Here is a 57,223-nt window from a genome sequence, read left to right on the forward strand (position 1 = left end):
CTGGAGATCGACCCGTCGACCAGCGTGAACTACTACACCGACTACTTCGGCACGCGGGTCGCCGCGTTCGACGTGCTCGCCGGCCACAGCGCGCTCGACATCACCGCCCGCTCGCTCGTCGAGGTGCGCCCGCGGCCGGTCGAGTTCCCCGACATCGGCTGGGATCGCCTCGAGCGGGAGAGCGCCCGCGCGATCGAGACGGTCGAGATGCTCGGCCAGTCGGGGCGCACCGAGCCGCACCCCGAGGTGGCCGAGATCGCCCACTCGATCGCGGGGCAGCACGACAACCCGGGGCGGGCCGCCCTCGCCATCGCGACCGCGATCGGCGACGCGGTGGAGTACATGCCCGGCATCACAGGAGTGCACTCGACCGGCGCCGAGGCGTGGGTGGAGCGGAAGGGCGTCTGTCAGGACATCACCCACATCACCCTCGGGGCGCTCCGCGAAGTCGGCATCCCCGCGCGCTACGTGTCGGGATACCTGCACCCGAGCATCCACCCCGAGGTCGGGGTCGGCGTCACCGGCGAGTCGCACGCGTGGGTGGAGTGGTTCACGGGTGACTGGGAGGGCTTCGACCCGACCAACCGGGTCGAGATCGGCGACCGGCACGTGCTCGTCGGCCGGGGCCGCGACTACAACGACGTGCCGCCGTTGCGCGGTGTCTACGCCGGTCCCTACAAGAGCGACCTGCACGTGCAGGTGACGATCACCCGCGAGGCGTAGGCGCGGGCGCCCGTAGACTCGCGCTATGGGATCGGGATGGCGCGCGTCGCAGAAGGCGAGCCGTCGCGCCGACCTGCTGCGGGCGGCCGCGAGCCTGTTCGCTGAGCGCGGGTTCGCCGCGGTGTCCACCGTGGAGCTCGGGGATGCCGTGGGCATGAGTGGGCCCGCGCTGTATAACTACGTCCGCAGCAAGGACGAGCTGCTGCAGGAGCTGCTGCAGGGCGCGAGCGAGCAGCTCGTCGCGGGGGCACGGGACATCCTCGGCGGCGACCTATCTGCACACGCGACGCTCGTCGCGCTCATCGGCTTCTACATCGACTTCGCCACGAGCGAGCCCGACATCATCCGCATCCAGGACCGCGAGCTCGCCCAGCTGCCGGTGGAGGTCAACCGTCGCGTGCGCGGGCTGCAGCGGGAGTACGTGCAGATCTGGGACGGCGTGCTCGCCCGAGTCTGCCCCGACCTCACCGAGCCCGAGCGTCAGGTGCGCCTGCTCGGCACCTTCGGACTGCTGAACTCGACGCCGTACTCCGCGCCCGCCACGCAGGCGGACGCCGGCCGGATCCTCGCGGCCATGGCGCTGCGCGCGCTCGTCGAGGGGTAGGGGGCGCGGGGCGTCGGTGTCGCCGCCGGCGTGCCGCCGGGTCGCCGCGCCCGCTCAGGCGTCGTCGGAGTCGACCGCCTCGGTCGCCTCGATCGTCGCGACGATCCCGCTGCGGGTCACCTGGTCGCCGACGGCGACGCCGAGCCGCACGGTGCCGGCGACCGTCGCGCGCAGCACGTGCTCCATCTTCATCGCCTCCACGACGGCCACCGCATCACCCGCGTCGACGCGGTCGCCGTCTGCCACCGACACCATGACGACCGTGCCGGGAAGCGGTGAGACGAGGGTCGGCGAGGCATCGGATGCCGCGACCGCGCCGTACGACTCACGACGCTCGCGCACGTGTACGGCCTCGCCGCCGTCGCTCAGCCACACGCCGTCGGTGCCCACGGCGAACGGGAACGACCGCGCCACGCCGCCGATGCTCACAGTCGCCCGGCCGGCCTCGACGGCGACGCTCGCGACGGTGGAATCAGCGGCGGCATCCGCGGTGACATCCGCGTCCCCGACCGCGACCCGCAGCGGGGACGCCCACACGCGGACCCGTTCGACGTCCGCGCCCGCCTCGAGATCGAACACGCTCGGCGCCGCGCCGCCGAGCCGCCACCCGTCGACGCGCGCCCACGGCCCGGTCGGCGCGGTCCGCCCTGCGCCCGACCCTGCCGCCGCCCTGGCCGCGTCGGCCGCATCGCGGGCGTGCAGGATGAGCGCCGCCTCCGCGAAGGCGCGCGGGGCGACGGCGGGGAAGGCGAGCTCGTCGAAGACACGGGCGATGAGGCCGGTGTCGAGGTCTCCCGCGATCATCTCGGGGCGCTCGAGCAGCAGCCGCAGGAACGTGAGGTTGGTCTCGAACCCGAAGATCGCGGTGTCGGCCAGCGCCGCGACCAGGCGCCGCCGTGCCTCCTCTCGATCCGGGCCCGAGGCGATGATCTTCGCGAGCATCGGGTCGTAGTCGGTCGAGACGTCGAGGCCGTCTTCGAGCGAGGTGTCCACGCGGATGCCGACGCCCGCCGGGTGCACGACGCGCTCGACGTGCCCGCCCGTCGGCAGGAACCCCGCCCGCGGATCCTCGGCATACACGCGCACCTCGATCGCGTGGCCGTCGAGCGTGACCTCGTCCTGCGTTAACGGCAGCGGCTCGCCCGCGGCGATCCGCAGCTGCAGTTCGACGAGGTCGAGGCCCGTGACGAGCTCGGTGACCGGGTGCTCGACCTGCAGGCGCGTGTTCATCTCCATGAAGAAGAACTCGTCGGGGGAATCGCCGGGCACGATGAACTCCACCGTTCCCGCGCCGACGTACCCGACGCTGCGCGCGGTCTCGCAGGCGGCGGCGCCGATCCGCGCCCGCGTCGCGGCATCCAGAAGCGGCGACGGTGCCTCCTCCACGACCTTCTGGTGGCGGCGCTGCAGCGAGCACTCGCGCTCGCCGAGATGCACGACCGCGCCGTGCGCATCGGCCAGGATCTGCACCTCGATGTGCCGGGGCGTCGTCACGTAGCGCTCGAGAAACAGGGTGTCGTCACCGAAGGATGCCGCGGCCTCGCGTCGCGCCGCCGCGACCGCCGCCGGCAGCCCAGACGCGTCCTCGACGACGTGCATGCCCTTGCCGCCGCCGCCCGCCGACGGCTTGATGAGCACGGGGAGGCCGACGTCGGCGGCCCCCGCGATCAGCTCGTCGTCGGTGAGCCCGGGGCGCGCGAGCCCGGGCACCGTCGGTACGCCGCGGGCCTCGACGGTGCGCTTCGCGGAGATCTTGTCGCCCATGACCTCGATCGCCTCGGCGCCCGGCCCGATGAAGACGATGCCCGCGTCGGCGCACGCGCGGGCGAACGCGGCGTTCTCGGCGAGGAAGCCGAACCCCGGGTGGATCGCGTCGGCGCCCGTGCGGCGCGCGGCATCCAGCACCCGCTCGATCGAGAGGTAGCTCTCCGCCGCGGGGGCGGGCCCGAGTCGCACCGCCTCGTCGGCGAGGCGCACGTGCAGCGCGCCCGCGTCGGCGTCGCTGTAGACCGCGACCGAGCGGATGCCGAGGCTCCGGAGCGTGCGGATGATCCGCACAGCGATCTCGCCGCGATTGGCGATGAGGACCTTCGAGATGGTGCGGGACGGCATGGCGGTCATGGCATCACATCCGGAAGACGCCGTAGCCGGGCGCATCGGCGATGGGGGTGCGGGAGACGATGTCGAGGGCGAGGCCGAGCACGTCGCGCGTCTGCGCGGGCTCGATCACGCCGTCGTCCCACAGCCGCGAGGTCGAGTAATAGGGGCTGCCCTGGCGCTCGTACTGCTCGCGGATGGGCTGCTCGAACGCGACGCGCTCGTCATCGGACCAAGTGGTGCCCGCGGCATCCAACTGCTCCCCACGCACCGTGGAGAGGACGGATGCCGCCTGCGGGCCGCCCATCACCGAGACGCGCGCCCCCGGCCACAGCCACAGGAACCGCGGCGAGTACGCGCGCCCGCACATGGAGTACGTGCCCGCGCCGAACGATCCGCCGACGACGACGGTGAGCTTCGGCACGCGGGCGCAGGCGACGGCGTTCACCATCTTGGCGCCGTGCTTGGCGATGCCGCCGTGCTCGTACTCGCGCCCGACCATGAAGCCGGTGATGTTCTGCAGGAACAGCAGCGGGATGCCGCGCTGGTCGCACAGCTCGATGAAGTGCGCGCCTTTCAGGGCCGATTCGGCGAACAGCACCCCGTTGTTGGCGAGGATGCCGACCGGATGCCCGTGGATGTGCGCGAAGCCGGTGACGAGGGTGTCGCCGTACTCGCGTTTGAACTCGGTGAACCGGCCGCCGTCGACGAGGCGCGTGATGATCTCGCGCGCGTCGTACGGGGTTGTGAGCTCGACCGGGACGACGTCGGAGAGCGTGTCGGGGTCGTGCAGCGGTGGGTCGGCGGGCCCGAGGTCGTAGGGCAGCGATGCGGGGCGGGGGAGGGTGTCGACGATGTCGCGCACGATCTGGAGGGCGTGCGCGTCGTTCTCGGCCAAGTGGTCGGCGACGCCCGAGATGCGCGTATGGGTGACGCCGCCGCCGAGTTCTTCGGCCGTCACGACTTCGCCCGTGGCGGCCTTCACGAGCGGCGGGCCGCCGAGGAAGATGGTGCCCTGATCCCGGACGATCACGGTCTCGTCGCTCATCGCGGGCACGTACGCGCCGCCGGCGGTGGATGACCCCATGACGGCGGCGATCTGGGCGATGCCGTCGCGGGACATCCGCGCCTGGTTGTAGAAGATGCGCCCGAAGTGGTCGCGATCGGGGAAGACCTCGTCCTGCATCGGCAGGAACGCGCCGCCCGAGTCGACGAGGGAGATGCACGGCAGCCGGTTCTCGGCGGCGACCTCCTGCGCGCGCAGGTGCTTCTTCACCGTCAGCGGGTGGTAGGTGCCGCCCTTCACCGTCGCGTCGTTGGCGATGACCATCACGTGTCGGCCTTCGACGAGGCCGATGCCGGCGATCACCCCGGCCGCCGGCCAGTCGTCGCCGAGGTCGCATGCGGCGAGCGGCGCGAGTTCGAGGAACGGCGAACCGCGGTCGAGCAGGGCGTCGATGCGGTCGCGCGCGAGCAGCTTGCCGCGGGCGACATGGCGGGCACGCGAGGCCGGCGAGCCGCCTCGGGCGACGTGCGCGGTGCGCTCGCGGAGGCCGTCGACGAGGTCGCGATAGGAGGTTCTTCCCGGCTCCTGGTCGATCGTGGGCATCACGGTTCGCCCTTCCTCGCGGTGCGCTCGCTCGATTACTGATCAGTAACCGCATTCAGATTACTGATCGGTAATCGAGTTGTCCAGTGTCGGCGCGCGGTTGACCGTCCGGATGCCTGCGGCACAGGATGGGCGGATGACCTCCGAGACGGCGCGCGGCCGCGCGACGCGGACGATGCCCGCGACCGCCTTCGAGATGCTGCTACCGCGCCCCGTGTGGGTCGTCGTCGCGGTCGGCATGGCCCCTGCGCGGGTCGCGCCGCATCTCGGTCATGGTGCTCCTCTCCGCGCTCGCGACGAGCGCCTTCGCCGAGCCGCCACGCCGCGGCCGAGCCGCTACGCCGCGGCCGAGCCGCTACGCCGCGGGCGGTGCAGACCGTGACGGCTGGCACGCCGCGTAGCGGCTCGCGGGGCGTGGGGTTGGCATGGGGGACGGGGCGTGGTGCCAGGTGGCTTGCATCCCAGGAGTGGAGGAGGCCGGGCAGCGCGGCTCCGGCGTGAGAAACCAGCGGTGAGTCGAGACACCACGTGGTGCGTGGTTTCTCAGGGCGGGAGTGGTTTCTCGGTGGGGGCTGTGCCCGCCGGGGCCCGAGCCGAACCCGACGCCGAGCCGCTACGCGGTGGCCGAGCCGCTACGCGGTGGCCGAGCCGCTACGCGGCGGGCGGTACAGATCGTGGTGGGTGGCACGCGGCGTAGCGGCTCGCGGGGGAGTAGGGGAGGCCAGGGTCAGGCGGTGCGGCGGCGGGGGGTGTCGCGGGTGAGGTCGGGCACGCGCACGTCGGGGAGCGAGATCGGCGTGGTCGCGGCGACCTCGTCGCTGAACTCCTCGGGGGCGACGGGGTCGACGATCGAGATCGGCCGCGTCTCGTCGAGCGACAGGGCGAAGCGGCGCGTCTCGTGCCGGTGCAGGCGCCCGGACAACACCAGCCATCCGAACCCGATGCCGAAGGCGACGAGCGCCATCACCGCGCCGAGCAGGATCGCGATCCGCGGGCCGAACTCCGCCGCGACCCAGCCGACGACGGGAGCGCCGAGCGGGGTGCCGCCCATGAGGATCGCCATGTACAGCGCGAGCACGCGGCCGCGCAGCGCCGGGTCGGTCGTCGTCTGCACGTAGCCGTTCGCCGTCGTGAGCGTCGTCACGCTCGCGAACCCCGTCACCATGAGGGCCGCCGCGTAGAGCCAGTACGTCGGCATGAGCGCCGACAGCCCGATCGAGACGCCGAACAACCCCATGCCCATGATGACGAGGCGGATCCGCGCGCGATCGCGCCGGGCGGCCAGCAGCGCGCCGGCGAGCGAGCCGATCGCGAGGATCGAGCTCAGCAGCCCGTAGCCGTCGGCCGACTGGCCGAACTCGAGCGCCATCGTCGAGGCGAAGATCGGGAAGTTCATGCCGAACGCGCCGAGGAGGAACACCATCACGAACGTCACGAGCAGGTCGGGGCGGCCGCCGACGTAGCGGAACCCGTCGGCCAGCCGCGACGCGCCGGTCGCCTTCACGCGCGGCACGAGTTCGTCGACCCGGATGCGCCACAGTGCCACGAGCATCGCGAGGAACGTCACGGCGTTCACGAGGAACACCCAGCCGGTGCCGACCGCGACGATCACGATGCCGGCGACGGCCGGCCCGATCATGCGGGCGACGTTGAAGGATGCCGCGTTCAGCGCGACGGCGTTCGACGCGTTCTCCCGGTCGACGAGGTCGGAGACGAACGCCTGCCGCGTGGGATTGTCGAACGCGGCGACGAACCCGAGCAGCAGCGCGAACACGTACATGAGCGGCAGGGTCATCAGCCCGTTCAGCAGCAACACCCCGATGATCGCGCCGACGATGAGGAGCGACGACTGCGTCACCATGAGCAGCCGGCGTCGGTCGAACCGGTCGGCGACCCACCCGGTCACGCTGACGAGGAGCAGCGGCGGCGCGAACTGCAGCGCCATCGTGAGCCCCATCGCGCCCGCGTCGTTGTCGGTGAGGACGGTGAGCACGACCCAGCTGAGCGCGGTCGCCTGCATCCAGGCGCCCACATTCGAGACGAGGGCGCCAATGAACCAGACGCGGTAGTTGAAGATGGCGAAGGAGCGGAACATCGCGTTCCCCGTCTTCGCGTCTGCGGTTCTCCTGCTCATCGCGCCGCCACCTCTCGCATGATGGCGGCTGCGTCGTGCAGCGTCGCGCGCTGCGCGGGGCTGAGGGCGGCGAAGGCCTGCTCGAGCCACGAGTCGCGGCGGCGCACGGTCTCGGCGACGACGCCGCGGCCCGCGTCGGTGAGGGCGATGTTGACCTTGCGCCGGTCGGCCACGTCGGGGGTGCGGGTGAGGTAGCCCGACTCCTCGAGGAAGTTGACGGTGCGGTTCATCGACGGCGCCGAGACGCGCTCGCGGTCGGCGAGCTCGCCGAGGGTGTGCGGTCCGTGGTTCGACAGTGCCGCCAGGACGGCGAACTGCCCGTCGCTCATCGAGTCGACCGCGCGCTGCGAGCGCAGGCGGCGGGCGAGCCGGAAGGTCGCCATGCGGAAATCTGAGGCCTCATCGGCCGATGCGGGATCACTGTTCATACAGATACTTAGCATAGCTCATTAGCTGTGCTAAGTAAAGGGTGAGCTGACGCCGGCTACTCCCCGGATTCCGCCGCCCGCGCCCCCGTGTCCGACCCCGCCTCGGCCGAGTCCCCCACCCCGCCCGGGTCCCCATCGCCCGACCCCCGGCGCTGACCCCGCCCGAGCGGGATCGTGGCGACTAGGTGTACTGACCCAGATCGTTGTTGACGTAGGAGAGACCTCCGGGGTCGAGTTGGAGCTGTCTAAGTTCTTCAGCTCAAACGCACGGAGGTCTCTCTTGTCTCACGCTAATGCCCGGCTGACTCCGGCCGGCCGGTTGATCATGGTTCAGCGCATCCAGTCGGGGCGTGCGGTCGCGCATGTCGCCGCGGAAATGGGGATCTCCCGCACGACCGCGTGGCGGTGGTGGCGCAGGTTCCGGGAGTGCGGCCCGGCGGGCCTGATCGATCGTTCCAGCGTCGCCCGCTCCCACCCTCGCCAGACCAAAGCGTGCGTGGAGGCGAGGGTGCGGATCATGCGGCACCTCACTCGGCGTGGGCCGGTGTTCATCGCTGACAAGCTCGGCTTGCAGGCCTCAACGGTCGGTAGGGTGTTGCGCCGCCACCACGTGCCGTTGCTGCGGGAGCTGGACCCGGTCACGGGGTCCGTGATCCGCGCGACCCGCCGATCCGCGCAGCGTTACGAGCATGATCATCCCGGGTCCCTGATCCACGTTGATGTGAAGAAACTCGGCCGTATCCCCGACGGCGGCGGATGGCGTCTGCATGGCCGCGGGCAACGTCCTGCGCGCAAGCGGGGCCTGGGTTACGACTACGTGCACACCGTCATCGACGACCATTCCCGAGTTGCTTACGCGGAGATCCACGACGACGAGAAAGGCACCACCGCGGCGGGTGTGCTCGAGCGGGCGATCGCGTTCTACGCGCGCCTCGGCGTCACAGTCGAACGCGTCATCAGCGACAACGCGTTCGCTTACCGCCACTCGGCCGCGTTCAAGGCAGTGGTCGACGCGCACGGCATCCGACAGCGGTTCATCAAACCGCACTGCCCCTGGACCAACGGGAAAGTCGAACGCCTCAACCGCACCCTCGCCACCGAGTGGGCCTACGCCCGCCCCTGGAGCTCGAACGACGACCGAAAAGCAGGGTTGACGACCTGGCTCGACTACTACAACCTAGACAGGCACCACCTCGGCATCGGAGGCAAAACCCCCATCGACCGAATCAACAACGGTCGAGGTCAGTACAACTAGGCCGATCACGAGGAACCCCGCCGCGGTGAACGCCGCGAGCCGGGTCGCATCGGAGAACGCGACCTTCGCGTCGCCGCCGATCTCGGCGGTCGCGGGGTCGGACGCGAGGCCGGAGATCGCCGCGCCCGAGCTGTCGACGACCGCGGAGACCACCTGATCGCGCTGCGCCGCCTCGAGCCCGCGCTCGTCGAGGGAGTGCGAGAGGATGCCCGCCGTCGACGAGAACAGCACGGTGCCGAGGATCGCGATGCCGAGCGCCGAGCCGACCTGACGGGCGGTCGACTGCGTGCCCGACCCCTGGCCCGACAGCGCGACCGGCACGTCCTGCAGGATGACGCCGATGAGCTGCGCGGTGGCGAGGCCGACGCCGATGCCATAGACGAACAGCGCCGGCAGCAGCCAGCCCCAGAGGCCGTGCTCACCGGCATCCGCGCCGACCACGACACCCACCGCGATCACACCGACGATCTCCGCGACAAGGCCGAGGCGCACGACGCGCACCGGACTGATCTTCCCGCTGGATGCCCCCGCGAAGCCGCTCGCGACGAACGAGCCGGCGGCCAGGGCGATGAGGATCAGCCCCGTCTGCAGGGCGTCGAATCCGCGCACGAACTGCAGCCAGAGGGGGAGGGACAGGATGATGCCGAACTCGCCGAGCGCGACGACGAGGGCGGCGACGTTGCCGCTGCGGAACGTCGCGATCGAGAAGAGCCGCGGGTCGAGGAGCGTCGAGCGCCCCTCGCGGGCACGGCGGCGCGACCAGGCGACGAACGCGATCAGCGCGAGCGCGGCGATCGCAAAGGCCACCGGAACGGGGGAGAGGGTCCACGGCCACGTCCAGCCGCCGATCGTGAAGGGATCATCGACCGTCCACCACCCGAGGGTGCGGCCCTCGATGAGTCCGAACACGAGCGAGCCGAAGAGCGCGACCGAGAGGATCGCGCCGACGCTGTCGAGCCCCGTGCGCTGCTCCGACCGCGACTCGGCGACCGCCCACAGCACGCCCACGATGATGATGATCCCGAGGGGCACGTTGATGCCGAACGCCCAGCGCCACGAGAACGACGTGGTGAGCCAGCCGCCGAGGAGTGGGCCGACCGCGGCCATGCCGCCGATCGTCGATCCCCACACCGCGAAGGCGATGCCCCGCTCGCGGCCGCGGAACGTCGCATTCAGGAGCGACAGCGTGCTCGGCAGCATCATCGCTCCGCCCACGCCCTGCACGAGACGGGCGAGGATCAGCAGGTCGCCGGTCGGCGCGAGGGCCGCCGCGACCGAGGCCCCGGCGAACAGGACGACGCCGATCAGCAGCAGTCGTCGTCGCCCGACGCGGTCGGCGAGCGAGCCGAACAGCAGCAGCAGCGACGCGAACACGAGCGTGTAGGCCTCCTGCACCCACTGCACCTGCGTCGAGGTGATCTTCAGGTCGTCGACGATCGACGGGATCGCCACGTTCACGATCGTGGAGTCGACGATGATCAGGGCGACCGCGAGGCTGATGAAGACGAGACCGAACCAGCGCCGGTGAGAGACATCCGTCATGAATCGCTAGCTTATCTAGCAAAATCGCCGTCCGAAAGCCCCGTCCGAAAGTCCCGTCCGTAAGCCCCGGGCGGAACGACCGCGCGGAAGCCCCGCGCGAAAGAGCCTCCCACTACACTGACCGCATGTCACCGGCGAGTGCTGACGAGCGGACGTTCACGGATGCCACGGGCATCCGCATCTTCTACGACGTGTACACGCCCGAGCGCACGCCGCGCGCGGCGGTCTACGTGCTGCACGGCGTCGGCGAGCACGCCGGACGCTACCGCGCGATGATCGGCGACCTCGTCGAAGCGGGATACCTCGTCTACGCCGACGACCACCGCGGGCACGGCCGCACCGGCATGGAGCAGCACGGCGGCGACGCCTCTAAGCTCGGACGGCTCGGCCGCGGCGGCATGCAGGCCGCCAAGGCCGCGTGCTGGCAGCTGACCGAGCTCATCCGCGACGAGAACCCCGACCTGCCGTTGATCATCCTCGGGCACTCGTGGGGATCGTTCCTCACCCAGATGCTCGTCGACGAGCACGCCGACGCGTACGACGCGGTGATCCTCAGCGGATCGTCGCTGCGCTGGCCGGGGTCGATGAACGCCGGCGACCTCAACAAGCCGTGGAACGGACCCGGGGCGAACGGGCTGGAGTGGCTCGCCTCCGACCAGAAGGTCGTCGACGACTTCATCGCCGACCCGCTCACCACCTCCGAATCGCTGCAGAAGCTGTTCGGCCCGGTCAATTCGCTGCAGCTGCTCGGAAGGCCGGCGCGGGACCTCGCCGCCGATGTGCCGCTGCTGCTCATGGTCGGGCGCGATGACACCGTCGGCGGACCGCACGCCGTGCATCGCCTCGCCGACGCCTACCGCACCCGCTCGGGGCTCACCGACGTCGCGACCCTCGTCTACCCCGACGTGCGGCACGAGATCTTCAACGACGTGACGCGCGATCAGGTGATCGCCGACCTGCTGGCCTGGCTCGACCCCCGCTTCCCCGCGCGCGACTGAGCCGCCGCCGGACCCCACCGCCCGGGCCGCCGCCCGATCCCGTCGGACCGCCGGGCGCGCGGCCTAGGCTGGGATCATGCACGGTGAGTACAAGGTTCCGGGCGGCAAGCTCGTCGTCGTCGATCTCGAGGTCGAGGGCGGCCGCATCAGCGACTTCCACCTCGCCGGCGACTTCTTCCTCGAGCCCGACGACGCCCTGCAGGACATCGACGCCGCCGTCACCGGGCTGCCGGTCGAGACGGATGCCGCGGCCATCGCCGCGGCGGTGCGCGCCGCCCTCCCCGAGGGCGCGCAGCTGCTCGGGTTCACCCCCGAGTCGGTCGGCACCGCGGTGCGCCGGGCCCTCGTCACGGCACCCGGGTGGAAGGACTTCACCTGGGAGGTCGTGCACGAGAAGGCCGTCTCTCCCCGCATGAACCTCGCCCTCGACGAGGTGCTCGCCGCGCGCGTGGGCGCCGGGCTCCGCAACCCCACCCTCCGCATCTGGGAGTGGGACGAATCGGCCGTCGTGATCGGCTCGTTCCAGTCGTACCGCAACGAGGTCGACCCCGAGGGCGCCACGCGCCACGGCTACGACGTCGTCCGCCGCATCTCCGGCGGCGGCGCGATGATGATGGGCGCGGGCTCGATCGTCACGTACTCGCTGTACGTGCCGGCATCCCTCGTCGCGGGCATGACCTTCGCCGACTCGTACGCCTTCCTCGACGACTGGGTGCTGCAGGCGCTGCGCTCGCTCGGGGTGGATGCCACGTATCAGCCGCTCAACGACATCGCCTCCTCCAAGGGCAAGATCGGCGGTGCCGCGCAGAAGCGGCTCGCGGGCGGGGGCGTGCTCCACCACGCCACGATGTCGTACGACATGGACGGTCAGGTCATGACCGAGGTGCTGCGGATCGGCCGCGAGAAGCTCAGCGACAAGGGCACGACGTCGGCCGCCAAGCGCGTGGATCCGCTGCGCAGCCAGACCGGGCTTCCCCGCGAGGCGATCATCGAGCGCCTCAAGGAGACGTTCGCGACGCTGTACGGCGCCGAGCCCGGTCATATCACCGCAGAGGAATATGCCGAGGCCGAGGCGCTCGTGGAGTCGAAGTTCGCCACCGACGCGTGGCTGCACCGCGTGCCGTGACCGTCGAGATCATCCACGGCGACAACCTGGCCGCCGCCCGCGCGCTGCCCTCCGGCGCCTTCACCCTGATCTACCTCGACCCGCCATTCAACACCGGGCGCACCCAGGGCCGCGCCGTCGAACGGGCCGAGCGCACCGAGCGCACCGCGCCGGACGGCCGCGCCGAGCCGGGCGCGACGGAGCCCTCCGCGCAGGTCGCACCCCGCGGCGAGGTCAAGGCCGGCTTCCGCGGAACGAACTACGCGCGGCTGCGCGGCGACCTGCGCCGGTACGACGACCGGTTCGGCGACTACTGGGACTTCCTCGAGCCGCGGCTGCGCGAAGCGTGGCGACTGCTCGCCGACGACGGCACGCTGTACCTGCATCTCGACTACCGCGAGGCGCACTACGCGAAGGTGCTGCTCGACGCGCTGTTCGGCCGGGAGTGCTTCCTCAACGAGCTCATCTGGGCCTACGACTACGGGGCGAAGTCGCGCCGCCGCTGGCCGACCAAGCACGACACGATCCTCGTCTACGTGAAAGACCCGGCGCGCTACCACTTCGACTCCGAGGCCGTCGACCGCGAGCCCTACATGGCCCCCGGTCTCGTCACGCCCGAGAAGGCGGCGCGCGGCAAGCTGCCCACCGACGTGTGGTGGCACACGATCGTGCCGACGAGCGGGCGCGAGAAGACGGGGTATCCGACCCAGAAGCCCGAGGGCATCCTGCGGCGGATCGTGCAGGCATCCAGCCGCCCCGGCGACCGCGTGCTCGACCTGTTCGCCGGCAGTGGCACGACGGGCGCCGTCGCGTCGGTGCTCGGCCGCGACGCGGTGCTCGTCGATGACAACCCCGAGGCGATCGCCGTCATGAGGCGGCGGATGCCGGAGGCGATGGTCCGCGTGCTCGACTGAGGTCAGCTCGGCGGCGCGAGGAGGGTCGCGAAGGTGCGCAGCGTCGTCTCGAGCCCGACCGACGGCTCGAGAAGCCACTGGATCTGAAGACCGTCGGATGCCGCGATGAGCAGGGCCGCGATGTGCGCGGCGGGGACGTCCGCACGCATCCGGCCCGCCTGCTGCTCGAGCTCGAAGTCCGCAGTGATCCTTGCGCGCAGGCGCGCGAACCGGTCGGAGAAGAAGTACTGGCGACCGACGTCGTTGCCGGCCTCGAGCGACGCCGCGAGGAGGGTCGAGTAGAGCTGCACGACGCGCTTCGAGCGCACTTCAGCCCCACTCAGCAGGACTTGGGCATGGCACGGCCGCTCTCGTAGCTGCGGATGTTCGCCGAGTCGATTCCCGTCGCCGCGGCCAGTTGATCGTGCGTCATCCGGACGCCCTCCCGCGCCACCCGAATGCGCTCGCCGATGTGCGCGGCGGCGGGTGAGGGGACGCGGGGAATGCGGGGGACGTACTTGTACGTGTGCGACCCGACGCTGCGCGCGTACGTGGCATCCGCTCTCGGGCCTGCCGGTCGGGGGTGACCCGCATGGCGACGAGGATACTCGAGCTGTCGACCGTCGTCGAGGCCGCGCCGGAGGCCGTCATCGACTTCCTCATCACGCTCGATCGGCACCGGGGGATGCATCCATATCTGCAGAGCGCGACCGTCGTGGCATCGGGTGCTGGCGACGGCGGGCCGTGGTGGGACTGGCGCGTCGTCGAGCGGCCGGCGCCGGGACCGATCCGCTACACGATCCGGTTTCCCGCGCGGATGACGCGGGTCTCGCCCAGCTCGATGCGGGGGAGCGTGCGCGCGGCGCCGGGATGCCTGCTCGACACCGTCACGACCGCCGAGGTGGGCGACGGTGGCGTGATCGTGCGCGAAAGGACGACGGTGACGGCGCCGCGCATCGTGCTCGGGTACATGGCGAAGCACGCCGAGATCGCGCATGCGCGGACGTTCTCGCTGCTCGCGGGGCAGCTCGCGGTGGGCTGAACCCGCACTCTATGACTCGAACAAAGATGTTAATGTTCTCATCTATAAAGTCTTGTGGTATACGTCGATAAATGCGATCATAGAGACATGACTTTCCTCGGTGATCTCCGCGACGGCATTGACCGTCTTGCGCAGTTCGCCGAGCTCGATTGCGAGGTCGCGGCTCTCATGAGCGGTGCCGGTGCGCTCAGCGATGACTCCGTGCGCGAGGCGTTCGACGCGGTCGCCGGGCTGTCGCGTCAGGTGCAGAAGCTCGAGGTTGTCCTCGCGGGCGTCATCGCCCGGCGCTCCACGCGCGCGGCCGGGCACGCGGGCCTGGCGCAGACCGGTGGGTTCCGCACGCCCGTGCAGATGGTGCAGCAGATCACCGGCGTTCCGCGTGGCGAGGCGATCCGCGTCGTGAAGGTCGGCGAGGCGCTCGCCGAAGGGACGGATGCCGGCACGCCGGGCCCCGCTGACCTGGTCGAGGCTGCCACGACCGTCGAACCGTGGCATCAGCCGCTCGGCGCGGCGCTGATGTCCGGCGCGATCACGCGGGCACAGGTCGACGCCATCCGCCGAGGCCTGGGTGAGCCGCCCACGATCGAGGGGCGCGACGACGGCGACGTGATCGAGGTGTGGCGCATCGCGGCGCAGCAGCTCATCGACGAAGCGCGCGGCTGCACGGTCGAAGACCTCGGTGCCTCCGCGCGAGCGGTGCGCGACGCGATCGATCCGGTCGGCGCCGAGGCGCGCTGGGCCGAGCACTACGCGGCGCGATCATTCCGCATGCGCGTCGACGCCGACGGGCGCACGCACGGGCACATCGTGTTCGACGACCTCGGAGCCGCCTGGTGGCAGTCGGTGATGGATGCCGCGCTGCGGCCGCGCCGCGGCGGGCCGCGATTCGTGTCCGACGGCGAGCTGAAGGCGGCGGCATCGCTCACCGATGATCCGCGCACGAACGAGCAACTCGCGTACGACCTGATGCTCGACATGTTCCGCGCCGGCACGACCGCTGAGGCGAAGGACGTGTTCGGAACCCGGCAGGCGGGCGTGCGCCTGATCACGATCCGCGATCGCGATGACGAGTCAGGATGGCCGCTGCGGCGCGACGCGTTCGGGCGCCTGCTCGCCGTCGCGCACAGCGAAGACGGCGCCCTCACGCTTCCCGGATCGGTGCTCGACCGCACGCTGTGCGAAACCGGGTTCATCGACGTCACGCTCGACGCGTGCGGCAACCCGCTCGACGTCGGGCGCGAGCGCCGGCTGTTCACTCCGCCCCAGCGCATCGCGCTCGCCGCGCGCGACGGCGGATGCATGTGGCCCGGGTGCGACCGGCCGCCCTCGATGACCGAGGCGCACCACATCGACGAGTGGGTTGCCGATGAGGGGCGCACCGATATCGATCGGGGCATCCTGTTGTGCACCTATCACCATGTGCACCTGCACTTCGCCGGATTCAGGATCGTGCGCGAGGGGCTCGGCGCTTTCATCCTCGTTGCGCCGCCGGGTGAGTCCGCGGCGCCGATCGAACTGCGATCGAAGTCGCCGCTGAGGTGGCTGTTCGACCCGCCGCCGCGAGTCGGGTGGCGGCTCGCCGCCTGAGGCGTGGGTATTCGGATCGCTGCGCTCGCTCAACCGCCGGGCGGGCGCAGAGACCGGGCTACGCCAAGTACACCTTGCGGAGGGTTTCGCGCACGGTCCACACGGTCTGCATGCCCGACTCCAGGCGCACGATCGCGCCGGGCGACAGCTCGATCGGCGGCAGTGCGGGCTCGATGAAATCCACCGTCGCGGAACCTGCCACGACGACGAACACCTCCGACACCTCGGTGTCGCGCATCGCGCCGACCGTCATCTCCCAGACGCCGAGCCCCATGTCCTCATCCAGGTCGACCGACCCGGTCTGCGGGGCACCGTCCACCACGCGAGCGGCCGGAACCGCCGCCAACGGCACCTCGACCGACAGCGCAGAGATCACCACCCCGGCATCCAACTCGCCGAACTCCGTTTCGTCGTCATCCCACGTGCTCATGAATCGAAGCCTAGGCCGAGAGGGTCCAGAGTCTTCAGCAGCAGATTGCGACGCCCCTCGCGATGATCGGCGCGGTCAAGTGACCAGCGCGTCAGGTTGATCCCGATCGCCGCCGCCGGCTCGGGCGGGAACGGCAGCGGGCGCCTGCGCACCATCTCAAGCTGCGTGCGCTCGGTCTCCACCCCTGCCAGCGGGTCGAGCATCACCTCAGCGGCGAACCGCGTCGACCCGACGCCGAGGCGGCCTACTGGGACACGCGCGTCGACCGCTGGGTCGTCGAGGGCGGCGACTACACCCTCGAGGTCGCGGCATCCAGCCGGGACATCCGCTCCACGGCATCCGTCACGGTCGCCGGCGACGCGGTCTCGGTACCGCTCACGCGCGAGTCGTCGATGGGCGAGGTCATGGCGCACCCCATCGCGGGGCCCGTGGTGCAGGCCGCGATCGTCGAGATGATGAAGGGGATGGATGGCGTCGCCGACATCATGCCGGAGGGTGTCGACCCGACCGCCATGATGGCGTCGTTCCCGTTCGGACGCATCTCGATGATGGCGGGAGACGCCGCGACGCCTGAGATGATCGACGGGCTCATCGCGATGGCGAACTCAGGCGGCGCTCCCGAGTGATGCTCACGCGGCCCGCGACGAAGTCGTAGAACGTCAGCGCGAGACGCAGTGGGCCGAGCTCGAGCGGCACGAAGTCGCGCGTGCGGCGGAGCCTGCGCCACAGCGTCGGGTCGAGCTCGCGCAGGTAGCGCCTCGCGCGGTGCGCGTGCGCGGTGTTCGAGGCGATGCGGATCGTGCGCGCCGCCGCGAGCCACGGCAGCGAGAGCGACAGGTTCTCGCGCGTCGTGGTCGCTGCGCGCTCGATCACGATGTCGGACGGACGGATGCCGAGGCGCGCCCCGTACGCGGCCATCGTGTCGGCCTCCGCGACGTCCCGACCGACCGCGCCGCCCGTGAAGACGAAGACGGCGCCGACCGGCGCGGACCGGCGCGGACCGGCGCGGACCGGCGCTGCAGCAGCCCGGGCGTCCCGTCGCGGCGGCCCGGATAGCCGAGGACGAGCACGACGTCACGGCCCGCGGCGGGCCCCGTCGTGCACGCGGCCGCCGGAGGGTAGCCGGCCCGCGACGCCCCCCAGGCCTGTCCCTCGGCGAATGCGAGCAGCGCGCACCCGAGCGCGGCGAAGGCGCCGGGCGCGCGCCGCGGCATCCGGCTCACGCGTCGAGGAACGCCAGCAGCGCCTCGTTGACCTCGGCGCCGTGCGTGCGCAGCAGCCCGTGCGGGGCACCCTCGATCTCGACGTACGTCGCGTCGGGGAGCAGCTCGCGGAACCGCCGCGCGGTCTTGTCGATCGGCAGGATGTTGTCGGCCGTGCCGTGCACGATGAGCGCCGGCACCGTGATCGCGGGGATGTCGCCGCGGAAGTCGGTCGGCCACGTCAGGGGAGCGGCGGCGATCGCGGCGTTGCCGGCCTGATTCGTTACCTGCACCGACGCGTCGAGTGCCTCCTGGGAGATGCGCGTGCCGGGGAAGTCGTCGAGGTTGTAGAAGTCGCGGAAGAACCCCGTGAGGAAGGCGTACCGGTCGGCGGCGACGGCGGCCGCCGTGCCGTCGAAGTAGGCCTGGTCGCCCGCCCCGTCGGGGTTGTCGGGGGTGATCAGCAGGTAGGGCTCAAGCGAGCCGAAGAACGCGACCTTCGCGACGCGCGCGGCGCCGTAGCGCGACAGGTAGCGGGCGATCTCGCCGGTGCCCATCGAGAAGCCGACGAGGATCGCGTCGGCCAGGTCGAGGTCCTCGATGAGGGCGTGCAGGTCGGCCGCGAAGGTGTCGTAGTCCGACCCCGTGGACGTCTTCGACGACGCGCCGAACCCGCGGCGGTCATAGGCGATGACGCGGTACCCGGCCTCCTGCAGGGCACGGCTCTGCAGGTCCCACGACTCGCCGTTCAGCGGGAATCCGTGGATCAGGACGACGGGCTGGCCCGTCGAGGGGCCCTGGTCGGTGTAGAAGATCTCGACGTCGGTCGAGTTCTCGGTCGCCACAGTGAGGTATGCCATGCCTCGAAGCTACGCCTGTGGGGGATCGGGCGCCCAGCAGAAGTTGGCGCGACGCGCGAGAATCCTGCGAGGGATGCCGCGGGTCGCGCCGACTTCGCGGGGGTCTGGCCTCACGCGTCGCGGCGAGCGCCCTCCGAAGGGTGCACCGGGAAGATGTGCGGCGCCGTGAAGCCCGCCTCGGCGAACGCCGCCGTGACGGCATCGGTCACTGCCCCGACGAGGTCGTGGTCGACGAGGGCGATCGCCGCACCGCCGAACCCGCCGCCGGTCATGCGTGCGCCCACGGCGCCCGCGGCGCGCGCCGTGTCGACGGCGAGGTCGAGCTCGGGCACCGAGATCTCGAAGTCGTCGCGCATCGAGACGTGCGACGCATCCAGCAGCGGGCCGATCGCGCGGGGTCCGGCGCTGCGGAGCGTCGCGACGGCATCCAGCACGCGCTGGTCCTCCGTCACGACGTGGCGCACGCGGCGGAACGTGACGTCGTCCATGAGCTCCGCCGCGCGTGGCAGGTCGGCCACTGACAGGTCGCGTAGAGCCGCGACCCCCATGATCGCGGCGCCCTTCTCGCACGAGACCCGGCGCTCGCCGTAGCCGCCGGTCGAGTGCGCGTGCGACACCTTCGTGTCGATGACGAGCACCTCGAGTCCCGCCGGTGCGAAGCCGAGCTCGACGCCATCGGCCTCGAGCGAGCGGCAGTCCAGGAACGTGCCCGCGTCGGCGCGGCCGAGCATCGACGCCATCTGGTCCATGATCCCGGTGGGCGCGCCCACGGCCTCGTTCTCGGCACGGCGGCCGACCCGGGCGAGCGTGACCCGGTCGAGGCCGAGCTCCCACGCGTCGTTGAGGGCGGATGCCGTCGCGCCCTCGATCGCCGCCGACGACGACAGGCCCGCGCCGACGGGCACGTCGGAGGTGAACGACAGGTCGACGCCGGGGACGGATGCCGCATCGACGCCGGTCGCCGAAAGCAGCGCCCACGCGACGCCGAGCGGATATCGCGCCCACTCCACGATCTCGTCGCGGCGCGCGGGGAAGAGGTCGGCGAGCTCGGTGAGGGCCACCTCGACCGGCTCGGGGTCGAACGAAGAGCGCACCCGGATGCGCCCGTCGGTGCGGACCGATAGGTCGACCGACGTGCGGTACTCGATCGCGAACGGGAACACGAACCCGTCGTTGTAGTCGGTGTGCTCGCCGATGAGGTTGACGCGCCCGGGCGCCGACCAGGTTCCGGTGAGGGTGCGGGTGGACGTGGTCACAGGGTCACTCCTTCGACGGCGGTGCGCAGCTTCTCTGCCGCGACCTCGGGGGGAACGTCGCCGATCCAGGCGCCCATGGCGGCCTCGGACCCGGCGAGGAACTTGAGCTTGTCCGCGGCGCGGCGAGGGCTCGTCAGCTGCAGGTTCAGGCGCACGCTGTCGCGCCCGACGTGCACGGGCGCCTGGTGCCAGGCGGCGATGTACGGCGTGGGCGTGTCGTACAGGGCGTCGACGCCGCGCAGTAGGCGCAGGTAGAACGGTGCGAGCTCATCGCGCTCGGCATCCGTCAGCCCGGCGAAGTCGGCGACGTGACGGTGGGGCAGCACGTGCAGCTCGAGGGGCCAGCGGGCGGCGAAGGGGACGAATGCCGTGAAGTGCTCGCCGCGCAGAACCACGCGCGGGCCCTCCTGTTCGAAGGCGAGGATCCGGGCGAACAGATCGGGAGCCGTGCGATCGATCGAATCGAGCAGGCGCTGCGTGCGCGGCGTCACGTACGGGTAGGCGTAGATCTGACCGTGCGGGTGGTGCAGCGTCACGCCGATGGCCTCACCGCGGTTCTCGAACGGGAACACCTGCTGCACGCCGGGAAGCGCCGACAGTGCCGCGGTGCGGTCGGCCCACGCCTCGATCACGGTGCGGGCGCGCGTGACCGTCTGCGTGCCGAACGAGCCGGCTCGGTCGGGCGAGAAGCACACGACCTCGCACCGGCCGACGCTCGTGCGGGTGCGGCCGAGCCCGAGGCGGGCGAGGTCGTCGAGTCCCCGCGGCGGGTCGGCCGCGGCGGGGACGTCGCCGATCGCCTCGGCGAGGGCGGGGCCGAACGAGGGGGAGCGGTTCTCGAAGACCGCGACGTCGTAGACCGACGGGATCTCGGACGGATTCGCGGGCGTCTGCGGGGCGAGCGGGTCGAGCTCGGCCGGCGGCAGGAAGGCGCGGTTCTGGCGCGCGGCGGCGACCGAGATCCAGTCGCCGGTGAGGACGTCCTGCCGCATCGTCGCGGTTTCGGGGCGGGGGTCGAGGTCGCGGGCGTCGACCGAGCGGTCATCGCCGAGCGTCGTGTCGGGGTCGTCGAAGTAGATGAGGTCGCGGCCGTCCGCCAGGCGCGTCTCGCGCTTGACGCGGCCGCCGCCGAGCTGAGTGGAGTGCATCGTCGCGGTGGTCACACACCTACGGTACTCGCTCCACGTGTTATCGTCAACATGAGCGGGATGCCGCCGATCTCGCCCCTAGGATGGCCAAATGGCGAGACGAGTATCGATGGCGGATGTCGCGGCGGCGGCCGGGGTGTCGGCGCAGACCGTTTCGCGCGTCGTCAACGACAGCCCCCGGGTCGACCCCGCGACGCGGGCGAAGGTCGAGACGGCGATGGCCGCGCTCGACTACCGCATGCACCGCGCCGCCCGGGCCCTGCGCACGGGGCGCACCGACACGATCGGCCTCATCGTCTCGACCCTCGCGACTGTCGGCAACTCCCGGATGCTCCAGGCGATCGCCGACGCGGCATCCGCCCGCGGCTTCGCCCTGACAGTCGTGACGGCCTCGGGGCGTGAGGCCGTCGCCGATGGATTCGAGCGGCTGCACGACCAGGGCATCGACGGCGCCGTCATCCTCAACGAGGCGACGGCGCTCGCGCGCGGCCTCGACGTGCCCGAGGATCTCGCCCTCGTCGTCGTCGACTCGCCGCCCGACGAGCGGTTCGCCGTCGTCCAGACCGACCACGCCGCCGGTGCGCGCGCCGCGACCGCGCACCTGCTCGCGAGCGGACACGCGACCGTGCACCACGTCGCGGGGCCCGCCGACTCGTACGCCGCCGCGGAGCGCGAGCGGGGCTGGCGTGAAGCGCTCGCCGATGCGGGTCGCGAGACGCCCGAGCCCCTGCGCGGCGACTGGACCGCGGCATCCGGCCACGCCGCTGCGGCGGGACTGCCCGCGAGTGCGACGGCCGTGTTCGCCGCGAACGATCAGATGGCGCTCGGCGTGCTGCGCGCGCTCGCCGACGCGGGTCGGCGCGTGCCCGAGGACGTCGCCGTCATCGGGTTTGACGACGTCGAGGACGCCGTCGAGTACCGCCCGCCGCTCACGACGATCCGGCAGGATTTCGACGCTCTCGGCACGTCCGCGGTGGACTCGCTCGTCGCCCTCATCGGAGGCCGCCCAGCCGAGCCCGTCGTGGTGACCCCCACGCTCGTGGAGCGCGCGAGCGCCTGAGCGCCCGGGCGTCGCGGCCCGCGGGTCAGCTCGCGGCGCGGCGCGCTTCCCAGCCCGTGCGCACCATCTCGTCGACCGAGTAGCGGTTGCGCCAGTCGAGGTCACGCGCGGCGAGCTCGCCCGTCGCGACGATCCGGTCGGGGTCGCCGGGACGACGTGGGCCGATCCCCGGCGTGAAGTCGATGCCCGTGACGCGGGCCATGGCATCCATGATCTCGCGCACGCTCAGGCCGTTCTGCGACCCGAGGTTGTACGCGGCCTCGATCGGCTCGCCGGCCGCGAGGCGCTGCGCCGCGACGACGTGCGCCGCCGCGATGTCGGCGACGTGCACGTAGTCGCGGACGTTCGTCCCGTCGGGCGTGTTGTAGTCGTCGCCGTAGATCTGTGGAGTCTCGCCCGCGAGGAGCTTCTCGAAGACTATCGGGAAGAGGTTGTGGGGGCTCGTGTCGTAGAGGGTCGCATCGCCGGAGCCGACGACGTTGAAGTAGCGCAGCGAGGTGTGCCGCAGCGGTGCCTCCCCATCGGCGGTCGCGGTCGCCTGGTCGCGCAGCAGCCACTCGCCGATGAGCTTCGACTCGCCGTAGGGCGAGGCGGGATGCTTCGGCAGATCCTCCGTGACGAGCGCGACGTCCGGCGTGCCGTAGACCGCGGCGCTCGAGGAGAACACGATGTTCGTGACCCCGGCATCCGCCATCGCCTCGAGCACGACCCGCGTGCCCTCGACGTTCTGCGCATAGGTGTGCAGGGGTCGCCGTACCGAGACGCCCGCGTACTTGAAGCCGGCAACGTGGATCACCCCCTCGACCTCGTGCTCGCGCAGCGTGGCGATGAGCAGGTCGCGGTCGAGGATCGTGCCCTCGACGAACGGGACGCCCTCGGGGACGAACGAGGCGTGCCCGCTGGAGAGGTCGTCGATGACGACGGGCGCGATGCCGGCATCCTTCACTGCGCGCACGACGTGCGCTCCGATGTACCCGGCTCCTCCGGTGACCAACCAGCTCATCCGAGCTCCCCTCGACACATTCACTCTAGTGGGGTGACGCCCCGATGTGTTGACGATAACATTCGGATATGGCGAGCCACACCTTCGAGATCGGCGATGATGACTTCCTCGTGGACGGGGAGCCGTTCCGCGTCATCTCAGGGGCCTTGCACTACTTCCGCGTGCACCCCGACCAGTGGCGGGAGCTTATCCGCATGGGCCGCATGATGGGGCTCAACACGATCGAGACCTATGTCGCCTGGAACGAGCACGCACCTGAGCGCGGTGTCTTCGACACGGCCGGGAGACTCGACCTCGCGCGGTTCCTGCGCGACGTCGCCGAGGAGGGCATGCACGCGATCGTGCGCCCCGGCCCGTACATCTGCGCCGAGTTCGACGGCGGCCGCAGCCGCTCGCCCCAGCGGGCGCGGGGAAGGCGGCTGTAGTGCAGCTCGCCTGACAGGGGCACCCAGCCGATGCCATCGCGCAGCACCGCGCGGTCGGTGACGGTGAGCCCGCGCGCGGCTTCGGCGAGAACCGGCACGGCGGCGGGGGTCGCGGGCGCGGTCCAGCCGCGGTGGGTGACGCGCGCCATCACAGCCCGCCGATGATCGCGTTGTCGAGCTCGTCGATGTCGACGCTCGTGCGGTCGGCGCGGTTCGTGAGGAACGCCCACGCGAGTCCCGCGTCGACGTGTCGACGCGCCCAATCGAAAGCACTGCCCGTGTTCACGTTGCCATTGTGGCAGGAGTGCATCGCGGACCACGATTGGATAGCGCTTTCCCGGGCGACCGACCCCGACGAGGCCGTCCGACGCACCGCCGCGGGCTTCGCCTCCGCCGTCTCGCCGCACCCGGCACCCTAGAATCGCGATGGTGACCGATACACACGGGTCTGCGCGCGTCGGCGCCGTCACGCTGCGCGCCTCGACGCCGCCGCGCCCGTGACCCGCGTCGTCCTGGCTCTCGACAGCTTCAAGGGGTCGATCACCGCCTCGGCCGCGGCGGAGGCCGTGCGGGACGGCTGGCTGTCGCAGCGCGCGGGTGACGATGTCGTGCTCCGGCCGATGGCCGACGGAGGCGAGGGCACGCTCGACGCGTTCGCCGCCGCGATCGCGGGCGCGCGCCGCCGGCCCGTGACCGTCACTGGCCCGGACGATGCCGCGACGGATGCCGCGTGGCTGCTGCTGCCGGATGGCACGGGCGTCGTCGAGCTGTCCTCGACGAGCGGCATCGAGGTGCTGGGCGGCCAGTTGCGCCCGTGGGATGCGGGAACCGTCGGGTTCGGCGAAGCGATCGCCGCCGCACTCGCGGGCGGCGCGCAGCGGCTCGTGCTCGGCATCGGGTCATCCGCCTCGACCGACGGCGGCGTCGGGGCGCTGACCGCGCTCGGCGCCCGATTCGCGGATGCCGACGGCGCCCCCGTCGCGCCGGGGCTCCGCGGGGTCGCATCCGCGGCATCCGTGGATCTGGCGGGGCTGCGCGCGTTGCCGCCCGGCGGCGCCCTCGTGCTGAGCGACGTGAGCAACCCGCTGTGCGGACCGCGCGGCGCGGCGGCCGTCTTCGGCCCGCAGAAGGGGCTGGATGCCGCGGGTGTCGTCGCCGCCGATGCCGCGCTCGCGCGCCTCGCCGCGCTCGTGGCCGACGCCGCCGGCCCCGCGCATCCCGGCCCGGCCACTCCCGGCGCGGGCGCCGCAGGCGGCACAGGGTTCGCGCTGCTCGCGTGGGGTGCCGCGCTCGTCCCGGGGTCGGCCGAGGTCGCGGAGCTCATCGGGCTGGATGCCGCGGTCGCAGGCGCCGACCTCGTCATCACGGGTGAGGGCTCTTACGACGACCAGTCGGCGGCGGGCAAGGTCCCCGCGTTCGTCGCCCAGGCCGCCGCCGCGGCCGGCGTCGCCACCGCCCTCGTCGCGGGGCGGATCGCCGCGGACGCCGATGTGTCGGCGTTCACCGCGGCTCGCTCCCTCACCGACCTCGCAGGTTCCGCCGAGGCATCCCTCGCCGATCCCGCCCGCTGGCTCCGCGCCGCGGGCACCGCGCTCTCCCGGACGGTGTGAACGCGCTCGGTGGAGGAGAACCCGCTCAGTCCCCGAGGGCCTCCGACACGACGGCGCGGGCCTCGGACAGCACCTCGCGCAGGTGCTCGGGGCCGCGCAGCGACTCGGCGTACAGCTTGTACACGTCCTCCGTGCCCGAGGGCCGCGCGGCGAACCACGCGTGCTCGGTCTGCACCTTCAGCCCGCCGATCGGCGCGCCGTTGCCGGGCGCGTGCGACAGCTTCGCCGTGATCGGCTCGCCGGCCAGCTCCGTCGCCGTCACGGCATCCGGCGACAGCTTCGCGAGCGCCGCCTTCTGCGCGGGCGTGGCCGGCGCGTCCACGCGCTGGTACGCCGACGACCCGAACTCGGCCTCGAGCTCCGCGTAGCGCTGCGACGGCGTCTTGCCCGTGACCGCGAGGATCTCCGACGCGAGCAGGCACAGCAGGATGCCATCCTTGTCGGTCGTCCACACGGTGCCGTCGAACCGCAGGAACGAGGCTCCGGCCGACTCCTCGCCGCCGAAGGCGATAGACCCGTCGAGCAGCCCCGGCACGAACCACTTGAACCCGACCGGCACCTCGTACAGCTGCCGACCGAGCGCGGCGACGACCCGGTCGATGATCATCGACGAGACGACCGTCTTGCCGACGGCGGCCTCCGCGGGCCAGCCGGGGCGGTTCGCGTACAGGTAGTCGATCGCGACGGCGAGGTAGTGGTTCGGGTTCATCAGCCCCGCGTCGGGCGTCACGATGCCGTGCCGGTCGGCGTCGGCGTCGTTGGCGGTGAGGATGTCGTACTCGTGGCGCCGCGCGACGAGGGATGCCATGGCCGAGGGCGACGAGGGATCCATGCGGATCTTCTCGTCCCAGTCGAGAGTCATGAACCGCCACGTCGGGTCGACCTCGGAGTTCACGACCGTGAGGTCGAGCCCATAGCGCTCGCCGATCAGCGCCCAGTACTCGACGGATGCCCCGCCGAGCGGGTCGGCGCCGATGCGGATGCCCGCGTTCTTGATCGCGGCGACGTCGATGATGTTCTCGAGGTCGGCGACGTAGCCCTCGCGGAAGTCGTAGCCGCCGAGCGCCGCGGTGTCGATGTCGGCGAAGCGGGTGCGCTTCACCCCGTCGAGCCCGGCGGCGATGAGGGCGTTGGCCCGGTCGGCGATCCATCCCGTCGCGTCGGTGTCGGCGGGGCCGCCGTGCGGCGGGTTGTACTTGAACCCGCCGTCGCGCGGCGGGTTGTGGCTCGGGGTCACGACGATGCCGTCGGCGCGACCGGCGTCGCCCGCGTCACGACCGCGGTTGTAGGTGAGGATCGCGTGGCTGAGCGCCGGCGTCGGCACCCAGGAATCCCGCGAATCGACGCGCACGTCGACCCCGTTCGCGACGAGCACCTCGATCGCGCTGCGCTCGGCGGGGCGCGAGAGTCCGTGCGTGTCGCGGCCGAGGAACAGCGGCCCGGCGATGCCCTGCGCCGTGCGGTAGTCGACGATCGCCTGCGTGGTTGCGAGGATGTGGTCCTCGTTGAAGCTCGTCGACAGCGACGAACCGCGGTGACCGCTCGTGCCGAAGACGACCCGCTGCTCGGGCACCGAGGCATCCGGCTTTCGGTCGTAGTACGCGGCGATCAGTTCGTCGATGTCGATGAGATCGGATGCTTCGGCTGGCTGTCCTGCGCGGCTCATGGGTTCAGTCTGTCACTGCCGCGCGCATCTCGCGCGGGCGCGTCACGCGACGGCCCGCGTCGCGCCACGTCGGGACCCGCGGGCGCGCCGCGCCCCGCGCTCAGCCGCGGTGCAGGACGGCGGTCGCCGTGCCGCCGGCGATCGACGACCCCAGCGTGAGGGTGTCTCCCGCGCAGGTGTACGAGGCGTCGGTGAGCGGGGCCCCCGCGACCTGCTGGGCGACCTCGCCCGGATCGGTCTCGGCACCGTCGATGCTCGCGGACACGACGAGCCCGTCGGACACCGGCGAGGTCGCCGTGATGCGGTCGCCGGTGGCGGTGTAGGTGCCGTTCGCGGTGCCGCCGACCGAGATCACGATCGTCGTGCCCGCCACCTCCGCGTTGACCTGCACGTCGGGGGTCCATGCGAACGTGCCCTCCGGGGTCAGCGTCAGCGCGGCCGAGCCTTCGGGGGTGAAGGCGATGCCGGCCCCGTCGAGCAGCGCGTTCACGTCGGAGTAGTACGCCTCCAGCGCACCCTGGTCCATCGTCCAGTCGCCGGCCAGGCACGCGCTCGCGTCGGCGCTCGGGCTCGCGCTGGCGGAGGGGGCGGTGGATGCCGAGGCCGAGGCCGACGGCGTCGCCGAGGCCGATCCGGTGCTCGCGCTCGGGCTCGGCTGCGCGCCCTCGGGCACGCATGCGCTCAGGCTCAGCGCGAGGGCGGCGGCGAAGACGGCGGTCACGGCGGGGGTGATCGTGCGGCGGGTCATGTGCTCCAGGGTACGGGGCGCGGGGCGGCGAGCCGGCAGCCGGGCGCGCGCGGTGCCCAGCGCAACTAGGCTGTCGGCGTGACCCCCGCGCCCGACGAGACATCCGCGCCCGACGAGACGTCCGAGGGCTCCGCTGTCCGTTCCGTCGCGGCCGACACCGTGGCATCCACGCCCACGCGTCGCACGTACAGCTACCTGGGACCGGCGGGGACCTTCACCGAGGCCGCGCTCGCGCAGGTGCCTGAGGCGCGCGACCAGATCTGGCGCCCGGTGCGCAACGTCGGCGAGGCTCTCGCCGACGTCGTCGAGGGGCGCTCGGATGCCGCGATGATCGCGATCGAGAACTCGGTCGACGGCGGGGTGTCGACCGCGCAGGACGCGCTGGCGACCATGCCGGGGCTGCGGATCGTGGGGGAGTACCTCGTCCCGGTGAACTTCGTGCTCGTCGCGCGTCCGGGGGTGCGCCTCAGCGACGTGCAGCTCGTCGCCGCGCATCCCGTCGCCTACGCGCAGTGCCTCCGCTGGCTCGGTGAGCACCTGCCCGAGCACGCGCATCTGCCCGCCGCCTCGAACGTCGCCTCGGCGGTCGGGATCGTCGACGGTGTGAGCGACGCCGACGCCGCGATCGCGCCTCCGGGCATCCTCGAGCACTACGACCTCGAACTGCTCGCGGATGGCATCGGCGACAACCCGAACGCCGTCACGCGGTTCGTGCTGGTGAGCCGCACGGTCGCGGCGCCCGCGCCGACCGGAGCCGACAAGACCTCGCTGATCGTCGAGCTCCCCGAGGAGTATCCCGGTGCCCTGCTCGAGCTGCTCGAGCAGTTCGCGACGCGCGGGATCAATCTGTCGCTGCTCGCCTCGCGTCCGATCGGCGACGCGCTCGGCCGGTACCGGTTCGTGATCGACGCCGACGGCCACATCCACGATGAGCGCATGGCCGACGCGCTGCTGGGGCTCCGCCGGTTCAGCCCGAAGGTCATCTTCCTCGGCTCGTACCCGCGCGCCGACCGGGCGATCGTGCACTACCCGGAGCGCTACTCCGACGACGTCTTCGTCGAGGCCCGCGACTGGTTGCGCGGCCTCATCTCCGGCGCCCCCGACGCCTAGCTGTACTTCCCCGTGAGGTTGTGAACGCGGGCTGAGGGGGTCTGGCCGCCGATCCCGGTGTGGGGTCTGTGGTGATTGTAGTGATGCAGCCAGGTCTCGTAGGCCGCGGCTCGCTCTGCTTCGCTGGCGTAGGGCTTGGCGTAGGCCCATTCGGCGGCGAGGGTGCGGTTGAAGCGTTCGACCTTTCCGTTGGTCTGTGGCCGATACGGCTTTGTCCACTTGTGCTTCACGCCGTCGCCGAGCGCGTCCGCGAACGCGTGTGACCGGTAGCACGCGCCGTTGTCTGTCATCACGGCGGTGACCGTGACTCCGAGGCTCGCGAAGAACGCGTTCGCGCGGGTCCAGAACCCTGCCGCGGTCTCCTTGCGTTCGTCGTCGAGGATCTCCGAGTACGCGACTCTCGAGTTGTCGTCGACGGCGTGGTGCAGATACCGGTAGCCGCGGGAGCCGGCCGCTCCTGCCCGTGCGGCCTTGTCACGGACGGATGCCGCGGCACGGTCCTGCGCCGATCCGCGGCCGAAGGCGCGCCAGCCGCCGCCATCAGGGATCCGGCCCTGCTTCTTGATGTCGACGTGGATCAGCTGGCCCGGTCTTGCGACCTCGTACCGCTTCGGCGTCGGCTTTCGGACTGGCAGCCCGGTGGCCTGATCGATGTTCACGAGCTTCGGCATCCCATACCTGGCCAGCACCCGGCCGACCGTCGAGCGGGCAAGGCCCAGGTGATACGCGATCCGGTGCGGACCCCACCGGCGGGTGAACCGCAACGACACGATCCTCCGCTCCGTCTTCCGCGGGAGCCGGTTCGGCGAGGTCTGCGGCCTCGAGCTGCGGTCCGTCAACGGCAGCCCGGCCCGATACCGGTCGACCCACCGTTTCGCCGTCGCGGGCGAGCACTGGAACCGTTCCGCTGCCCGCCGCAACGACCAGCCCCGATCCACGACGAGGACAGCAAGACGACGACGCCCTTCCGGCGTCAAAGGCGCGTTAGCGTGAGACACGATGACCTCCGTGGTCAGGATGCGAGTGTGGTAACCCACATCCTGCCCGGAGGTCTTCGCCTACCTCACCCGTTCACAACCTCCCGAGGAAGTACACCTAGCCCGGCCCGGCCCGGCTCAGCCGGCGAGCAGCTCGAGCGTGCGGGCGCGGCCGGCGGGGGCATCCATCGGCTCGGCGTCGTAGGCGCCCGCGACGGGAGAGATCATGACCTCGTCGACGCCGTGCGCGGTGGCGAAGGCGGTGACGGCGGTGCGCGCCTCGTCGCCCGTGCCCACGAACCAGCGGCGGCGGAGGGCCTCGATGAGGGGCGCGGCGAGGTGGTCGGATGCCTCGGCGCGGGCGGCCTCTTCGACCGTCTCGAGCGCGACGAGCGGGCGTCCGCCGTGCAGCCGCGCCATCATGCGGGCCTGCGGCAGCATGCGCTCCTCGGCCTCGGCGGACGTGTCGGCGACGACGGCGTTCGCGGTGAGGAAGGTGCGCGGGGTGTCGAGGTGCGCGGACGGCTGGAACCCCTGACGATACAGGTCGAGGGCGCGGTCGAGTCCCTCGCCGGAGAAGTGGTTCGCGAACACGTACGGCAGGCCGAAGGCGGCGGCGAGCTGGGCGGAGTAGTCGGATGACCCGAGCAGCCAGACCTCGGGTGCGCCGGTCGCCGCCGGGGTCGCGTGCACGCTGTACTGGTCGTCGCCGTCGGCGCGGCCGGTGAGCCGGTAGCCGGCGCCTTCGGACGAGGTGAGGGCCAGGATGTCGCGGATGTGGTCGGGGAACCGGTCGACGTCGCTCGTCGTCCCCGACATGCGCAGCAGCTGCGTGATCACGGGGTCGCTGCCCGGCGCGCGCCCGATGCCGAGGTCGATCCGCCCGGGCGCGATCGCCTCGAGGGCGGCGAACTGCTCGGCCACGACGAGGGGGGCGTGGTTGGGCAGCATGACCCCGCCCGATCCGACCCTCAGACGCGTCGTGCGCGCCGCGGCCGCGGCCACGAGCACCGGCGGCGAGGTCGAGGCGACCGCGGGCATGTTGTGGTGCTCGGCGAACCAGTACCGGCGGTAGCCGAGGGCGTCGGCGCGGGCGGCGAGATCGAGCGAGGCGGCGACCGCCTGCGCGCTGGTCTGCCCGGTGCGGACGGGAACGAGATCGAGGACGGAGAGTGCGGGGGCCATGATGAGGCCCAACCGCCGGCGCCACGCCGGCATTCCCGCAAGCACTTGCGCCGTTCTGCAAGAGCCGATCCTCGGGGTGGTGTCGGTCTTCGCGATCATCGCGGCGTGGAAGGACTATCTCTGGCCGAAGCTCGTGCTGCCGAACCCTGCGGTGCAGCCGTTGTCGGTGCGCCTGCCCGACGTGGCGAGTCAGACCGAGCTCGACGTGTTCCTCGCTGCGCTCGCCATCGCGACCCTCATCCCGATCGCGATGTTCCTCGTCTTCCCGTCCGTCTTCGTGCGCTCTGCGGGGCTGGGCGGCGCCGTCAAGGGCTGACGCCGTGACGTATGCAGGAGATCCGCGCCCGCGCCGTGCGCCGACCCGCGGAATTCCGGGGTGGGCCGGTGCCGCCGCGGCCGGCGATCCTGTATACGTCACAGCGAGCCTGGCTCACCGTGGGTCACCACGGCTGACGGCCGCCGCTCGCGGGGACCGCATCGCCCCTCTCACCCCGCGCGCTTGACCGCCTCGTAGGCGGCGAGGGCGGCCTTTCGGGATGCGGCGAGGTCGACGATCGGCTCGCGGGCCGCCGATTCCGGTGCCCACTCCTTGACGTATCGGCCGTCGGCGTCGAACTTCTTCGCCTGCAGCTCGGGGTTGAAGATGCGGAAGTAGGGCGCCGCGTCGGCGCCCGATCCGGCGACCCACTGCCAGTTGAAGGGGTTGTTGGCCGCGTCGGCGTCGACGAGGGTGTCCCAGAACCACTCCTCGCCGCGTCGCCAGTCGATGAGCAGGTTCTTGACGAGGAAGGATGCCACGACCATCCGCACCCGGTTGTGCATGAACCCCGTGGCCCACAGCTCCCGCATCCCGGCGTCGACCAGAGCGATGCCGGTCTCGCCGCGCTGCCACGCCCGCAGGTGCGTCGGCCGGAGCGGCGGCCACGGGAACGCGTCGAACGCGGAGCGGAGGTTCTTCGTCGCGAGGTCCGGGAAGTGGAACAGCGTGTGCCACGCGAACTCCCGCCAGCCGAGCTCGGAGAGAAAGCCGCCGACGGGCTCGTCCGACCCCACCGCCGCGTGCCATACCTGGAACGGACTCAGCTCGCCCCACCGCAGCCGCGGTGAGAGCAGCGAGGTCGCCCCCGCGGCCGGTTCGTCGCGCGCGCGGTCGTAATCGGCGGCATCCTCACCCAAGAACTCCCGCAGCCGCGCTCGCGCGCCGACTTCGCCCGGCGTCCACCGCTCCCGCAGGCCTGCGGCCCAATCCGGCCGGGTCGGCAGCAGCTCCCAATCGGCGAGGTCATCGGATGCCGGCGCTGACGCCGGTCCTGCCAGCGTGCGCGGCTCGGGCAGGGGAGCGCGCGGCGCGGGCAGCTGCCGGCACGCGTTCCAGAACGGGGTGAAGACCCCGTACGGGGTGCCGGCGCCGGTGCGCACGGTCCACGGCTCGTACAGCAGGGAGCCGGCGAACGACGCCACCTCGACCCCGTCCGCGCGCAGCTCCTCCTTGATGGCGGCGTCGACGGTGCGCTCCGGGCCGCCGTAGCGCCGGTTCCAGAACACCGCCCCCGCGCCGATCTCGCGGGCGAGGGCGGGGACCACCTCGGCCGCGGCGCCGCGGCGCAGCACGAGCACCGATCCCTTCTCACGCAGCCGCTCGCCGAGCTCGGCGAGCGAGTGGTGCAGCCACCAGCGCGCGGCGCCGCCGAGCGGACGGATGCCGGGGGAGACCTCGTCGAGCACGAAGACCGCGACCACCGGCTCGCCCCGGTCGGTGGCGGCGCGCAGCGCCGGGTTGTCGGCCAGGCGCAGGTCGTCGCGGAACCAGACGAGCGAGGGGGAGGCCATGGCATCCATCGTGCCGGGATGCCTCACACCGGCGCACCCCCTTGACGCGCGCTCGAAGAGACCCGCCGCGAGCCGACCCGCCGCGCCCGACTCGTCAGAGGTTCGGCGAGGTGTGCCCGGTCGGCACGGCGAGGCGGAGCGCCCTCTCCTCGACGCGCACGCTCACGGCGGTGGCCTCGCCGAACTCGTCGCCGTCGAGCTGCACCGGCTGCGCCGCCGAGGCGGCCAGCTCGATGCCCGGGCCCTTCGCGTAGCGCACCGAGTTGTCCTTCGTGCGCAGCCGCAGAATGCGCCGCCCGGTGCGGAACCGGCGCAGCACGCTGTTGTCCCACGCCACCTTCCGCCACACGGCCAGCCAGCCGAGGGCGGTCTTGGGCTGGAAGATCACGATGTCGAGGTCGCCGTCCGACACGGATGCCTCGGGTATCAGCTCGAGCCCGGCGGGCAGTGACCCGCAGTTCGCGAACAGCACGCTCTGCACCTGCGCACGATGCATGCGGTGACCGAGCACCTGGTACATGATCGGGAACGGCTTGGCCTTCACGAGCGAGCGCGCGGCGCCGTCGACGTACGCGACCCAGCCGACCTTCTTCTTGAGGTCGCCGCTCGTGTTGGCGATCATCGCGGCGTCGAGGCCCATGCCGCCCATCACGACGAACGCATGCTCCTCGTGGTCGCCGTCCGGGCGCGTCAGACGGGCATATCCGACATCGATCGCGTGCACGTCCCCGTCGAAGGCCGCGGCGACCATCGCCGCAGGGTCGGTCAGCGGCAGGCCGAGGTTGCGGGCGAGCAGGTTTCCGGTGCCGCTCGGCACGATCGTGAGCGGTACGTGGACGTTCGCCATCGCCTGGCTCACGGCCCGCACGGTGCCGTCGCCGCCGGCGACGAGCACAGCGGATGCCCCGGCATCCAGTGCCTCCTTCGTCACCCCGTCGCCCAGATCGTCGACCGTCGTCTCGTAGAAGAGCGGCTCACCCCACCCCGCCGCGGCAGCGTGCTCGGTCACCGTGGCGCGCAGCTGGTCGACCTCGACCTTGATCGGGTTGTAGACGAGCGCCGCGCGACGATCGGAGGAGGGATCAGGGGACGCCATGCGCCCACGATAGCCGCCCCCGGCCGCTCATCTTCGTCGCGGTGCGCAAGCCGTCGTGGGACCTTCGCACCGAGGCCGAGAAGACCACCGCCGACAATGTGCTCGTGAATACCACATGTTGAGTTTGACACCACTACGTCCTGCCTACCGGTAGGGCGGAGCAGGATGATGGCAGTACGTGCATCAACCCCAAGGTCTCCTACTTGAGGTCATGCTCACTCGTCGGCATCGAGGAGTCCGCTACCTGCCGCCGCTTCTACCAGTGGTTGTGCAACCGAATCGCCGACCGCGCCTCGTATCGCCTTGACCAGCTGATGCACGCGGTGCCTCACCATGTAGTCAGTGCCGGTCGTGTTCCGAACGCGCTCGGCGAAGAAGGCAACGAGCTCAGGGCCATAGGCGGCGAGGACTCCATCCGGCAACTCTCGATTGAAGAATCGCTCACCCAGACCGATGCCGTGCCCGCCGAAAAGGATCGCTGCGGCAGGGACGAATTCACCCACGACAGGAACGACGTCCGCCCAGCGTGCAAGCTCTTCGGGGGATGCGACCCGCGGCTGCCCGCTGAGTCGGCGTTCCAGATGCTTGCCGAGCCACCGGCGCCAGACCTCGGCCCCGTCGACGCCATCTTCGCGGAGGAATCGGGCGACCGCTTCAGCGAAGGCAGCGGCATGTGAGCCGTTTGACGCGAGCACTGTCTGATCAAGCAGGCGCCTCCGGTCGGTACTCGTGATGCCCGCGTATGACACCACGGAGGTTATGAACCCCAGGAGGATGTGATGCAGTTGTTGGTCTGGCAATTCGTCGATACGGCTGAGCTCGGCGACCATGCTGTCGAACAGCCCGGCTGCGAGGAGCCGGTCGTTCCACCGAGGATGGTGCAGGAACGGGTACCAGCCAAAGGCGTGTCGCTGCGGGTCGTTGAAGAGCGGAAGCAAATGCGCCGCCGCGAAACCAGCGTCCGCGGCAAAGTAGAAGAACAGCTGTCCAGCAATCGCGGGTTGCGTAGCGTCCAGTGCATCCTCGTTGCCGTTCAGCAGCGCGACGAGCGCCTCCGACTCCTCGTCGCTGAGTCCAGCCCAATCCTCACGTGAGTGTCGCCAGCGACGATCGACCTCGCTATTCCAGTACTGGGCCACGAAGCCCGGCCAAGAGTTTAGGTAGAGCGGCGCGAACGACAGGGGGGTCGAATCTTCTCGGTGTGTGAATCCTGCGCCTTGCTCGCGCCAGAGTGCTCGCGCCAGCTCGCGCATGGACGCGAGCACCGGCGACTCAGCTGCGTCGATCTGCTGTCGAATCTGCTCAAGTAGGAATCGCCCTAATGCATAGGCGGAGTCCTTGTCCGTAAGCAGTGTGGTGAGGCGCTGGACGGCCCCGAGGCCCGAATCTCCCAGCTGGGCTTTCCCCCAGCCTTCGGCGATCGCGCGCCATAGGTCGACCTGCTTGTCGTTAAGCTCGTCGCGGCGGAGGACGGCGTCCCAGAGCTGCAAGCCGAGGTCCGGGCGTTGCTCGACGGCCTGTTGCACAAGCCCGAGCGCATCTCGCCAGTCGGGCTGATCGAAGTGGCGTTCGGAATAGTCACGGGACAGCAGGTCATCGAGTGCAGCGCTCACGTTCTGATCGAGCGCCTGGATGAACTCCTCGATGTCCATCGGCGGCTTCCCACCCCAGGTTCCGCTTGTCATCCAGCTGTCGAAGTCAGGATGCTCTCGCACCCCGAAACCAGGGTTCTCAGCTTGGATCGCGTCGAACGCGGCCTGCGCCTCCGCCCAGTCAGGGTCGGCTTGCGTTAGCCATGCCAACAATTTGTACTTCGCGTACGCGAAGTGACGGTCGCGGTCGGGAATCTCTTCGGGGTAGTCGGGTCCAGCGTCGGCAGCGTCCAAGACCCGCTGCTTGAGCGGCGGCGTCGCGCTACCGACCGCGGCGGCGAGTACCTGATAGGTCTCATGTTTCAGATCGTCTGCGTATAGTCCAGTGCGATCGAGGAGCCACGAGAGCTTGTCGTCCGAACTCCGTTCCGGATCGTTCGCTACCAGATGCAGAGCCAGGCGCTGCATGAGCGCACGGTCGAGGTTCCACCATCGATCGGGCAGATCGGGCCAGAGGGGCAGCGCCTTGATCCCGTATTCGCGAAGGCCGTCTATGACTGCGTCGAGCGGCTCCCGGAATTCATCCTGGGCGTGTGGTTCGATTGCAGATCGGTGATGCGCGAGGGGGTCCCAGCTTCGGTCGCCGTGATACGCGGCGAGCAGGTCGTACGCCGCCGCGATGGCATCTTCCAGGACACCACCGAGGGAGCGATCTGCCGGGGCAGATTTCTGCAAAATAAGCATGATGTGCTGGGTCAGCGCGTACTCTTCCGAGTTCCAGGCGACCTTTGCATCGGGATGGACCGTGCGTTCCGTGGACTCATTGACGAACCAACGCCGTTCCAGCTTGAGGAACGGCCGCAGCGCGGCACGCAGCACGGCTGTGCTGCGTGCCGTCGAATCGGGCAGGAACGGCATGAGGAACTTGGTTCCTAGCGGAGCTGACTGCCCGTGTATCGATGTAGCCAGAAGTGTTTGCCACCGTTCTCCGGCAGACGCGTCTTGCTTGCTGAGGTCGTTAGCGAGCCAGCTGGCGGTCCGGTAGAGCGAAGCCGTCATCGATTGCCCGAGTCGTTGCACGGTCTGGAGTGCTGCACCGTTCAGCGTCGTCGACTCGATGAAAGTCCGTGCGAACCAGTTGCCTAGCACCGCCGTCGCGTCAGACACGTCCGCCGGTGAGAACAGGGCCTTGAACTCAGGAAGATCCTCCACCCAGGTCAGCCATTCGAGTTTGGTCTCGTCGGGCAGCGATCCCGTCGCAAATCCGAAGTCGCGGGCGCCGTCTGTCGTCCGGAGACGACCATGGAGGTAGTCGCGGTCGGGCAGTGGCATTGTAGTACCGCCGCCAACGATCTCCTGCACACGCGACTGGTGATCGGTCTGCCCCATCTTGGCTCGATCCGCCCACGCGGTAAGCGCCGCCACGAGCGCGTGATGATCGCGCCCCACCACCGGGTATGCGATCGGCCGTATCCCCAGGTATCCCCACTTGCTGTTCGTCGGGTCGCTCGTAAACGCGAACCGCTTGGAGGCCTTGCCGTTGCCGCTGGAGGGCAGCCCGAGCGCGAGGTACCGCATGATCACGTCGTCATGGCTGTAGCCGACGAATACCACGGTGAATCGATCGAACATGGGAAGGAGGAACCGTGCTGCCCACGCATCGGTGATGTATGCATGGCCGAAGTCACGGTCGGTGAGGATCAGCTCCTCCTTCGGGCGCCGTACTGAACCATGCAGGTGCACGAGCCCAGCAAAGTCATGTCCGAGAGGCAACGCCGGGGCATACCACGTGTCCGGTACCGCGATCGATTCGCTTCTTGCAGCAGAGGCAAGGTGATCGTCGTAGTTAGTGGTGACCACGCGGAACGCTCCTCCGATTCCCGCGAGGTCCACAACCGCACTATGTAGCGGATTGAATCGTGACCTCGGATCGGAAATCAGCGTGTGGGCGTGCTGATGGGCGTCGAATCCCTGAGGGAGCGACTCCAGCTGCCCAATAAAAAAGTCCAGCCCGCTGCGCCTCGAGAATGGGTGCGACGCCAGTCGCGCAAGCTTCTTCGCGAGGCTCTCAAAGAGTGGAAGGTTCGACGGTTTGCCCAGCGAAGCCCCTGCGCCGACGAAGAACACCAGCTCGCCACGCTCGTGGGCGTCGAGGATCTCGTCAGGTAGCTCGACATCTCCAGTAATCCACATCAGGCCGCTAACTCTCTGTAGCCGTTCAGCGTGCTCACCGACGTAATTCCAAGGTGCCGTAGAACGAATCTAAACAATAGCCCGGCAAGGCGCGGACCATGTACCTTGTAGCGGTCCGGACCAATGCCATCTCGACTCCCTTGTGCTCTTCTGGCCAAGCTCTCTGGTGTTGCTCGCCGGGTACAAGTATCGCGCAGCCCAGCGCCAGTAGGCCAGACGAGGTTTCGTCTGATCACGCGGCGAAAGCTCCACCCCGCAGGTTGCGGGCCCCAATGAGGAGTGAAGATGCAGGGGATTGCAGTGAATGTCGCATGCTGTACCTGACACCACTACGCGTACGCTGCGATCGGCCGCGGGCGGGCGGCGTAGGCGGTGAGGTGTTGGTCGAGGAGTGCTGCGGCGTGGAGCATGGCTCGTGCTCGCGCGGTGAACGCAGTGTGTCGTTCTTCGAGGACGGAGCGGAGGGCTGTGCCGGTTCGGGCGTTGCGGAGTTCTTCGATGACGGGCTTGATGCGGGTGAATCGGTAATGCCCTTGCCGGAGGAGTCGGATCACTCGGGCGTCTCGCACGTCGTCGGCATCGTAGGAGCGATGCTGCACGCCAGGTAGACGTTCCGGCGTGAGGAGGCCCGCGTTCTCCCAGACGCGGAGGGCGGAGGTGCGCACGCCGAGCAGGTGGGCGAGTTCCCGGATGGACATCGGCACGCTGGCGTGCAATCGCTCGTCTACGGCGTTGCTGATGGCGTTGAGGATCTGCGTTGTCTGGGCGAGCGCCTGGCGCTGTTCATGGAGCGTGTGGTGAGAGGCGTCGATGAGCGCGAAGGCTTCGGCGGTGTCGTCCCGATAGATGGCGGTCATGATGGCGCGGGCTATGGGTGCACCGTGGCCTCGGGCGAGGGCCTGGTAGCAGTGCAAGGCGCTGAGGTGTTCGTCGGTGTAGAGGCGGTATCCGGTGGCGGTGCGCGCGGCGGCGGGGAGGACTCCTGCGGCTTCAAGATTGCGCACGTGCTGGGGCGACACTCCCGCGCTGGCGGCAAGATCGGCGGTCTTCATCATCCTCTACGTTCGAGTGCGGTTTGAGGGTTTTCGGGTGGCTCGCGCTGGGAACAGGTGGTGGTCCGCCCCAAAGTGCCAACTGGCAGTTCAAGGATACGGTTGAAGTATGGGAAACACGGAGAAGACAGCGACTCGGTTCCATCTTGAAATCGACCTGGCCGCCGTCGCAGGCGACCCCGGAGAGGAGCTGTCGCGAGTGCTGCGGTACTGGGCGGGCAACATGAAGCACTATGACCTCGGTCAGCCCGCCGCTGAGACGGTGTACGACTCGGAGTACCGCGAGGTAGGCCACTGGACGCTTGCCTGATCAGAGACCGTGTGCCGGTTCCTCCGGGCCGGGACGGTCGCGTCGTGGGTCGCGCTCGAACGGGTCGTTGAGCTGCCGTTCCCGCCATGCCGCTTGCCGCTTCGTCTGCTCCTGCTCGGCGCGCTTGGCCTCGATCAGTTGGGCGGCGTCCACCGCGGTCAGGCTGCGCAGTTCGTCGGCCTCGGCCCGGATGAGGGCGGCTCGCGCACGGGCATCGCGGGCGGTGCGGTGTGGATTGATCGTGCGCATGCCGAGATGGTTTGCGCGGGCGTGCTCTGCCCCGTACTCGCTGACAAGCAACGCCATGCGCTCGTGCTGGTGTCGCTGCCTGGTCGCATTCTGGTCGGCGCGTGCCGCCTGAACGGCGTGATCAGCGTCGCTCACACGAGGATCACTCTGGGCGTGTCGTGCTGCCGCCTGAGCCGCCCATGCGGGAAGTGCGTCGGGGGTGCTCGGCGGTTCACCGCCCCAGACCGCACGCACCCGCGAACGGACGTTCCGGGTGTCTTCGGTCGCGGTCCGATGCTCGGCGCGGGCCTTGCGCCTGCCGAACCCGAACCGCCCAACCATGGAGAGGCGAGCACTCGCGGTGGCCTCGTCCTTGATCGCGTCGAGGTAGGCGGCGCCGTCGTGCTCGGCTTGCACGGTGAGCGGCGTGGTGACTTCGGCGCGTATCTGTTCGGCCTCTGTCTCGGCCCTTCGAAGCATGTCGGCCTGCTCGTCGTCCTCGGTGCGATGTGCTGCACGTTGGGCATCGAGCCTGGCGGCGGCCTGCTCCCACCGCTTGGCCGCTCGTTCCGCGCGTTCGGCCTCGGTGGTGAGGCGTGCGAGTTCGTCGGTGACCAGCCTGACAGGGCCGTCGGCGACGAGACCCTGCACGGCGTCTATCGCCTGCTGGCTGGCGTGGTCGAGGCCCCGGTCTGCGGGGTCGCGTTCCATCGCTGCGACGAATTGCGCTCTGGCGTCAGTCAGGTTTTCGGCGATGAGGTGCAGGCGGTTGTGTTCGCGGCCCCGGGTCATGCCGACGTAGACACCCGCTGCGCTCGTCGCCTCGCTGAGCATCGTGTGCGACGCGCCTACGGTTGCGCCTTGGACGCCGTAGGCGGTCGCGGCATAGGACAGGTGCGTGTGCTCAGCCACATACTCGGCAGGCATGGTGGCGGTGCGCGGATTCTTGCGTCCGCTGGCGGTTTCTCGCGCATAGACGGTGCCGTCCTCAGTGATGTGCTGCACGATCCATTGCTGCCGGTTCGCCACGCCCAGCCCAGTGTCGTTCCTGCGGGTCTGGATGAGGTCACCAGCACCAATGCTCAGCCCGTCGCCGCCGGTCGCCGTCACCGCGTCATCGACCTCACCGCGCTCGACGCGCACTGCGCGGATGCGCTCATTCAACGCGGCGGCTTCGTCGTTGGTGGCGACGGTGATCGCCTCCCCGCCGCGAGCATGGGCGGTGATGTGCTCACGGGCTGCATCCTCGTCGGCGTGCAGGATGATGAGGTTCGTTGAGGCGAGTCGGTCGAACACCTCGCCGGGGTTCTCCCGGTCGCGCATGGCGAGTGTGAGTGCTGCGTAGTCGGCATCAGTGAACCTGTGGAGTTCGGTCATGTCGTAGGTGCGGCCCCTGATCTGTGCGGCCATGTCGAGCACCCCACCTCTGCCGACTGCGGGCAGTTGTGCGCGGTCGCCGACGAGCGCGACGGTCGCGCCTGCCTCTTGGGTGATGGTGAGGAGGGCGTGGGCGGTGTCTTGGTCGAGCATGCCCGCTTCGTCCACGATCACCCGCTCACCGGGCGAGAGAGCCGCATCGCTGGGCGGGCCGGTGTAGGTGCTGCCGGTTGCGGGGTCGGTGTCGCCGGGCTTGAGGCGTGTCCATACGCCGTCGTTGTTCCACCGCCATCCGTGCGCGTGCACGAGCGCCGCAACGCTCGTTGCGGGGACTCCGAGTTCGTCGTGCGCGACCTGCGCCGCCCGCAGCGTCGGCGCAACGACTCGCGACGCACTGCCGTGCTCGGCGGCGGCCTCGATAGCCGTGCGGAGCATCGTGGTCTTTCCGCTGCCCGCGGCTCCTTCCACGATCACGAGCGGATCGGTCGAGGCAACCGTCGCTGCCGCAACGGTCTGCCCAGCGTCGAGTTCGGCAACGTGCGCTGCGCGGGTCAGGTCAGGGTGTTCCGGCTCCCGCTCCGGCGTCGACCCGGCGAGGCGGTCGCGCAGCGCGGTCTCGGCAGCAACGACGCTGAGGCTGGTCAGGTGCGCCACGTGTTCGGGTTGCGCCATCTCCGGCGGGAGCACGGAGAAGCAATCGGAGACGGCGAGACCGGTGGCCAGGTCGATGAACTCCCGCAACTCCACGGGGGTTGCCTGCACGCCCGCCTCGGTGGTGATCCTGGTGACGTGCTCGGCCACGGTGTGGGGTGTCCAGGTGGATGCGGCAGCGGCGCAACGGTCCAGCGCCCGGCTGGCGACCTCCTGCACCTCCAGGTCGTCCACCGACACCGCAGGTTGCACGGCACGACGGTTGAGCTTGCTGGGGTCGTATCCGGCCTCGATGAGTTCTTGCCGCCACCACTGCTCATTCTTGAGGCCGGCGGGCTTCTTCCCGGGGCGCTGGAACGCCCACGCGGCATCCTGCATCCTCGACGTGAGCGCTGGGCCGGGTGTCTCGCCGGGATGCTCCGCCTCCCACTCGGCGACCATGCGGTCCAGGTTGCGTCTGATCTGCGCGGACCGCTTGCTCATGATGGCGTTGAACGGTTCCAGCTCCGCGACTTCACCGGACACCGGGTCGAGCGTCAGGCCGTGCTCTGCGAGCGTGGCGGCGAGCTGGGGATGGGCGGCGATCACCGCCGTGCCGAGGGCGCGGATCGCTCCCTGCTGCTTGAACAGGGCCGCGGTCGTCAAGGCTCGCCACTTCCCGCCTGCCCATACCCTGGTGCCGATCTGGAAGTGGATATGCCGGTGCGGGTCGCCCGCACGGCTCGTCTTGTGGGTGATCGCGACGGTCTGCATGTGCTCGACCGGCAGGACTTCCTGCGCGCCACGCGGCCCCGCCAGCGTCACCGAGTGCTGACCGAGGAACCGCCGTATCTCGCTGGCGGCGTCCTGCTGCGCGGCGTCCAGAGCGTCGGAGACCGCGGGGTGGAGGGCGGCGGCGACCGACAGGGACTTGGGGGCGTTGATCGTCATCTCCGCGAACAGCGGCGACCCTCTCCGCGCCTTCCCGGGCGTGGTGCCGGGATTGCGCGGGACGCCCATCGACTCCCCGGTGACGGGGTTGATCCAGTCCATCCACCCCTCGTACTCATCCGCCGACAGGGATCGTGTGGCGTTGACCTCGCCGCGAGCGTCGATCACGGCGTACTCGGCCACGGCGTCGTCTGCGCCGAGGTAGTACTCATCGGCGCGGGATCGGTCGGCCTCGACGTACCGGCGCGCGGCCACGCCGCTGCCGCGGAACAGGAGCACGCCACCTTTCACGCCGCTCACCGCCTCCCTCATGAGTGGTCTCGTGAGGGAGGTGTGCACGACGGCACCGCCGTAAAATGCGTGCATCACTGTGGTCGTGGGAAAAGAAGATGGGCTCAGGCCTTGCAGGGTCTGGCAGGTCTGGCGGCGGTGTGCGCGTGCTGTTCGGACGGCTACTCGGTCTTGGAACTGGGTCGAGCTGTCAGACGGAGCAGGATTTGTGCGGAGAGTGCGCCCATGGCGCAGGCGAGTGCTGACGTGACGACGCTGCGCATCCAGCTTGCGGGTTCGGTTTCGGAGCCGATGATATAGACGGAGAGGGAGAAGGCGATCAGTCCGAGCACGGTGACGAGGAGATGGAACAGGCGCAGCAGGGCAGTATATTTCGTCTCGGGGGCGGTGGCCGTGTTGCGGTCGAGGAAGAGGGATATGAACAGCATGGGGACGACCTGAATGGCTGCGAGGAAGAGGTCCATGATTCTGTCCTTTCTTCGGTTCAGATCCAGCCACGTGTCTTGGCGTGTTTCGCGGCGGCGTGGCGGGTTTTGACACCGAGTTTCGTGATCGCCTCGGATAGGTAGTTGCGGACGGTTCCCGCCGCGAGATGCAACTGTGCTGCGATCTCGGGCACACTTTTTCCTTCTTCGGTCAGGCGGAGGGTGTCGAGTTCACGTTCGGTGAGGGGGCAATCGACGCTGATCGCGTCAAGAGCAAGGTCTGCGTCAACGTAGCGCTCGCCTTGGTCGATGCGGCGGATGATTGCGGAGAGTTGTTCTGCGGGAGTGTTCTTTGGTACGAATCCGCGAACGCCTGCGGCGAGGGCGCTGCGGAGGATGCCGGGGCGGGCGTGACGGGTGACGATCACGGTGTGACGATCCGGGTTCTCATGCAGCAGCGCTTTAGCGGTGTCCAGGCCGCCGAGGCCCGGCATCTCCAGGTCGAGAAGGAACACGTCCGCTTCTGCTCGTGCAGGGTCGGTCAGCACGGCGTCGCCGGAGGCGGCTTGGGCGATGACGGTGAGGTCTTCATCGAGCTCGAGGAGCGACGCCAGAGCGGTACGGAGCATCTCTTCGTCGTCGGCGAGGTAGACGCGGATCATGCGATCCCTCCTTCCACAGGTCGGGTCGCGGTCAGCGTGAACACGTCGCCATCGAGTGCCCATTGCACGGTGCCTCCGTGTTCGGCGAAGCGGTCCTGGAGGCTTCTCAGTCCGTTGCCGCCGCCTGTACTGCCCGTGTCTTGGTCGGTTCGTGCTCCGTCGTTGCTGACCACAAGCGCGGCGTCAGTGAACCGGAGTGTGACCTCGGTAGGGGCGGCGTGGCGGAGGATGTTGCTGACGGCCTCGCGGGTAGCGGTGGCGATAAGCGGCTCCCAGTCGCCGATCCCGGCTGGGGCTTGCTGGATCGCCGTTCGTATTCCGGCAGCGCCGAGGAGTTGTTCAGCGTTGGCGAGTTCGGTAGCGAGCGAGACGGTGCGATAGCCGTTGGCGATCTGTCGCGTTTGCGCGGAGGCCTCAGCAACCAGGCGCTCGATGTCGGCCAGTTCTGTCCGTGTGGTGTTCAGGTCGCGGTCGAGGCTCCGGCGCGCAAGCTCGGCCTTCATCTTGATGGCCAACAGGGTATGTCCCTGCACGTCATGGAGTTCGTTCGCGAAACGAAGCCGCTCACGCGTGATCGACAACTCGTTCTCGTCGGCGCGGTGAGCGTCGATTCGGGCGACGAGAACCCATCCGAGTTCGATGCCCAGGAATACGGCGACTTCTGCCCCCAGGAGGGCGACAGCAACAAGCTGGTTCGTCACCCAATCACTGGGAAGCGGTCCACCGGCTCGTGCGATCAGCGGGGCAACGATCAGGGCGACGAGGGCGCAGACAACCCACGGCCACCACGGACGGCGGGTCGCGATCCCGTAGACGAATGGGAGGAAGAATGCGAACCCCGCGGCCGGGCCTACCCCGGACCAGACTGCCGAAGTCCATCCGATGATCGCAATGAGGGCGCTGATTTCTAGAACAGCGAACCGTGGTGGATGCGGCCACCGCGCCGCAGAGAGAAAGACCAGTGCTGTCGTGAGGATCGCTGCTACACCGACCCACGGAGCAGGTGCTGTGGTGAGGAACGCGGCGGAGGTGCCGATGACCCCGAACGGCACGGTGACGCCCGCGTAGACCCAACGGGTCACATCGCGGTAGGCGGTCGCGGAGAGGTTCCCTGAGAAGGCATCAAGCACTCGTTTCTCCTTTCGTGCGCTGGGCGGCGTCGGATTTACCCAGGCCAGGCGCGTGTTCCTGGCTCCCTTCAACGGTCTCACAGCGCATCCAAGCGGCCTAGTGGGAGCGATCACCTCACGGGGTGACAACTGTCAGACGGACGCCGGGAGCCTGGTCAGGTGAAGACGTGATCCGATGCTCTGCCGTGCCTGTGCGGGATTCCCGACGATGAAGATGTGCCCGAAAACGCGGGCAACACGACTGACGACGAAAGAGCATCTTCATGAGCAGAGCAGTACGGCGCATCGCGTTGTTGATCCTGACGCTTGTCCCCGCAGGGTTCGCGGTCCTCGTCGCCGTCGAGGCGATCCGAACGGGTGGATTCACCCTCGGGGGCGACAGCGCGGCTGACAACATCCCGGACAGCTTCTACGAGACCGATTCGTTCCTGCCCGCCGGAATCCTCGATAACGCCGGATGGGTGATCGCTGCGTGCATCGCCTGGATCGTCGTTGTCGGCCTCCTCGCCGGAGTCAGCGCACTGCGCCGCACAGGCACGCGGCGAACGAACTGAGCAGAAAGGACGCTCACATGCCTACGCCCATCATCGAGGTGCAGAGCCTCACCAGCAGATACGGCGCGTTCACCGCCGTCGATGACCTCAGCTTCCACGTCAATCCCGGCGAACTCTATGCCCTTCTCGGCACCAACGGCGCAGGGAAGACCACGACGCTGGAAACCATCGAAGGCCACCGCTCTCCAAGCAACGGCAAGGTGTCCGTGTTCGGCGGTTCTCCTGACGACCGCACGAGTACCCGCCCCAGAGTCGGCATGATGCTCCAGGAATCGGGCTTCGCCGGCGACCTCACCGCCGAAGAAACCGTCAACCTCATCGGTCGTCTTTCCGGTCGCACCGACGACACCGCCCGCCTGCTGGAACGAGTCGATTTGACCCGGAAGAGCACCGTGCGCGTCGCGCAGCTCTCCGGCGGTGAAAAGCGCCGCCTGGACTTCGCCACTGCGATCTACGGCACCCCCGAACTCGTGTTCCTCGACGAACCGACCAACGCACTCGACCCGGCCGCGCGCGACGCCCTATGGAGGGTTGTCGATGAATTGCGCGGCCAGGGTTCCACGATCCTGCTCACCACCCACTACCTCGAAGAAGCAGAGGCCCACGCCGACCGGATCGGGCTCATGCACCGTGGACGCCTCGCCCACGAAGGCAGCCTGGCCGAACTGGTTGCTGCGTTCCCCGCCCGCATCACATTCGAGACCGACCTCCTCAGCCCGGACATGCCCGTCGCTCCCGCCTCCGTGACCGGTGATCGCGTCGTGATCGAAACCCATGAACTGCAACGAGACCTCTACCAGGTGCTCGGCTGGGCCGACGCCAACGCCATACACCTGCGCAGTCTCTCCGCGACCACATCGAGCCTCGCCGACGTGTTCCGAACACTCACCGACGACCCGGAGGTAACCCCATGATCGCTATAGCCCAAGCAGAAGCGCGGATGCTGCTCCGCAACCGTCTCGTCGCCGCAACCGCCGTCCTCGTACCCGTTGTCTTCGCCGCCGTCCTGATCTTCACCCAGGACAACTTCGGCGGAGCTAGTATCGTCGCCGCCCTCCTCGCGATCGTCGTCGCGGCGCTCGGCGTCTACATCACTGCCACCACAACTCTTGCAGCCCGCCGTCAGAACCTGTTCCTCAAGCGACTGCGCAGCACTACCGCCAGCGAAACCAGCATCCTCACCGGCCTGCTCGCTCCCATCGTCCTCATCAACCTCGTCCAGCTCGCCGTGATTCTCACAGTGCTCGCATTCACCGGCACGGCCCCACAGAACATCCTCATGCTCATCGTCGGCGTCCTCGCAGTCGAAGCATTGTTCCTCGGGTTCGCGCTGTGCACCGCAGGCGTAACCAACTCACCAGAGCACGCCCAAGTCACCATCCTCCCGATCTTCTTCCTCACCTTCGGTGTCGCATTCTGGATCGCCCTCACCGGTACCGCAGACCTCGCCCTCGTCAAACGACTCATCCCCGGCGGAGCCGCCGCCGAACTCATCATCGAAGCCTGGAACGGCATCGACACCGGAGACGCCATCTCCCTCCTACTGCCGACACTCGCTTGGGTCTTGGTGACCTTCGTCATCTCCACCCAACTCTTCAAATGGGAACCACGGCGATGAGTCGTGTATCTGAGGCGCAGCCCCACCCCCGGCAACGGACTGAACAGAGCACAGACAAACCGAGCATCGAACAGCCAACGTGCTCACAACTCCCCGCGCGGGTGTGAGAGACGGTATCTCAATAGATCTCTTGCGGCGTCCGCAGGCTCATGTTGCGCGAGGCAATCCGCGCACCTACTAACAGGTAGCGGGCATAGGGGCTCGCTAGCGAGCGTCTGGGTTTGGCCTCTGGTGGTCCACCTCCTTCACGGGAGGTGCCACCGTGATTCAACACACTTCACCCGCCGACAGCGAAGACGCTACGGCTCAGCCTGCCGCACCCCGTCACGACCTCGAAAGCCCAGAGGCGCTACGCGCCCTGCTGATCCGGCTGCACGAGTCCGGGCCTGGGGCCTGGCAGCATGATCGCGAAGCGGCAGAGCTGATGCGCTACACCGCCGTCAGATACCGACCCTTGGCACAGAAGCACGGCATGGATGCGTGGGACATTGCCTCGGCAGCGTTCGAGGTCATGCTTGCGCCCTCGACGCGGAAAGCTCGGAATCCGTGGGCTGTGGTCACTCGCGCGGTGCAGATCACCTGTGGCGTCGAGATTCGAGCCGCTGGGATGCTGGTCGCGTCCGGGAAGGTGCGTCACACCTCGCGGATCGCGGGGTTCCACGATGCCATCCGGTTCGCTGAGCGAGAGCACCTGGCCGACTACCCCCCGCCTTCGCCGTCAGCCCCGAAACCGACGGCGAAGACGACCCCGATGATGCCGACCGTGCCCGCGTCGCTGCCGCGCTGTCGGCAATAGTCGAGCTGTTCGCCTCGACGGGGTGGGACGCGGTGCTCATGGCCGACTGCGTCGAGCACGTCGCTTACCGGCTCGCCGATCTGACTTCCCGCGCGAACGCGGTCGAGGTGCTGCGCCGCGACCACGCCATCTCGGTGCTGCTCGACATACCTGAGTCGTGCCACTTTAGTGCGCCGCGTTCGGCAGGAGTTTCTCGGCGATATCGGCGGCCTCGCCTTCCAGTGGGGTCGTGGCCGTGATGCGCTGCCCGCGTAGCGAGATCACCGCGTCCCGGACCGGGCGCAGCGCTCGGACGATCCGCTTGATCGAGTAGTCCGATTTCTCCGTGACGTGCCGGGTGACCGCGAGAGCGGCGAACACGATCGTGAGGTGCGCCTCGATCGAGTCCCGCTCGTGATGGAACATCGGCCGCGCCTTGAGGTCGCTCTTCGCCATCCGGAACGACGCCTCGACACGGAACAGATCGTGATACGCGGCCACCACCTCGGCGCCGGTGAGCTTGTCGGTGCTGATCGAGGTGACGTAGCCCTTCAACCCGAGATACGAGCGGGCCTTCTCGACCACGGCCCAGTTCACGCCCGGCCGGGTGCCGCGCTCACCGAGGGTGACGAACCTGTCCTTCTTCGGCGCCCGCTGGCCGCCCGCGATCTGCTCGGCCCGGTCGATCTGCTTGTTCAACGTGACATTGTCGCGCTTCTCGCGCTTGCGGGAGTACTGCCAGACCACCCGCCGGTCCCGACGATACGCTCCCTTCCCCATCGGGCGGATCGTCTCGATGATCTGCCCGTCCTCGAACAGGTTCCCGACACTCTCGTAGTGCTCGGCGAGGTCTTTCGGCGCCGACCCCGTCCGGGAGGCGACGATGAAATCGAAGCCGGCGTCCTCGAGCGCGTTCAGGTTGCTCGCCGAGAGCATGCCCGCGTCGGCGACGACCACGACATCACTGTTCCCGTAACGCTTCCGGAACCCGTTCAGCACGGGCAGCAGCGTCGTGGTCTCGCCCCGGTTGCCCTCGAACGCATGGACCTCCAGCGGGAACCCCACCTGATCGACCAGCAGGCCGACGAGGATCTGCGGATCGACGCGCCGCTCCTTGCTCATCCCGACCTTGCGGAGCGCGTCCTCGTGCTCCGCCTCGAAATACAGCGTGGTCACGTCATACATCACCACCTGCAGCGCCCCGGCCGCCGTCACCTTCCGCAGCGCCGCGTCCGCGAGCTGCGATCGCCAGTCCTCCTCGACGCAACGCGCGAGGGTCCGCCAGATCGTGCGCAACGACGGCGACTTCACACCGATCTCCGCGAGCACCCGGATCGTGTCAGCCTTGCTGGTCGGCTCGATGATCCGCGCCAGCACGAGACGCTTGAAGCTGTCGGTCCCGACCGAGTCGAACCCGACCTCGCGGTAAGCGTGCTCGAGAACATCCCAGAGGACACGGGCCTGGGAGCCGACGATCTCCGGTGTCGCGGTCACCTTCTGCGGCGCGAGCCGGTCCAGATCGAACGCGAGCTGCCCGGCCTGGATCTTCGTGCGGGCGACCTCGAGGAGGAACTCGAGATCCTCGGGCGTGTGAGCGGAGCCGATGTGCTCGACGATCTTCTGCACGCCGTACTGCTTCGTCGCGATCTGCACCGCTGTCGCGCCCGACGCGGTGCGCACCTTCCGGATGAACAGGCCCACGCAACACGAGTCTAGATGTACTGACCTCGACCGTTGTTGATTCGGTCGATGGGGGTTTTGCCTCCGATGCCGAGGTGGTGCCTGTCTAGGTTGTAGTAGTCGAGCCAGGTCGTCAACCCTGCTTTTCGGTCGTCGTTCGAGCTCCAGGGGCGGGCGTAGGCCCACTCGGTGGCGAGGGTGCGGTTGAGGCGTTCGACTTTCCCGTTGGTCCAGGGGCAGTGCGGTTTGATGAACCGCTGTCGGATGCCGTGCGCGTCGACCACGGCCTTGAACGCGGCCGAGTGGCGGTAAGCGAACGCGTTGTCGCTGATGACGCGTTCGACCTTGACGCCGAGGCGCGCGTAGAACGCGATCGCCCGCTCGAGCACACCCGCGGCGGTGGTGCCTTTCTCGTCGTCGTGGATCTCCGCGTAAGCAACTCGGGAATGGTCGTCGATGACGGTGTGCACGTAGTCGTAACCCAGGCCCCGCTTGCGCGCAGGACGTTGCCCGCGGCCATGCAGACGCCATCCGCCGCCGTCGGGGATACGGCCGAGTTTCTTCACATCAACGTGGATCAGGGACCCGGGATGATCATGCTCGTAACGCTGCGCGGATCGGCGGGTCGCGCGGATCACGGACCCCGTGACCGGGTCCAGCTCCCGCAGCAACGGCACGTGGTGGCGGCGCAACACCCTACCGACCGTTGAGGCCTGCAAGCCGAGCTTGTCAGCGATGAACACCGGCCCACGCCGAGTGAGGTGCCGCATGATCCGCACCCTCGCCTCCACGCACGCTTTGGTCTGGCGAGGGTGGGAGCGGGCGACGCTGGAACGATCGATCAGGCCCGCCGGGCCGCACTCCCGGAACCTGCGCCACCACCGCCACGCGGTCGTGCGGGAGATCCCCATTTCCGCGGCAACATGCGCGACCGCACGCCCCGACTGGATGCGCTGAACCATGATCAACCGGCCGGCCGGAGTCAGCCGGGCATTAGCGTGAGACAAGAGAGACCTCCGTGCGTTTGAGCTGAAGAACTTAGACAGCTCCAACTCGACCCCGGAGGTCTCTCCTACGTCAACAACGATCTGGGTCAGTACATCTAGAACCCCGGTTTAGTGCGCCAGGCGGGCACTAAGCCAGCGCGAGATCCGCGGAAAATCAAGGATCTCAGGCCGTCCGGGAACCAAGTCGAGCAAAGATGGCACGAGTCAGGACATACCGCCGAAGTCATGGTCAGCGCTGCTGCGGATCGTGCTGGGGCATCCCGACCGGAAACACGCGGGCACCCCGACTGGCGACGGCGTGCTCCTGCGCCTCCTCGACGGGGAATCCCTCGACTCGCTGCGCTGCGACACGGGGCTGTTGGCTGCGATCTGGGCAGCCAAACCCCGAACCGACGCCTGAACGGTGAACCCGAGAGACGAAACTACATGTAGCGCCCGTTTGTGACGGTGGATACTACAGATTGTGGTTTGGGTGCGCGTACCTGTCTGTTATGAAGGCGACCACAGCAGCACCCAGCACACCCAGAACTTCCGGACCACCTTCGGCTCGTGGGCGGCGGAGCCAGGCGCGGAGTGGTCTGCCGCCGGGGTTCGATCCGGTGGCGTGGACGCGCGAGGCGTGCGAGCGTTCCGGAGTGCCGGTCGGGGTGAGCGATCCGGTGACGCCGGCCAAGCTCCGCGTCCTCACCCGCCCCGAGAACTGACCACATCAGTACGCGCGAGCGCCGCTGCGGGCGCCGCCGTCCTTCCTGTCCGGCGGGGCGCTCGCGCGTGGGTGGGTCAGGCTTTGAAGGTGAGGTCCACGCGTTCGGGCCGGAACCTCGCCCCGCGCTTACCGACCTCTGCGGGCTTGACGATGAGGGTGTCGATCAGGGCGGCGATGATCGCGCGTTTCTGCGGGATCGACCACTCCACCTCCCACGCCGCCCGCAACGCTTGCTCGTCACCAATGGGGATGCCTTTCAACGCGGTCGATTTCGCGTTACGGCCCAGGACGAGTTCGGCGTTGCTGATGGTTGCGGTGGCGGCGGTCTTCGCGGCGTGCAGCTCGGTGCGCGAGAGCAGCCCGGCTCCGTAGTCGCGGGCCATGTCCTCCATGCGCTGGCGGGCGGCGGTGATCTGCTCCATCGCCGCCGATACCCCCGCATCCTCACCCGGCGCGACGGCGGGCAGCGTGGTCGCGGCCAGGCGTGTGATCATCGCCTCGGACACCAGGGTCTCGATCCCGTGCGCGGACACGACAAGCCCACCACGCTCAGGGCGACCGGGGAGGGGGAGGCAGCGGTAGAAGCGGCGTTTCCCGATTGATGTCTCGCCCCGGTGCAGGCCTGAGGAGACGAGGGTGTTGCCGCATTTGGCGCAGGTGATCAGCCCGGCCAGGAGGCTTTTGGAGGAGCGGCCTACGCGCCGGTCGGGGTGGTTGAACACGGCCCGGATGCGCGCCGTCTCCTCGGGGGTGATGATCGCTTCCCAGTTCCCTGGCCCGAGGATTGCCCGGTCACGCCTCTCCCAGGTCGTGGTCGTCTTCGATGCTGGTTCGTAGGCGCGCTGCCCCGAAATCCTGGCAGAGCAGAGGATCGAGCCGACGGTGCTCTCGTGCCACACGTTCAACCGGCTCTTCCCCTTCGATGGCGGTACCGGCCCGCCGTCGCGGTTGAGCCACCTCGTGATCTGCCGCACCGACTGGCCCGCCAGGAACCGGTCGGCCATCTCCCGGATCACCGCGGCCTCGGAGGGGATGAGGACGCCGCCGATGCCGTACCCGTACTTAGCCCCGCCGTGCCAGTCGCCACGCTCGGCCTTCTGCTGGTTCGCCCGCCGGATACGGTCGGCCTTATGCCCCGACTCGTAGGAGGCGATCGCGACGAGCTGGCGCGCCATGAGCCTGCCTTCGTGGGTGTTCAGATCGAACGCGCCGCCCTTGACCGTCTCGATGCGGATCGGGTGCGCCTCCACGAGATCGATGAGGTCTTCCAGCTCGCGGGGGCGACGGTAGAGGCGATCCACATGCCATGCCACGATCCTCGACGGGCCGAGCTTCACTCGCTCCAACAGGTCGAGGTAGCCGGGGCGTTTCTTGCCCGAGTAGGCGGAGATGTCGTTGTCCATGAACACCGCCGGATCGTTGATCCCGAGCCTCGCGCACATCTCTAGACAGTCCTGACGCTGCCGCTCGACCCCGGCCTCCGCGCCGGTACGATCCTCGCTGATGCGCAGGTACACCACCACCTGCTCCATGCCGTTGTTGCTTGCTGTTGTGCCGTCCATGACGACCTCCCTCGTTGCCTGGTAGGTACGCCGGTCAAACCCGACACGTCGACAACCCCGCCCCGGCGGCGCCGGTCACGGCCGCCGGCATTCCTGTCGCGAGCGGGCCCGACGGGGCGAACACGCCGAACTAGACTCGACAGGTGATCGATCTGGCACTGCTTCGCGACAACCCCGACCTCGTCAAGCGCTCGCAGGAGGCGCGGGGCGAGTCGCCCGACACGGTCGACGACGCGCTCGCCGCCGACCGCACCCGCCGCGCGGCGATCACCGCGTTCGAGCAGCTGCGCGCCGAGCAGAACGCGCACGGCAAGACCGTCGCCCAGGCATCCAAGGAAGACAAGCCCGCCCTCGTCGCGCAGGCCAAAGACCTGAGCGACCGCGTCAAGCAGGCGCAGCAGGCCGTCACCGAGGCCGAGGCCGCCGCCGACGAGGCGCTCGCCCGCATCGAGAACATCGTCATCGAGGGGGTGCCCGCCGGCGGCGAAGAGGACTTCGTCACCCTCCGCACCCACGGCGAGCCGGCGACGTTCGACTTCGAGCCGCTCGACCACCTCGCCCTCGGCGAGAAGCTCGGCGCGATCGACATGGAGCGCGGCACCAAGGTGTCGGGCTCGCGCTTCTACTTCCTCACCGGCATCGGCGCGCGCCTCGAGTACGCGCTCATGTCGCTCGCGCTGCAGCGCGCCGTCGACGCCGGGTTCATCCCGATGATCCCGCCGACGCTCGTGCGCCCCGAGGTGATGCGCGGCACGGGTTTCCTCGGCCAGCACGCCGACGAGGTCTACAAGCTCGAAGCCGACGACCTCTACCTCGTCGGCACGAGCGAGGTGCCCCTCGCCGGCTACCATATGGGCGAGATCATCGACGTGGCATCCGGCGCGAAGCGCTACGCCGGCTGGTCGACCTGCTACCGCCGCGAGGCCGGCTCCTACGGCAAGGACACCCGCGGCATCATCCGCGTGCACCAGTTCAACAAGCTCGAGATGTTCGTCTACACGACGCCCGAGGACGCCGAGGCGGAGCACCTGCGCCTCGTCGCCCTGCAGGAGCAGATGCTGCAGGATCTCGGGCTCAGCTACCGCGTGATCGACGTGGCTGCGGGCGACCTGGGCTCGTCGGCGGCGCGCAAGTATGACGTCGAGGCGTGGGTGCCGACGCAGGATGCCTATCGCGAGCTCACCTCGACCTCGAACTGCACCACGTATCAGGCCCGCCGCCTCGACGTGCGCTACCGCCCGGTGACCGAGGGGGCGGGTCCCGGCAAGCCGGCGCCCGTCGCGACCCTCAACGGCACGCTCGCGACGACGCGGTGGATCGTGGCGATCCTCGAGACGCATCAGCGCGCCGACGGGTCGGTCGTGATCCCCGAGGTGCTGCGGCCGTACCTCGGCGGTCTCGAGGTCGCGGAGCCGATCGCATGACGGCGCCCGGGTCGGAGGAGCACCTGCCCGCGACGGGGTCGGTCGAGGTGGTGCCTCCGCGCGAGGCGGCCCGGCTGGTCGAGGAGATCGCCGAGGATGCCGAGAACCCGGTGGTTCCCACGGAGCGGCTGCTGATCGCGCTCGACGTCGACGGCACGGTGCTGCTCGAAGACGAGACGCTCAGTCCCGGCGTGGTCGAGGCGATCACGCACGCGCACCGGGCCGGCCACGAGGTGATGCTGGCGACCGGCCGGTCGTGGGAGGGCACACGAGGCATCCAGCACGTTCTCGAGCTCGCGCCGGAGTACGCGGTGTGCTCGAACGGGGCCGTCATCATGAAGCGGGCCCCCGGCGATCTCGGCGAGGAGAGCGTCTACGAGCGCTTCCACGTCGAGACGTTCGACCCGACCGCCGTGCTGACGCTGCTGCGCGAACACCTGCCCGACGCGAAGTACCTCGTCGAGCTGGCCGGCGGCGAGCGGCTGTACACCGAATACATGGATGACTGGAACCTCGTCCGCGCCCGCCGGGTCTCGTTCGACGAACTCTCCGCGCAGCCGGTGTGCCGCGTGGTGGTCGTCTCTCCCGACGAGACCGACGACGACTTCGTCGATCTCGTCTCCCGCATCGGGTTGAGCGGGGTCTCGTACGCCGTGGGCTGGTCGGCGTGGCTCGACATCGCGCCGCAGGGCGTCGACAAGTCGACGGCGCTCGAGAAGGTGCGCACGTGGCTCGGCATCGAGCCCGAGCGCGTGCTCGTGATGGGCGACGGACGCAACGACGTGGAGATGTTCCGGTGGGCGCGCGAGCACGGCGGCCGGGCGGTGGCGATGGGCCAGGGCCCCGACGAGGTGCGCCGCGAGGCGAGCGAGACCACGGCATCCGTGCACTCCGGCGGGGTCGCCGACGTGCTCCGCGCCCTCTGATTGTGATCCACCGCGGCCTCGGCGCGCTCTGATCAGGCTCCGAGGGCTTGCTGGCGCGCCGTTCAGGGCGCGCTCAGGCGTACGCGGGAAGATGAGGGGTCGTCTCGACTAGACTCGACGCCGGTTCGACGGGCGTGCCGCAGGGTGCGTTCGCCGGGAGGGTTGTCCGAGCGGCCGATGGACCTGGTCTTGAAAACCAGTGGGCAGCAATGTCCCGTGGGTTCGAATCCCACACCCTCCGCTTCACGGAGAGGGCGAGAGTCCGCTCCGGTGCATTGAAAGGACGCCCGTGAGCGCACGCACCGACCGTTCAGGGCGCCAGCCTGTCGCGCGGCACGGCGTGCTCCGCTCGCCCAACCCGTTCCTGCAGATCCTCACCGTGCTCGGGGCGATCGTCGCGGTCGCTGTGCTGAGCGTGAGCGCGATCGGCGCGTACACCGTGTGGGATGCCGCGCAGGCCGTGAGCGACGCGGGCGTGTCGATCGGAGACGACGACACGACCTTGCCGCCGGCGATCGGAGAGGTCGAAGGCGGCGTGAACATGCTGATCGTCGGCACCGACTCGTGCGAGGGCGCGAACGCGGCGCTGTCCACGGCGTGCATGAACGACGACACCGAGGGCGAGCGCAACGACGTGACCCTGCTGGTGCACATCAGCGACGCGCCCCGGCGCGTCACGGTGGTCTCGTTCCCGCGCGACATGATCGTGCCGATCCCCGCGTGCACCGGTGAGGACGGCACGCAGTACTCGGCGATGAGCGCGCAGATGCTGAACGTGTCGTACATGTACGGCGGGCTGTCGTGCTCGGTGGCGACGATCGAGAACCTCACCGGCGTCGACATCACCTACGCCGCGGCGACGCGCTGGTCGGGCGTCATCAAGATGTCGGATGCCATCGGGGGCGTCGACGTCTGCGTCGCCGACGACATCAGCGATTCGCACACGGGGCTCAATCTGACGGCGGGCACGCACACGCTGCAGGGCGTGGAGGCGTTGCAGTTCCTGCGGATCCGGCACGGCATCGGCGACGGCTCCGACCTCGGGCGCATCTCGAACCAGCAGCAGTTCATGAGCTCGATGGTGCGCAAGCTGCAGTCCGATGGGGTGCTCAGCAACCCCGCGACACTGTTCAATCTCGCGACCACCGCCGTGAAGCAGGTCACCGAGGGGCAGGTCGTGCTCAGTAAGTCGCTGGCCAACCCCCAGCGCATGGTGCAGATCGCGATGGCGGTGCGGAGCGTCCCCTATTCGGACATCGTGTTCGTGCAGTACCCGACGGTGTACGGCGAGGGCGGCGCGCGCGTGCAGCCGGTCACCGAGGCGGCCGACGTGCTGTTCGCGGCGCTGGCGGCCAACCAGCCGCTGCAGCTGACCGGATCGACGAGCGACGGGTACGGCACGGCAGTCGTCGGCGAGGCGACCGCCCCTCCCACCGCGGAGACTCCCGCGCCGGCCGACACCGCCGCTCCGGATGCCACGGCCACCGATCCGGCGGCGCCGACGGAGACCGCTGTGGCTCTGCCCCCGTCGATCACGGGCCAGACGGCCGCGCAGGTCACCTGCACCCAGGCCGAGCGCTGAGTCGGGTCGGCCCGGGCTGGTTCGGCGCGAGCGCGCGAACCGGTTATGATTGCCGGGTGCATCCGCGCTGTTTCGCGGCCGGTTGCTTGGAGACGTCGCATAGTCAGGTCTAGTGCACCACCCTGCTAAGGTGGAGTCCCCTTATGGGGACCGAGGGTTCAAATCCCTCCGTCTCCGCGAATCGAGATGGCCCGCGATCCCAGTGTTTTCAAGGGATCGAGGGCCATTCGTTTATCGCTGGACCGCCAAGCGTGAAGGAATCGTGAAGATTCGTGAAGCTGGCGCGGGCGTTCGCATGCGGGCGGCGGCGCAGGTGCAGGCCCCGACGGTCAGTTCGAGCGTGAGGAGTGGACCGTCAGGAACGTTCGCGTGCCCGGTTGGCGGCGCTGTCGAGTGCGGTGGCTACATCGTCGAGATCGTCATCGAAGAGGTCCGAATAGACGTCGAGCGTCATGGCTGCGGAGGTGTGGCCCAGCATGCGCTGAATCGTCTTCACGTTCGCTCCGGACTGCACCGCAAGTGAGGCCGCCGTGTGGCGTAGATCGTGGACTGTCATGAGTGGGAGTTCCGCGACGCGCAGCGCCGTCTTGAACCAGGACTTGGACCCTTCACTTGAACGGGTTCGCCGCATGAATGTGCCAGTGGGGCCGGGAAAGACCAGCGAGTCGCGCCGTCGACCTGCGATCGTCGGCCTGAGCTCGTTCAGAACGAACTCAGGCACCGGTACTGCCCGGGAACTGTGAGACTTCGGGGTTCCGAGATGAATCTCACCGTGGACTTCGACGGCGTTCCGCGAGATGTGCAATCGCCGACGCGTGAAGTCGACATCCTCTACCCGGAGCGCGGTTGCCTCGCCCCATCGGATCCCCGTGTAGGCCAAGACGAGCACCAATAGTCGGTACTGCCCAGAGGCATCCGCCAGTCG

General features: G+C 69.5%; 49 protein-coding genes, 2 tRNA genes and 4 pseudogenes (2 of these 55 running past the window's edge). 24 read left to right on the forward strand and 31 right to left on the reverse strand.

Features of this window, described 5'->3' with window-relative positions:
* Together FHX68_RS10915 and FHX68_RS10920 are read left to right on the forward strand one after the other, a co-directional pair.
* Positions 1-723 carry the 3' portion of a transglutaminase family protein gene (locus tag FHX68_RS10915; protein WP_141380349.1) on the forward strand. It extends 123 nt beyond the left edge of the window, so 723 of the gene's 846 nt are visible here — the last part of the coding sequence; its start codon lies off the left edge, out of view; it ends in the stop codon at positions 721-723.
* 25 nt (positions 724-748) lie between these two features.
* Positions 749-1,327 carry a TetR/AcrR family transcriptional regulator gene (locus FHX68_RS10920; protein WP_141380350.1) on the forward strand — a complete coding sequence of 193 codons (579 nt, stop codon included), beginning with the start codon at positions 749-751 and terminating at the stop codon, positions 1,325-1,327.
* A gap of 54 nt (positions 1,328-1,381) precedes the next feature.
* Here the strand turns inward: FHX68_RS10920 and FHX68_RS10925 are convergent, their stop codons facing one another.
* The 4 genes from FHX68_RS10925 to FHX68_RS10940 all read right to left on the reverse strand — a co-directional run bounded on the left by FHX68_RS10925 (position 1,382) and on the right by FHX68_RS10940 (position 7,550).
* A complete protein-coding gene (locus FHX68_RS10925) occupies positions 1,382-3,448 on the reverse strand; it encodes an ATP-binding protein (RefSeq protein ID WP_280525038.1) in 2,067 nt (688 codons plus the stop codon).
* 4 nt (positions 3,449-3,452) lie between these two features.
* Positions 3,453-5,033 (reverse strand): carboxyl transferase domain-containing protein, encoded by a 1,581-nt coding sequence (locus tag FHX68_RS10930; protein WP_141380352.1) that lies wholly within the window; start codon positions 5,031-5,033, stop codon positions 3,453-3,455.
* Positions 5,034-5,760: 727 nt separating this feature from the next.
* Positions 5,761-7,128, reverse strand: a complete 1,368-nt coding sequence (locus FHX68_RS10935; protein WP_174799114.1) for an MFS transporter — start codon at positions 7,126-7,128, stop codon at positions 5,761-5,763.
* Between the two features lie 35 nt (positions 7,129-7,163).
* On the reverse strand, positions 7,164-7,550 hold the full coding sequence (locus FHX68_RS10940) for a MarR family winged helix-turn-helix transcriptional regulator (protein WP_373288704.1): 387 nt from the start codon (positions 7,548-7,550) through the stop codon (positions 7,164-7,166).
* A gap of 325 nt (positions 7,551-7,875) precedes the next feature.
* On the opposite strand from FHX68_RS10940, the gene FHX68_RS10945 reads away from it, so the two are divergent.
* Entirely contained in the window at positions 7,876-8,850 is a 975-nt protein-coding gene (locus FHX68_RS10945) for an IS481 family transposase (protein WP_141920217.1), read from the forward strand.
* On the opposite strand, the gene FHX68_RS10950 is transcribed toward FHX68_RS10945, so the two are convergent.
* Positions 8,773-10,392 (reverse strand): DHA2 family efflux MFS transporter permease subunit, encoded by a 1,620-nt coding sequence (locus FHX68_RS10950; RefSeq protein ID WP_141920219.1) that lies wholly within the window; start codon positions 10,390-10,392, stop codon positions 8,773-8,775. The two genes, FHX68_RS10945 and FHX68_RS10950, sit on opposite strands and share 78 nt — an antisense overlap.
* Before the next feature lie 125 nt (positions 10,393-10,517).
* Between FHX68_RS10950 and FHX68_RS10955 the strand changes: the two genes are divergently transcribed.
* The 3 genes from FHX68_RS10955 to FHX68_RS10965 all read left to right on the forward strand — a co-directional run bounded on the left by FHX68_RS10955 (position 10,518) and on the right by FHX68_RS10965 (position 13,409).
* On the forward strand, positions 10,518-11,390 hold the full coding sequence (locus FHX68_RS10955; protein ID WP_141381079.1) for an alpha/beta hydrolase: 873 nt from the start codon (positions 10,518-10,520) through the stop codon (positions 11,388-11,390).
* Positions 11,391-11,466: 76 nt separating this feature from the next.
* Positions 11,467-12,516 (forward strand): lipoate-protein ligase LplAB, encoded by a 1,050-nt coding sequence (gene lplAB / locus FHX68_RS10960; protein WP_141381080.1) that lies wholly within the window; start codon positions 11,467-11,469, stop codon positions 12,514-12,516.
* The gene (locus FHX68_RS10965; protein WP_170214266.1) at positions 12,495-13,409 is read left to right on the forward strand and encodes a DNA-methyltransferase; all 915 of its coding nucleotides are present in this window, start codon (positions 12,495-12,497) and stop codon (positions 13,407-13,409) included. Before lplAB ends, FHX68_RS10965 begins: the two co-directional genes overlap by 22 nt.
* Before the next feature lie 2 nt (positions 13,410-13,411).
* On the opposite strand, the gene FHX68_RS10970 is transcribed toward FHX68_RS10965, so the two are convergent.
* Both FHX68_RS10970 and FHX68_RS10975 read right to left on the reverse strand, forming a co-directional pair.
* On the reverse strand, positions 13,412-13,717 hold the full coding sequence (locus FHX68_RS10970; protein WP_174799172.1) for a TetR family transcriptional regulator C-terminal domain-containing protein: 306 nt from the start codon (positions 13,715-13,717) through the stop codon (positions 13,412-13,414).
* Positions 13,718-13,728: 11 nt separating this feature from the next.
* Positions 13,729-13,821, reverse strand: a complete 93-nt coding sequence (locus FHX68_RS10975) for a helix-turn-helix domain-containing protein (RefSeq protein WP_141381081.1) — start codon at positions 13,819-13,821, stop codon at positions 13,729-13,731.
* A gap of 159 nt (positions 13,822-13,980) precedes the next feature.
* On the opposite strand from FHX68_RS10975, the gene FHX68_RS10980 reads away from it, so the two are divergent.
* Positions 13,981-14,430, forward strand: coding sequence for an SRPBCC family protein (locus tag FHX68_RS10980; protein ID WP_141381082.1), 450 nt, complete (start codon positions 13,981-13,983; stop codon positions 14,428-14,430).
* An 87-nt stretch (positions 14,431-14,517) separates the two neighbouring features.
* Positions 14,518-16,017, forward strand: coding sequence for an HNH endonuclease signature motif containing protein (locus tag FHX68_RS10985; RefSeq protein ID WP_141381083.1), 1,500 nt, complete (start codon positions 14,518-14,520; stop codon positions 16,015-16,017).
* 58 nt (positions 16,018-16,075) lie between these two features.
* On the opposite strand, the gene FHX68_RS10990 is transcribed toward FHX68_RS10985, so the two are convergent.
* Together FHX68_RS10990 and FHX68_RS10995 are read right to left on the reverse strand one after the other, a co-directional pair.
* Positions 16,076-16,447 carry a cupin domain-containing protein gene (locus FHX68_RS10990; RefSeq protein ID WP_141381084.1) on the reverse strand — a complete coding sequence of 124 codons (372 nt, stop codon included), beginning with the start codon at positions 16,445-16,447 and terminating at the stop codon, positions 16,076-16,078.
* Positions 16,444-16,686, reverse strand: a pseudogene (locus FHX68_RS10995) (FAD-dependent oxidoreductase); the annotation flags it as partial. The pseudogene FHX68_RS10995 and the gene FHX68_RS10990, both read right to left, overlap by 4 nt.
* Before the next feature lie 165 nt (positions 16,687-16,851).
* Here FHX68_RS10995 and FHX68_RS11000 point away from each other — a divergent pair.
* Positions 16,852-17,073, forward strand: a complete 222-nt coding sequence (locus FHX68_RS11000; protein ID WP_141381085.1) for a hypothetical protein — start codon at positions 16,852-16,854, stop codon at positions 17,071-17,073.
* On the opposite strand, the pseudogene FHX68_RS15960 reads toward FHX68_RS11000, so the two are convergent.
* The 4 genes and pseudogenes from FHX68_RS15960 to galT form a co-directional block, all read right to left on the reverse strand.
* Positions 17,036-17,410, reverse strand: a pseudogene (locus tag FHX68_RS15960) (YdcF family protein); the annotation flags it as partial. The gene FHX68_RS11000 and the pseudogene FHX68_RS15960 sit on opposite strands and share 38 nt — an antisense overlap.
* Positions 17,411-17,666: 256 nt before the next feature.
* Positions 17,667-18,509, reverse strand: coding sequence for an alpha/beta fold hydrolase (locus tag FHX68_RS11010; protein ID WP_141381086.1), 843 nt, complete (start codon positions 18,507-18,509; stop codon positions 17,667-17,669).
* Positions 18,510-18,619: 110 nt separating this feature from the next.
* Positions 18,620-19,765, reverse strand: a complete 1,146-nt coding sequence (gene galK, locus FHX68_RS11015; protein WP_141381087.1) for a galactokinase — start codon at positions 19,763-19,765, stop codon at positions 18,620-18,622.
* Positions 19,762-20,913 carry a galactose-1-phosphate uridylyltransferase gene (galT, locus tag FHX68_RS11020; protein ID WP_141381094.1) on the reverse strand — a complete coding sequence of 384 codons (1,152 nt, stop codon included), beginning with the start codon at positions 20,911-20,913 and terminating at the stop codon, positions 19,762-19,764. Before galT ends, galK begins: the two co-directional genes overlap by 4 nt.
* Positions 20,914-21,022: 109 nt before the next feature.
* Between galT and FHX68_RS11025 the strand changes: the two genes are divergently transcribed.
* On the forward strand, positions 21,023-21,973 hold the full coding sequence (locus tag FHX68_RS11025) for a LacI family DNA-binding transcriptional regulator (protein WP_141381095.1): 951 nt from the start codon (positions 21,023-21,025) through the stop codon (positions 21,971-21,973).
* A 25-nt stretch (positions 21,974-21,998) separates the two neighbouring features.
* Here FHX68_RS11025 and galE read toward each other — a convergent pair whose 3' ends face one another.
* Positions 21,999-22,976: a UDP-glucose 4-epimerase GalE gene (gene galE, locus FHX68_RS11030; RefSeq protein WP_141381088.1), complete on the reverse strand. Its 978-nt coding sequence runs from the start codon at positions 22,974-22,976 to the stop codon at positions 21,999-22,001.
* Positions 22,977-23,044: 68 nt separating this feature from the next.
* Between galE and FHX68_RS11035 the strand changes: the two are divergent.
* Positions 23,045-23,359: pseudogene (locus FHX68_RS11035) on the forward strand (beta-galactosidase); the annotation flags it as partial.
* Between the two features lie 190 nt (positions 23,360-23,549).
* On the opposite strand, the gene FHX68_RS15245 reads toward FHX68_RS11035, so the two are convergent.
* Positions 23,550-23,687 (reverse strand): hypothetical protein, encoded by a 138-nt coding sequence (locus FHX68_RS15245; protein WP_170214267.1) that lies wholly within the window; start codon positions 23,685-23,687, stop codon positions 23,550-23,552.
* 211 nt (positions 23,688-23,898) lie between these two features.
* Here FHX68_RS15245 and FHX68_RS11040 point away from each other — a divergent pair, with 211 nt between their 5' ends.
* Entirely contained in the window at positions 23,899-25,011 is a 1,113-nt protein-coding gene (locus tag FHX68_RS11040; protein WP_141381090.1) for a glycerate kinase, read from the forward strand.
* 25 nt (positions 25,012-25,036) lie between these two features.
* Here FHX68_RS11040 and pgm read toward each other — a convergent pair whose 3' ends face one another.
* Both pgm and FHX68_RS15580 read right to left on the reverse strand, forming a co-directional pair.
* Entirely contained in the window at positions 25,037-26,677 is a 1,641-nt protein-coding gene (gene pgm / locus FHX68_RS11045) for a phosphoglucomutase (alpha-D-glucose-1,6-bisphosphate-dependent) (RefSeq protein WP_141381091.1), read from the reverse strand.
* A 100-nt stretch (positions 26,678-26,777) separates the two neighbouring features.
* Positions 26,778-27,425 (reverse strand): hypothetical protein, encoded by a 648-nt coding sequence (locus FHX68_RS15580; protein ID WP_141381092.1) that lies wholly within the window; start codon positions 27,423-27,425, stop codon positions 26,778-26,780.
* A gap of 159 nt (positions 27,426-27,584) precedes the next feature.
* Here FHX68_RS15580 and pheA point away from each other — a divergent pair, with 159 nt between their 5' ends.
* Positions 27,585-28,535: a prephenate dehydratase gene (gene pheA, locus FHX68_RS11055; protein ID WP_141381096.1), complete on the forward strand. Its 951-nt coding sequence runs from the start codon at positions 27,585-27,587 to the stop codon at positions 28,533-28,535.
* On the opposite strand, the gene FHX68_RS11060 is transcribed toward pheA, so the two are convergent.
* Complete coding sequence (locus FHX68_RS11060; RefSeq protein ID WP_141919996.1) at positions 28,532-29,533, reverse strand: IS481 family transposase; 1,002 nt, start codon at positions 29,531-29,533, stop codon at positions 28,532-28,534. The genes pheA and FHX68_RS11060 overlap by 4 nt on opposite strands.
* 117 nt (positions 29,534-29,650) lie before the next feature.
* Positions 29,651-30,697, reverse strand: a complete 1,047-nt coding sequence (locus FHX68_RS11065; RefSeq protein WP_170214274.1) for an LLM class flavin-dependent oxidoreductase — start codon at positions 30,695-30,697, stop codon at positions 29,651-29,653.
* A gap of 55 nt (positions 30,698-30,752) precedes the next feature.
* Between FHX68_RS11065 and FHX68_RS11070 the strand changes: the two are divergent.
* Positions 30,753-31,013: pseudogene (locus FHX68_RS11070) on the forward strand (carbohydrate ABC transporter permease); the annotation flags it as partial.
* 170 nt (positions 31,014-31,183) lie between these two features.
* Here FHX68_RS11070 and FHX68_RS11075 read toward each other — a convergent pair.
* The 4 genes from FHX68_RS11075 to FHX68_RS11090 all read right to left on the reverse strand — a co-directional run bounded on the left by FHX68_RS11075 (position 31,184) and on the right by FHX68_RS11090 (position 38,460).
* Positions 31,184-32,527, reverse strand: a complete 1,344-nt coding sequence (locus tag FHX68_RS11075; protein WP_141381160.1) for a cryptochrome/photolyase family protein — start codon at positions 32,525-32,527, stop codon at positions 31,184-31,186.
* Between the two features lie 94 nt (positions 32,528-32,621).
* The gene (locus FHX68_RS11080) at positions 32,622-33,623 is read right to left on the reverse strand and encodes a diacylglycerol/lipid kinase family protein (protein WP_141381159.1); all 1,002 of its coding nucleotides are present in this window, start codon (positions 33,621-33,623) and stop codon (positions 32,622-32,624) included.
* 215 nt (positions 33,624-33,838) lie between these two features.
* A complete protein-coding gene (locus tag FHX68_RS11085; RefSeq protein ID WP_141381158.1) occupies positions 33,839-37,408 on the reverse strand; it encodes an SIR2 family protein in 3,570 nt (1,189 codons plus the stop codon).
* A 329-nt stretch (positions 37,409-37,737) separates the two neighbouring features.
* Positions 37,738-38,460, reverse strand: coding sequence for a MerR family transcriptional regulator (locus FHX68_RS11090; protein WP_211345083.1), 723 nt, complete (start codon positions 38,458-38,460; stop codon positions 37,738-37,740).
* A gap of 109 nt (positions 38,461-38,569) precedes the next feature.
* Between FHX68_RS11090 and FHX68_RS11095 the strand changes: the two genes are divergently transcribed.
* Positions 38,570-38,770 (forward strand): hypothetical protein, encoded by a 201-nt coding sequence (locus FHX68_RS11095; protein WP_137318494.1) that lies wholly within the window; start codon positions 38,570-38,572, stop codon positions 38,768-38,770.
* On the opposite strand, the gene mobF is transcribed toward FHX68_RS11095, so the two are convergent.
* The 4 genes from mobF to FHX68_RS11110 all read right to left on the reverse strand — a co-directional run bounded on the left by mobF (position 38,771) and on the right by FHX68_RS11110 (position 44,464).
* Positions 38,771-42,322: a MobF family relaxase gene (gene mobF, locus FHX68_RS11100; protein ID WP_342353570.1), complete on the reverse strand. Its 3,552-nt coding sequence runs from the start codon at positions 42,320-42,322 to the stop codon at positions 38,771-38,773. It abuts the gene before it with no gap.
* Positions 42,323-42,408: 86 nt separating this feature from the next.
* Positions 42,409-42,711 (reverse strand): hypothetical protein, encoded by a 303-nt coding sequence (locus tag FHX68_RS15255; RefSeq protein ID WP_141381156.1) that lies wholly within the window; start codon positions 42,709-42,711, stop codon positions 42,409-42,411.
* 20 nt (positions 42,712-42,731) lie between these two features.
* Positions 42,732-43,334, reverse strand: a complete 603-nt coding sequence (locus FHX68_RS11105) for a response regulator transcription factor (protein ID WP_141381155.1) — start codon at positions 43,332-43,334, stop codon at positions 42,732-42,734.
* Positions 43,331-44,464, reverse strand: a complete 1,134-nt coding sequence (locus FHX68_RS11110) for a sensor histidine kinase (protein WP_170214273.1) — start codon at positions 44,462-44,464, stop codon at positions 43,331-43,333. The genes FHX68_RS11105 and FHX68_RS11110 overlap by 4 nt, the downstream gene beginning before the upstream one ends.
* A gap of 263 nt (positions 44,465-44,727) precedes the next feature.
* Here FHX68_RS11110 and FHX68_RS11115 point away from each other — a divergent pair, with 263 nt between their 5' ends.
* The 4 genes from FHX68_RS11115 to FHX68_RS11130 all read left to right on the forward strand — a co-directional run bounded on the left by FHX68_RS11115 (position 44,728) and on the right by FHX68_RS11130 (position 47,432).
* A complete protein-coding gene (locus FHX68_RS11115) occupies positions 44,728-45,018 on the forward strand; it encodes a hypothetical protein (protein ID WP_141381153.1) in 291 nt (96 codons plus the stop codon).
* Positions 45,019-45,035: 17 nt separating this feature from the next.
* On the forward strand, positions 45,036-45,932 hold the full coding sequence (locus tag FHX68_RS11120) for an ABC transporter ATP-binding protein (protein WP_141381152.1): 897 nt from the start codon (positions 45,036-45,038) through the stop codon (positions 45,930-45,932).
* Positions 45,929-46,636 (forward strand): ABC transporter permease, encoded by a 708-nt coding sequence (locus FHX68_RS11125; protein ID WP_141381151.1) that lies wholly within the window; start codon positions 45,929-45,931, stop codon positions 46,634-46,636. Before FHX68_RS11120 ends, FHX68_RS11125 begins: the two co-directional genes overlap by 4 nt.
* A 262-nt stretch (positions 46,637-46,898) precedes the next feature.
* Positions 46,899-47,432 carry a hypothetical protein gene (locus tag FHX68_RS11130; protein ID WP_211345084.1) on the forward strand — a complete coding sequence of 178 codons (534 nt, stop codon included), beginning with the start codon at positions 46,899-46,901 and terminating at the stop codon, positions 47,430-47,432.
* A gap of 165 nt (positions 47,433-47,597) precedes the next feature.
* Here FHX68_RS11130 and FHX68_RS11135 read toward each other — a convergent pair whose 3' ends face one another.
* From FHX68_RS11135 to FHX68_RS11150, 3 genes are all read right to left on the reverse strand, one after another.
* Positions 47,598-49,112: an IS1634 family transposase gene (locus FHX68_RS11135; RefSeq protein ID WP_141920221.1), complete on the reverse strand. Its 1,515-nt coding sequence runs from the start codon at positions 49,110-49,112 to the stop codon at positions 47,598-47,600.
* 11 nt (positions 49,113-49,123) lie between these two features.
* Positions 49,124-50,098, reverse strand: a complete 975-nt coding sequence (locus tag FHX68_RS11140) for an IS481 family transposase (protein WP_141920223.1) — start codon at positions 50,096-50,098, stop codon at positions 49,124-49,126.
* Positions 50,099-50,878: 780 nt separating this feature from the next.
* Positions 50,879-52,336, reverse strand: a complete 1,458-nt coding sequence (locus tag FHX68_RS11150) for a recombinase family protein (protein WP_141381311.1) — start codon at positions 52,334-52,336, stop codon at positions 50,879-50,881.
* Between the two features lie 173 nt (positions 52,337-52,509).
* On the opposite strand from FHX68_RS11150, the gene serS reads away from it, so the two are divergent.
* The 5 genes from serS to FHX68_RS11175 all read left to right on the forward strand — a co-directional run bounded on the left by serS (position 52,510) and on the right by FHX68_RS11175 (position 56,475).
* Complete coding sequence (gene serS / locus FHX68_RS11155) at positions 52,510-53,790, forward strand: serine--tRNA ligase (RefSeq protein ID WP_141381310.1); 1,281 nt, start codon at positions 52,510-52,512, stop codon at positions 53,788-53,790.
* The gene (locus FHX68_RS11160) at positions 53,787-54,716 is read left to right on the forward strand and encodes an HAD family hydrolase (RefSeq protein ID WP_141381309.1); all 930 of its coding nucleotides are present in this window, start codon (positions 53,787-53,789) and stop codon (positions 54,714-54,716) included. The genes serS and FHX68_RS11160 overlap by 4 nt, the downstream gene beginning before the upstream one ends.
* Positions 54,717-54,872: 156 nt before the next feature.
* Positions 54,873-54,957, forward strand: a tRNA-Ser gene (locus FHX68_RS11165).
* Positions 54,958-55,005: 48 nt separating this feature from the next.
* Positions 55,006-56,298, forward strand: coding sequence for an LCP family protein (locus tag FHX68_RS11170; protein WP_141381308.1), 1,293 nt, complete (start codon positions 55,006-55,008; stop codon positions 56,296-56,298).
* Between the two features lie 88 nt (positions 56,299-56,386).
* Positions 56,387-56,475: transfer RNA gene (locus tag FHX68_RS11175), tRNA-Ser, on the forward strand.
* 178 nt (positions 56,476-56,653) lie between these two features.
* Here the strand turns inward: FHX68_RS11175 and FHX68_RS11180 are convergent.
* On the reverse strand, positions 56,654-57,223 hold the 3' portion of the coding sequence (locus FHX68_RS11180) for a site-specific integrase (RefSeq protein ID WP_141381307.1). It continues 531 nt past the right edge of the window; the window shows 570 of its 1,101 coding nt (coding positions 532-1,101); the start codon falls outside the window, past its right edge; the stop codon is at positions 56,654-56,656.

It is taken from the genome of Microbacterium lacticum (assembly GCF_006716815.1).
In the GTDB taxonomy this organism is placed as follows: Bacteria; Actinomycetota; Actinomycetes; order Actinomycetales; family Microbacteriaceae; genus Microbacterium; species Microbacterium lacticum.

Coding starts and splice junctions, on each gene's coding strand:
- FHX68_RS11125 (WP_141381151.1), top strand. CDS start 45,929: ATGATCGCTATAGCCCAAGCAGAAGCGCGGATGCTGCTCCGCAACCGT.
- FHX68_RS11115 (WP_141381153.1), top strand. CDS start 44,728: ATGAGCAGAGCAGTACGGCGCATCGCGTTGTTGATCCTGACGCTTGTC.
- FHX68_RS11085 (WP_141381158.1), bottom strand. CDS start 37,408: ATGTGGATTACTGGAGATGTCGAGCTACCTGACGAGATCCTCGACGCC.
- FHX68_RS10985 (WP_141381083.1), top strand. CDS start 14,518: ATGACTTTCCTCGGTGATCTCCGCGACGGCATTGACCGTCTTGCGCAG.
- mobF (WP_342353570.1), bottom strand. CDS start 42,322: ATGCACGCATTTTACGGCGGTGCCGTCGTGCACACCTCCCTCACGAGA.
- FHX68_RS11075 (WP_141381160.1), bottom strand. CDS start 32,527: ATGGCCTCCCCCTCGCTCGTCTGGTTCCGCGACGACCTGCGCCTGGCC.
- FHX68_RS11120 (WP_141381152.1), top strand. CDS start 45,036: ATGCCTACGCCCATCATCGAGGTGCAGAGCCTCACCAGCAGATACGGC.
- FHX68_RS11105 (WP_141381155.1), bottom strand. CDS start 43,334: ATGATCCGCGTCTACCTCGCCGACGACGAAGAGATGCTCCGTACCGCT.
- FHX68_RS10955 (WP_141381079.1), top strand. CDS start 10,518: ATGTCACCGGCGAGTGCTGACGAGCGGACGTTCACGGATGCCACGGGC.
- FHX68_RS11080 (WP_141381159.1), bottom strand. CDS start 33,623: ATGGCGTCCCCTGATCCCTCCTCCGATCGTCGCGCGGCGCTCGTCTAC.
- FHX68_RS11160 (WP_141381309.1), top strand. CDS start 53,787: ATGACGGCGCCCGGGTCGGAGGAGCACCTGCCCGCGACGGGGTCGGTC.
- lplAB (WP_141381080.1), top strand. CDS start 11,467: ATGCACGGTGAGTACAAGGTTCCGGGCGGCAAGCTCGTCGTCGTCGAT.
- galE (WP_141381088.1), bottom strand. CDS start 22,976: ATGAGCTGGTTGGTCACCGGAGGAGCCGGGTACATCGGAGCGCACGTC.
- FHX68_RS10980 (WP_141381082.1), top strand. CDS start 13,981: ATGGCGACGAGGATACTCGAGCTGTCGACCGTCGTCGAGGCCGCGCCG.
- galT (WP_141381094.1), bottom strand. CDS start 20,913: ATGCACTCCACTCAGCTCGGCGGCGGCCGCGTCAAGCGCGAGACGCGC.
- FHX68_RS10935 (WP_174799114.1), bottom strand. CDS start 7,128: ATGTTCCGCTCCTTCGCCATCTTCAACTACCGCGTCTGGTTCATTGGC.
- FHX68_RS10975 (WP_141381081.1), bottom strand. CDS start 13,821: ATGACGCACGATCAACTGGCCGCGGCGACGGGAATCGACTCGGCGAAC.
- FHX68_RS11095 (WP_137318494.1), top strand. CDS start 38,570: ATGGGAAACACGGAGAAGACAGCGACTCGGTTCCATCTTGAAATCGAC.
- FHX68_RS15255 (WP_141381156.1), bottom strand. CDS start 42,711: ATGGACCTCTTCCTCGCAGCCATTCAGGTCGTCCCCATGCTGTTCATA.
- FHX68_RS11010 (WP_141381086.1), bottom strand. CDS start 18,509: ATGGCATACCTCACTGTGGCGACCGAGAACTCGACCGACGTCGAGATC.
- FHX68_RS10920 (WP_141380350.1), top strand. CDS start 749: ATGGGATCGGGATGGCGCGCGTCGCAGAAGGCGAGCCGTCGCGCCGAC.
- FHX68_RS11150 (WP_141381311.1), bottom strand. CDS start 52,336: ATGGAGCAGGTGGTGGTGTACCTGCGCATCAGCGAGGATCGTACCGGC.
- FHX68_RS10940 (WP_373288704.1), bottom strand. CDS start 7,550: ATGGCGACCTTCCGGCTCGCCCGCCGCCTGCGCTCGCAGCGCGCGGTC.
- FHX68_RS11065 (WP_170214274.1), bottom strand. CDS start 30,697: ATGGCCCCCGCACTCTCCGTCCTCGATCTCGTTCCCGTCCGCACCGGG.
- pgm (WP_141381091.1), bottom strand. CDS start 26,677: ATGAGCCGCGCAGGACAGCCAGCCGAAGCATCCGATCTCATCGACATC.
- FHX68_RS10930 (WP_141380352.1), bottom strand. CDS start 5,033: ATGCCCACGATCGACCAGGAGCCGGGAAGAACCTCCTATCGCGACCTC.
- FHX68_RS11025 (WP_141381095.1), top strand. CDS start 21,023: ATGGCGGATGTCGCGGCGGCGGCCGGGGTGTCGGCGCAGACCGTTTCG.
- FHX68_RS11090 (WP_211345083.1), bottom strand. CDS start 38,460: ATGAAGACCGCCGATCTTGCCGCCAGCGCGGGAGTGTCGCCCCAGCAC.
- FHX68_RS11000 (WP_141381085.1), top strand. CDS start 16,852: ATGGCGCACCCCATCGCGGGGCCCGTGGTGCAGGCCGCGATCGTCGAG.
- FHX68_RS10990 (WP_141381084.1), bottom strand. CDS start 16,447: ATGAGCACGTGGGATGACGACGAAACGGAGTTCGGCGAGTTGGATGCC.
- FHX68_RS10925 (WP_280525038.1), bottom strand. CDS start 3,448: ATGACCGCCATGCCGTCCCGCACCATCTCGAAGGTCCTCATCGCCAAT.
- FHX68_RS15580 (WP_141381092.1), bottom strand. CDS start 27,425: ATGACCCGCCGCACGATCACCCCCGCCGTGACCGCCGTCTTCGCCGCC.
- FHX68_RS10950 (WP_141920219.1), bottom strand. CDS start 10,392: ATGACGGATGTCTCTCACCGGCGCTGGTTCGGTCTCGTCTTCATCAGC.